This window comes from Nocardiopsis halophila DSM 44494 (assembly GCF_000341245.1).
Lineage (GTDB): Bacteria > Actinomycetota > Actinomycetes > Streptosporangiales > Streptosporangiaceae > Nocardiopsis_A > Nocardiopsis_A halophila.
On record NZ_ANAD01000205.1, the window covers coordinates 1 to 56,308 of the forward strand.

48 protein-coding genes, 5 tRNA genes and 2 pseudogenes (1 of these 55 cut by a window edge) are annotated in these 56,308 nt (G+C 73.3%); 24 read left to right on the forward strand and 31 right to left on the reverse strand.

The window, feature by feature from the left end; translation table 11 throughout:
- The coding region (locus D450_RS0123280) for an FAD-dependent oxidoreductase (protein WP_017541035.1) at positions 1-611 on the forward strand (611 nt) is incomplete at its 5' end.
- An 88-nt stretch (positions 612-699) separates the two neighbouring features.
- Here the strand turns inward: D450_RS0123280 and D450_RS35485 are convergent.
- Positions 700-828: a hypothetical protein gene (locus tag D450_RS35485; RefSeq protein WP_017541036.1), complete on the reverse strand. Its 129-nt coding sequence runs from the start codon at positions 826-828 to the stop codon at positions 700-702.
- Here D450_RS35485 and D450_RS35490 point away from each other — a divergent pair.
- From D450_RS35490 to D450_RS0123305, 4 genes are all read left to right on the forward strand, one after another.
- Positions 827-1,069, forward strand: a complete 243-nt coding sequence (locus D450_RS35490) for a hypothetical protein (protein WP_017541037.1) — start codon at positions 827-829, stop codon at positions 1,067-1,069. The genes D450_RS35485 and D450_RS35490 overlap by 2 nt on opposite strands.
- Before the next feature lie 307 nt (positions 1,070-1,376).
- The gene (locus D450_RS0123295; protein ID WP_017541038.1) at positions 1,377-2,879 is read left to right on the forward strand and encodes a long-chain-fatty-acid--CoA ligase; all 1,503 of its coding nucleotides are present in this window, start codon (positions 1,377-1,379) and stop codon (positions 2,877-2,879) included.
- Positions 2,876-3,865, forward strand: coding sequence for a phosphotriesterase family protein (locus D450_RS0123300; protein WP_017541039.1), 990 nt, complete (start codon positions 2,876-2,878; stop codon positions 3,863-3,865). The genes D450_RS0123295 and D450_RS0123300 overlap by 4 nt, the downstream gene beginning before the upstream one ends.
- Before the next feature lie 182 nt (positions 3,866-4,047).
- Positions 4,048-4,848 (forward strand): enoyl-CoA hydratase-related protein, encoded by an 801-nt coding sequence (locus tag D450_RS0123305; RefSeq protein ID WP_017541040.1) that lies wholly within the window; start codon positions 4,048-4,050, stop codon positions 4,846-4,848.
- Between the two features lie 722 nt (positions 4,849-5,570).
- On the opposite strand, the gene D450_RS35495 is transcribed toward D450_RS0123305, so the two are convergent.
- The 6 genes from D450_RS35495 to D450_RS0123345 all read right to left on the reverse strand — a co-directional run bounded on the left by D450_RS35495 (position 5,571) and on the right by D450_RS0123345 (position 11,236).
- Positions 5,571-5,762 (reverse strand): hypothetical protein, encoded by a 192-nt coding sequence (locus D450_RS35495; protein ID WP_017541042.1) that lies wholly within the window; start codon positions 5,760-5,762, stop codon positions 5,571-5,573.
- A 654-nt stretch (positions 5,763-6,416) separates the two neighbouring features.
- Positions 6,417-6,965, reverse strand: coding sequence for a hypothetical protein (locus D450_RS0123325; RefSeq protein WP_017541044.1), 549 nt, complete (start codon positions 6,963-6,965; stop codon positions 6,417-6,419).
- A gap of 170 nt (positions 6,966-7,135) precedes the next feature.
- Positions 7,136-7,813, reverse strand: a complete 678-nt coding sequence (locus D450_RS0123330) for a helix-turn-helix domain-containing protein (protein WP_017541045.1) — start codon at positions 7,811-7,813, stop codon at positions 7,136-7,138.
- Positions 7,814-8,401: 588 nt separating this feature from the next.
- Complete coding sequence (locus D450_RS0123335) at positions 8,402-9,358, reverse strand: Acg family FMN-binding oxidoreductase (protein WP_241483259.1); 957 nt, start codon at positions 9,356-9,358, stop codon at positions 8,402-8,404.
- A gap of 284 nt (positions 9,359-9,642) precedes the next feature.
- Positions 9,643-10,245 (reverse strand): CBS domain-containing protein, encoded by a 603-nt coding sequence (locus D450_RS0123340; protein WP_026128733.1) that lies wholly within the window; start codon positions 10,243-10,245, stop codon positions 9,643-9,645.
- A gap of 322 nt (positions 10,246-10,567) precedes the next feature.
- The gene (locus tag D450_RS0123345; protein ID WP_017541048.1) at positions 10,568-11,236 is read right to left on the reverse strand and encodes a CBS domain-containing protein; all 669 of its coding nucleotides are present in this window, start codon (positions 11,234-11,236) and stop codon (positions 10,568-10,570) included.
- 720 nt (positions 11,237-11,956) lie between these two features.
- Between D450_RS0123345 and D450_RS0123350 the strand changes: the two genes are divergently transcribed.
- The 6 genes from D450_RS0123350 to D450_RS33765 all read left to right on the forward strand — a co-directional run bounded on the left by D450_RS0123350 (position 11,957) and on the right by D450_RS33765 (position 20,461).
- The gene (locus tag D450_RS0123350) at positions 11,957-15,697 is read left to right on the forward strand and encodes a nitrate reductase subunit alpha (RefSeq protein ID WP_017541049.1); all 3,741 of its coding nucleotides are present in this window, start codon (positions 11,957-11,959) and stop codon (positions 15,695-15,697) included.
- Positions 15,697-17,415 (forward strand): nitrate reductase subunit beta, encoded by a 1,719-nt coding sequence (gene narH, locus D450_RS0123355; RefSeq protein WP_017541050.1) that lies wholly within the window; start codon positions 15,697-15,699, stop codon positions 17,413-17,415. The genes D450_RS0123350 and narH overlap by 1 nt, the downstream gene beginning before the upstream one ends.
- On the forward strand, positions 17,412-18,071 hold the full coding sequence (gene narJ, locus D450_RS0123360; RefSeq protein WP_017541051.1) for a nitrate reductase molybdenum cofactor assembly chaperone: 660 nt from the start codon (positions 17,412-17,414) through the stop codon (positions 18,069-18,071). Before narH ends, narJ begins: the two co-directional genes overlap by 4 nt.
- Positions 18,068-18,811, forward strand: a complete 744-nt coding sequence (gene narI, locus D450_RS0123365) for a respiratory nitrate reductase subunit gamma (RefSeq protein WP_017541052.1) — start codon at positions 18,068-18,070, stop codon at positions 18,809-18,811. The genes narJ and narI overlap by 4 nt, the downstream gene beginning before the upstream one ends.
- 118 nt (positions 18,812-18,929) lie before the next feature.
- Positions 18,930-20,141 carry a nitrate/nitrite transporter gene (locus tag D450_RS0123370; protein WP_026128734.1) on the forward strand — a complete coding sequence of 404 codons (1,212 nt, stop codon included), beginning with the start codon at positions 18,930-18,932 and terminating at the stop codon, positions 20,139-20,141.
- Between the two features lie 170 nt (positions 20,142-20,311).
- Positions 20,312-20,461, forward strand: a complete 150-nt coding sequence (locus D450_RS33765; RefSeq protein WP_161631159.1) for a hypothetical protein — start codon at positions 20,312-20,314, stop codon at positions 20,459-20,461.
- Here the strand turns inward: D450_RS33765 and D450_RS0123375 are convergent.
- The 9 genes and pseudogenes from D450_RS0123375 to D450_RS0123420 all read right to left on the reverse strand — a co-directional run bounded on the left by D450_RS0123375 (position 20,458) and on the right by D450_RS0123420 (position 26,655).
- Positions 20,458-22,182, reverse strand: coding sequence for a sensor histidine kinase (locus D450_RS0123375; protein WP_017541054.1), 1,725 nt, complete (start codon positions 22,180-22,182; stop codon positions 20,458-20,460). The genes D450_RS33765 and D450_RS0123375 overlap by 4 nt on opposite strands.
- A 540-nt stretch (positions 22,183-22,722) precedes the next feature.
- Complete coding sequence (locus D450_RS0123380; RefSeq protein WP_017541055.1) at positions 22,723-23,436, reverse strand: CBS domain-containing protein; 714 nt, start codon at positions 23,434-23,436, stop codon at positions 22,723-22,725.
- Between the two features lie 36 nt (positions 23,437-23,472).
- Positions 23,473-24,370, reverse strand: a pseudogene (locus D450_RS31090) (universal stress protein).
- Between the two features lie 144 nt (positions 24,371-24,514).
- Positions 24,515-25,186 (reverse strand): response regulator transcription factor, encoded by a 672-nt coding sequence (locus tag D450_RS0123395; protein WP_017541058.1) that lies wholly within the window; start codon positions 25,184-25,186, stop codon positions 24,515-24,517.
- Between the two features lie 363 nt (positions 25,187-25,549).
- A tRNA-Val gene (locus tag D450_RS0123400) sits at positions 25,550-25,626 on the reverse strand.
- Positions 25,627-25,646: 20 nt separating this feature from the next.
- A tRNA-Cys gene (locus tag D450_RS0123405) sits at positions 25,647-25,718 on the reverse strand.
- 42 nt (positions 25,719-25,760) lie between these two features.
- Positions 25,761-25,833 (reverse strand) — tRNA-Gly (locus D450_RS0123410).
- A gap of 60 nt (positions 25,834-25,893) precedes the next feature.
- Positions 25,894-25,966: transfer RNA gene (locus D450_RS0123415), tRNA-Gly, on the reverse strand.
- Positions 25,967-26,223: 257 nt separating this feature from the next.
- Positions 26,224-26,655 (reverse strand): roadblock/LC7 domain-containing protein, encoded by a 432-nt coding sequence (locus D450_RS0123420; RefSeq protein WP_017541059.1) that lies wholly within the window; start codon positions 26,653-26,655, stop codon positions 26,224-26,226.
- Positions 26,656-27,019: 364 nt separating this feature from the next.
- Between D450_RS0123420 and D450_RS0123425 the strand changes: the two genes are divergently transcribed.
- Positions 27,020-27,862, forward strand: a complete 843-nt coding sequence (locus D450_RS0123425; protein WP_026128735.1) for an aminotransferase class IV — start codon at positions 27,020-27,022, stop codon at positions 27,860-27,862.
- A gap of 211 nt (positions 27,863-28,073) precedes the next feature.
- Here D450_RS0123425 and D450_RS0123430 read toward each other — a convergent pair whose 3' ends face one another.
- On the reverse strand, positions 28,074-28,493 hold the full coding sequence (locus D450_RS0123430; RefSeq protein ID WP_017541061.1) for an SsgA family sporulation/cell division regulator: 420 nt from the start codon (positions 28,491-28,493) through the stop codon (positions 28,074-28,076).
- A 441-nt stretch (positions 28,494-28,934) separates the two neighbouring features.
- On the opposite strand from D450_RS0123430, the gene D450_RS0123435 reads away from it, so the two are divergent.
- A tRNA-Val gene (locus D450_RS0123435) sits at positions 28,935-29,008 on the forward strand.
- A 475-nt stretch (positions 29,009-29,483) separates the two neighbouring features.
- On the opposite strand, the gene D450_RS0123440 is transcribed toward D450_RS0123435, so the two are convergent.
- On the reverse strand, positions 29,484-29,885 hold the full coding sequence (locus tag D450_RS0123440) for a PGPGW domain-containing protein (RefSeq protein ID WP_338037997.1): 402 nt from the start codon (positions 29,883-29,885) through the stop codon (positions 29,484-29,486).
- 159 nt (positions 29,886-30,044) lie between these two features.
- Positions 30,045-31,202, reverse strand: coding sequence for an FAD-dependent monooxygenase (locus D450_RS0123445; protein ID WP_241483260.1), 1,158 nt, complete (start codon positions 31,200-31,202; stop codon positions 30,045-30,047).
- A 240-nt stretch (positions 31,203-31,442) separates the two neighbouring features.
- Here D450_RS0123445 and thrS point away from each other — a divergent pair, with 240 nt between their 5' ends.
- Positions 31,443-33,416 carry a threonine--tRNA ligase gene (thrS, locus tag D450_RS0123450; protein ID WP_017541064.1) on the forward strand — a complete coding sequence of 658 codons (1,974 nt, stop codon included), beginning with the start codon at positions 31,443-31,445 and terminating at the stop codon, positions 33,414-33,416.
- Between the two features lie 143 nt (positions 33,417-33,559).
- Positions 33,560-34,798, forward strand: coding sequence for a phospholipase D-like domain-containing protein (locus D450_RS0123455; RefSeq protein WP_017541065.1), 1,239 nt, complete (start codon positions 33,560-33,562; stop codon positions 34,796-34,798).
- A 90-nt stretch (positions 34,799-34,888) separates the two neighbouring features.
- On the opposite strand, the gene D450_RS0123460 is transcribed toward D450_RS0123455, so the two are convergent.
- Positions 34,889-36,049 carry an acyl-CoA dehydrogenase family protein gene (locus D450_RS0123460; RefSeq protein ID WP_017541066.1) on the reverse strand — a complete coding sequence of 387 codons (1,161 nt, stop codon included), beginning with the start codon at positions 36,047-36,049 and terminating at the stop codon, positions 34,889-34,891.
- The gene (locus tag D450_RS0123465) at positions 36,049-37,200 is read right to left on the reverse strand and encodes an acyl-CoA dehydrogenase family protein (RefSeq protein WP_017541067.1); all 1,152 of its coding nucleotides are present in this window, start codon (positions 37,198-37,200) and stop codon (positions 36,049-36,051) included. The genes D450_RS0123460 and D450_RS0123465 overlap by 1 nt, the downstream gene beginning before the upstream one ends.
- Positions 37,201-37,271: 71 nt before the next feature.
- Between D450_RS0123465 and D450_RS0123470 the strand changes: the two genes are divergently transcribed.
- The 3 genes from D450_RS0123470 (at position 37,272) to D450_RS0123480 (ending at position 40,032) form a co-directional block, all read left to right on the forward strand.
- On the forward strand, positions 37,272-38,069 hold the full coding sequence (locus D450_RS0123470; protein WP_017541068.1) for an SDR family oxidoreductase: 798 nt from the start codon (positions 37,272-37,274) through the stop codon (positions 38,067-38,069).
- A gap of 100 nt (positions 38,070-38,169) precedes the next feature.
- Entirely contained in the window at positions 38,170-38,793 is a 624-nt protein-coding gene (locus tag D450_RS0123475; RefSeq protein WP_017541069.1) for a TetR/AcrR family transcriptional regulator, read from the forward strand.
- Between the two features lie 36 nt (positions 38,794-38,829).
- The gene (locus D450_RS0123480; protein WP_017541070.1) at positions 38,830-40,032 is read left to right on the forward strand and encodes an acetyl-CoA C-acetyltransferase; all 1,203 of its coding nucleotides are present in this window, start codon (positions 38,830-38,832) and stop codon (positions 40,030-40,032) included.
- A gap of 7 nt (positions 40,033-40,039) precedes the next feature.
- Here D450_RS0123480 and D450_RS0123485 read toward each other — a convergent pair whose 3' ends face one another.
- From D450_RS0123485 to D450_RS0123510, 6 genes are all read right to left on the reverse strand, one after another.
- Positions 40,040-40,297 carry a hypothetical protein gene (locus D450_RS0123485; RefSeq protein ID WP_017541071.1) on the reverse strand — a complete coding sequence of 86 codons (258 nt, stop codon included), beginning with the start codon at positions 40,295-40,297 and terminating at the stop codon, positions 40,040-40,042.
- A 2-nt stretch (positions 40,298-40,299) separates the two neighbouring features.
- Entirely contained in the window at positions 40,300-40,635 is a 336-nt protein-coding gene (locus D450_RS31095) for a DUF6247 family protein (protein WP_017541072.1), read from the reverse strand.
- 75 nt (positions 40,636-40,710) lie between these two features.
- Positions 40,711-41,823: an NAD(P)H-dependent flavin oxidoreductase gene (locus tag D450_RS0123495; RefSeq protein WP_017541073.1), complete on the reverse strand. Its 1,113-nt coding sequence runs from the start codon at positions 41,821-41,823 to the stop codon at positions 40,711-40,713.
- Positions 41,820-42,593 (reverse strand): CoA-transferase subunit beta, encoded by a 774-nt coding sequence (locus tag D450_RS0123500; RefSeq protein WP_017541074.1) that lies wholly within the window; start codon positions 42,591-42,593, stop codon positions 41,820-41,822. Before D450_RS0123500 ends, D450_RS0123495 begins: the two co-directional genes overlap by 4 nt.
- Positions 42,590-43,441, reverse strand: coding sequence for a CoA transferase subunit A (locus tag D450_RS0123505; RefSeq protein WP_017541075.1), 852 nt, complete (start codon positions 43,439-43,441; stop codon positions 42,590-42,592). Before D450_RS0123505 ends, D450_RS0123500 begins: the two co-directional genes overlap by 4 nt.
- A 528-nt stretch (positions 43,442-43,969) precedes the next feature.
- The gene (locus tag D450_RS0123510; RefSeq protein ID WP_017541076.1) at positions 43,970-44,758 is read right to left on the reverse strand and encodes an enoyl-CoA hydratase family protein; all 789 of its coding nucleotides are present in this window, start codon (positions 44,756-44,758) and stop codon (positions 43,970-43,972) included.
- Positions 44,759-44,830: 72 nt separating this feature from the next.
- Between D450_RS0123510 and D450_RS0123515 the strand changes: the two genes are divergently transcribed.
- The 4 genes from D450_RS0123515 (at position 44,831) to D450_RS0123530 (ending at position 48,464) form a co-directional block, all read left to right on the forward strand.
- The gene (locus D450_RS0123515) at positions 44,831-45,574 is read left to right on the forward strand and encodes an SDR family oxidoreductase (RefSeq protein ID WP_017541077.1); all 744 of its coding nucleotides are present in this window, start codon (positions 44,831-44,833) and stop codon (positions 45,572-45,574) included.
- Positions 45,571-46,470 carry an SDR family oxidoreductase gene (locus D450_RS0123520; protein ID WP_017541078.1) on the forward strand — a complete coding sequence of 300 codons (900 nt, stop codon included), beginning with the start codon at positions 45,571-45,573 and terminating at the stop codon, positions 46,468-46,470. The genes D450_RS0123515 and D450_RS0123520 overlap by 4 nt, the downstream gene beginning before the upstream one ends.
- Before the next feature lie 419 nt (positions 46,471-46,889).
- Positions 46,890-47,672, forward strand: coding sequence for a class I SAM-dependent DNA methyltransferase (locus tag D450_RS0123525; RefSeq protein ID WP_017541079.1), 783 nt, complete (start codon positions 46,890-46,892; stop codon positions 47,670-47,672).
- 309 nt (positions 47,673-47,981) lie between these two features.
- Positions 47,982-48,464, forward strand: coding sequence for a GNAT family N-acetyltransferase (locus D450_RS0123530; RefSeq protein ID WP_017541080.1), 483 nt, complete (start codon positions 47,982-47,984; stop codon positions 48,462-48,464).
- A 61-nt stretch (positions 48,465-48,525) separates the two neighbouring features.
- Here the strand turns inward: D450_RS0123530 and D450_RS0123535 are convergent, their stop codons facing one another.
- A complete protein-coding gene (locus D450_RS0123535) occupies positions 48,526-49,350 on the reverse strand; it encodes an alpha/beta fold hydrolase (protein ID WP_017541081.1) in 825 nt (274 codons plus the stop codon).
- A gap of 436 nt (positions 49,351-49,786) precedes the next feature.
- On the opposite strand from D450_RS0123535, the gene D450_RS0123540 reads away from it, so the two are divergent.
- On the forward strand, positions 49,787-50,191 hold the full coding sequence (locus D450_RS0123540) for a hypothetical protein (RefSeq protein WP_017541082.1): 405 nt from the start codon (positions 49,787-49,789) through the stop codon (positions 50,189-50,191).
- 644 nt (positions 50,192-50,835) lie between these two features.
- Here D450_RS0123540 and D450_RS0123545 read toward each other — a convergent pair.
- The 3 genes and pseudogenes from D450_RS0123545 to D450_RS31100 all read right to left on the reverse strand — a co-directional run bounded on the left by D450_RS0123545 (position 50,836) and on the right by D450_RS31100 (position 55,793).
- Entirely contained in the window at positions 50,836-51,993 is a 1,158-nt protein-coding gene (locus tag D450_RS0123545; protein ID WP_017541083.1) for an acyl-CoA dehydrogenase family protein, read from the reverse strand.
- A 5-nt stretch (positions 51,994-51,998) separates the two neighbouring features.
- Positions 51,999-54,155, reverse strand: a complete 2,157-nt coding sequence (locus tag D450_RS0123550; protein WP_017541084.1) for an acetyl/propionyl/methylcrotonyl-CoA carboxylase subunit alpha — start codon at positions 54,153-54,155, stop codon at positions 51,999-52,001.
- Positions 54,156-54,183: 28 nt separating this feature from the next.
- A pseudogene (locus D450_RS31100) lies at positions 54,184-55,793 on the reverse strand (carboxyl transferase domain-containing protein).
- A 153-nt stretch (positions 55,794-55,946) separates the two neighbouring features.
- Here D450_RS31100 and D450_RS0123560 point away from each other — a divergent pair.
- Positions 55,947-56,308 carry the 5' portion of an SACE_7040 family transcriptional regulator gene (locus D450_RS0123560; protein ID WP_017541086.1) on the forward strand. Its footprint extends 217 nt past the window's final position, so 362 of the gene's 579 nt are visible here — the first part of the coding sequence; its start codon is at positions 55,947-55,949; its stop codon lies off the right edge, out of view.

Consider the following 56,308-nt stretch of genomic DNA (forward strand, 5'->3'; position numbering starts at 1 on the left):
TGGGCGCCGAGCGGCTGCTGGTGGCCACCGGGCGCCGCTCCGACCTCGACGGCCTCGGCCTGTCCTCGGTCGGTCTGGACACCTCGGCGCGCTCCATCTCCGTGGACGGGCGGATGCGGGCGGCGCCGGGGGTGTGGGCGCTGGGCGACATCGTCGGCGAGGGCGCGTTCACCCACGTCTCGGTCTACCAGGCGCGCATCGCCGCCGAGGACATCCTCACCGGCGGGAACGGGCCCACGGCCGACTACCGGGCGCTGCCCCGGGTCACCTTCACCGACCCCGAGGTGGGCGCGGTGGGCCTGACCGAGGCCCAGGCCCGGGAGAAGGGGCTCCAGGTGCGCACGGGATCGGCGCAGGTGCCGTCCACGGCCCGGGGGTGGATCCACAAGGCGGGCAACGACGGGTTCATCAAGCTCGTGGAGGACCGTGGCGCCGGCGTGCTGGTGGGCGCCACGTCCGCCGGGCCGAACGGGGGAGAGGTGCTGGGCGCGCTGTCGGTCGCGGTGCACGCGCGCACACCGGTGGAGGTGCTGCGGGGGATGATCTACGCCTACCCCACATTCCACCGCGGGATCGAGGACGCGCTGAACGACCTGGCGGGCGGCGACTGACGCCCGGAAGGCGGGGCCGCCCCGGGGCGGCCCCGACCAGAGACCGGGGGCACGGGCGGCTGCGCCCGTGCCCCCGGTCGGGTGGGTGTCAGACGTGCGCGCGGCTCAGCCCGAAGAGGAACGCGGCGGTCACCAGGCCGTGGACGGCGGGGCCCATGAGGCGCATCATCGCGGGCGGGCCGAGCATGAACAGCGGCATCCCCGGGAAGGCGGGCATGAGCACGAGCGCGCCCAGGACCCACCACGCCGCTGAGCAGACCGGCGGGGAGGACCGTCCGCGCCCGGTCGGCGACGGCGCCGGCGAGCACGCCGAAGCCGAGTCCGATCGCCGCCGATACCGCCAGGTGGACGACGGCGCCGACGGCCGCGCTCTCGGAACCGACCAGCATCGCCACCATCGGCAGCATGCCGGTCACCGCCATCAGCGCGCCGAAGACCACCCCGCCGCCGAGACCTGAGATGATGAGCCCCCGCCCGGCATGGGGCAGGGCATGGGAACGTGCATGTGCGATCGTGGCCATGCCTCCCCCCTCGTATTCGCCTCGGCCCGCCCCGCCGGGACGCCCGCCCCCGCCGGCGGACCGAGCGGGGGCCGGCTCCTCCCGCCCCCACTCGCTCGGGCCCGGTCGGAGGGCCTTCAGACCGCTTCACGGCCGTGCCGGCCCCCGCTTCCGCCGGAGCACCCCCATTGACAGCCGGAGAAGCGCGCCGATATTCATCGGAGGCATACCGAACGGTCGGCATGCAAAGAGGAGCGAGGCGACCATGGGCTTCAATCTCGCGACGATCCTGCGCGAATCCCGGCTGGCCGAACCGGCCAAGCCGCTGTGCCACAGCGGCGGCACGGCCTTCAGCTACCAGCAGGTCGACGAGGTGTCGGGCCGGGTGGCGGCGGGCCTGCGCGGCCTCGGCCTGGTGCCGGGCGACCGGGTGGCGGTGCAGCTGCCCAACGTCGAGCAGTTCCTGTTCTGCTATTTCGGGATCCTCAAGGCGGGGCTGGTCATGGTGCCGCTCAACCCGCTGCTCAAGGCGCCCGAGATCGCCTACCAGGTGGAGGACGCCGGGGCGGGCGTGCTCGTCACCTTCGGGCCGCTCACCGCCGAGGCCCTCCGTGCCGGCACGAAGGCCGCTGTCTACGTGGTCGGCGACCCGGAGCCCCCCGAAGGCACCCTGCCGTTCGAGGACCTCCTCGCCGCGGAGGACACCGGGGAGATCGAGCCGACCCGGGCCGAGGACACCGCGGTCCTGCTCTACACCAGCGGCACCACCGGCAGCCCCAAGGGCGCCGAGCTCACCCACCACCAGCTCTACATGAACTGCACCGTCGCGGGGGAACTGTTCGGCTTCCGGTCCGACGACGTGGGCCTGGCGGTCCTGCCGCTGTTCCACGTGTTCGGCCTGTCGAGCGTCCTCAACGTCGCGGTGCGCTACGGGGGCACGCTCGCGCTGGTCCCCCGGTTCGAGCCCGGACCGGTCGTCGACGCGATGGAGGCGCACCGCTGCACGGTCTTCTCGGGCGTGCCGACCATGTACGTCGCCCTCCTCCAGGAGGACCTCGCCGGACGGGACCTGTCCGCCCTGCGGGTCGGCGTCTCCGGCGGGTCGGCCATCCCGGGCGAGGTCATCCGGGCGTTCGAGGAGACCTTCCCCGGAGCGGTGGTCCTCGAGGGGTACGGTCTGTCGGAGACGGCCAGCACCACCACGTTCAACATCAGCGCCGAGGAGCGCAAGGTGGGCTCCATCGGCAAGCCGATCCGGGGCGTCGAGACCCGGATCGTGGACGAGGACGACCGGCCCCTGCCCCCGGGGCCCGACCACGTCGGCGAGATCGTCATCCGCGGCCACAACCTCATGAAGGGCTACTGGAACCGGCCCGAGGCCACCGCCGAGGTGTTCCGGAACGGCTGGTTCCACACCGGCGACCTCGGGTACGCCGACGAGGACGGCTACCTGTTCATCGTCGACCGGAAGAAGGACCTCATCATCCGCGGCGGCTACAACGTCTACCCGCGCGAGATCGAGGAGGTCCTCTACGCCCACCCCGCCATCGCCGCGGCCGCCGTGGTGGGCAGGCCCGACGCCCGCCTCGGCGAGGAGGTCGTCGCCCACGTCGCCCTGGAGCCCGGGAGCACCGCCACCGCCGACGAGGTGACCGCGTTCTGCCGGGAACGCCTGGCCGCCTACAAGTACCCGCGCGAGGTCCGCTTCCTCGACGCCCTCCCCGTCGGCCCCACCGGAAAGATCCTCAAGAAGGAGCTGCGCGCGTGACCACCGTCCCCACCGTCAACGGCCCCGTCGACAGCTCCGCCCTCGGCACCGTCTACATGCACGAGCACGTCTTCGTGCTCACCACCGACGTGCAGATCAACCACCCCGGGGAGTGGGGCGACGAGCAGGCCCGCGTCGACGACGCCGTCGCCAGGCTCAAGGCCCTCGCCGCCCAGGGCGTCACGACGATCGTCGACCCGACGGTGATCGGCCTCGGCCGGTACATCCCCCGCATCCAGCGGGTCGCCGCCCGGGTGCCCGAGCTCAACATCGTGGTGGCGACCGGCGTGTACGCCTACGAGCGGGTCCCGTTCTTCTTCCGGCACCGCGGCCCCGCCCTCAACGAGGCGCTGGGCACCGACGTCCCCGACCCGATGACCGACATGTTCGTCGAGGACATCACCGGGGGGATCGCGGACACCGGCGTCCGGGCGGGCATGCTCAAATGCGCGATCGACGAGCCCGGCCTCACCCCCGGCGTGGAGAGGATCATGCGGGCCGTGGCCCGCGCCCACCACCGGACCGGCGTGCCGGTCACCGTGCACACTCACCCGGGTTCGCGCACCGGCCTGCACGTGAAGCGGGTCATGTGCGACGAGGAGGGCGTGCCTCCCGGCCGGATCGTCCTGGGCCACAGCGGCGACACCGCCGACTGCGACCACCTGTCCGAGCTCGCCGACGCCGGGTTCGTGCTCGGCATGGACCGGTTCGGCCTCTACCTGGAGACCACCTTCGAGGCCCGGGCGGACACGCTGGTCGAGATGTGCCGGCGCGGCTACGCGGACCGGATGATCCTCTCCCAGGACGCCTCCTGCTACATCGACTGGATCGACCCGGAGGTCATGGCGTTCCTCCCGCAATGGAACTACCTGCACCTGCACGAAGAGGTCGTCCCGTACGTCCGCGAGCGCGGTGTCAACGAGGACCAGCTCGACCGGATGCTGGTCGGAACCCCGCGCCGTGTGTTCGAGGGCGCGGTGGACTAGGGGCCGTGTCGAGGAACCGGGCGCACCGCCGTCCGGGAGCCTCCGGGGCCCTCGACCGCGCACTCCGGGCCGATGCCGCGCCCGTCCCCATCACGGGCGGTCCCGCCACCCGCCACCCGCCGCCACCGACCGCCCTCCGCCCGCCCCCGCCCAGGCCGCCATCCACGGACAAGGACACCCGAATGACCGAGACACCGCCCTCCGACCTCGTCCTCGCCGAACGCCGCGGCGCGGTCCTCCTGCTCACCCTCAACCGCCCCGACCGGCTCAACGCCTGGACCTATGCGCTCGAAGACCGCTACTTCGACCTCCTCGACGAGGCGGACGGCGACCCGCGGGTCCGTGCGGTCGTCGTCACCGGGGCGGGCCGCGGCTTCTGCGCCGGGGCCGACTTCGAGGACCTCCAGAAGGTCGGCACGCGCGGCCCGGATTCCGTCGAGCCGCCCGAGAGGGAGCGCCCGCGGGAGCGCCCCCTCTTCCTGCGCAAGCCCCTGATCGCCGCGATCAACGGTGCGGCCGTGGGGCTCGGCCTGGTCGAGGCGCTCTACTGCGACCTGCGCTTCTGCACACCGGAGGCCAAGCTGGGCACCGCTTTCGCCCGGCGCGGCCTGATCGCCGAGTACGGCATCGCCTGGATCCTTCCCCGCCTGGTCGGACAGAGCCGCGCCCTGGACCTGCTCCTGTCCGCCCGGCTGGTCCGCGGCGAGGAGGCGCTGTCCCTCGGGCTGGTCGACCGCCTGGTCGAGCCCGAGTCCCTGGTGGAGACCGCGGTCGCCTACGCCGATGAACTCGCCCGGCTGTCCTCGCCGACCTCGATGAGCCTCATCAAGGACCAGGTGATGCGCGCCATGGACTCCGACTTCCCGACCGCCGTCGCCCACGCCGAGACCCTGATGGCCGAGGCCTTCCGCCACCCCGACTCCGAAGAGGGCGTCGCCAGCTACCTGGAGAAGCGGGACCCGCGGTTCCGCCCTCTGGAATGAGCCCGGCCCCGGAGCCGCGCCATGGCCCCTACGTCCTCAAGGCCGTGACGACTCCGGAGGAGTACTGTCTCCACAAGCGTCCGGGGGATTGCGGAGCGCGGTAGCACTCGTCGGCGTACGGCTCCTGAGCATGGTCGATGACCTGCAATGGAGAACGAATCCTCATCTCCGGGCCCGTGCGGTCGCGCTGGCGGGCGCGTTCGAGCCGCTGATATGCGGACTCAGGCGTGAGCAGGGATCAGACCCTGAGAACGCAGCCGACGGGCCCGACAGCGCGACGATCCCGACCGCCCCGGAAGCGGAAGCCGACGAGGCCCCGACCACCGTTGTCCGAGGCGACCGAGCGGAACAGGGCGACGACGAACGCCTTGGCCTGCGAGTGGTCGAAGCCGCCGACCGCGGCGCAGGGCAGGCCCGCGCCCTGCCACCGGCCCCGCCCAGCGCGCCCGGAGAAGCCCTCGTGCCGAGGGGCGGGCATGCCCGAGCCGCCCGGATCCGAGGTTGGGCGGTGGGAGCGTCTGCAGCAGGTGGATCAGGTGGAGACGCGGCAAGCGCCGGTCGTCGGTGGCATCGATCTCCCTCGCGCACTCCCGCCACAGAGGTGGCGCCGGGCCGCTGACCGCAGCGCGGCGTGTGGCGAAGCAGCCGGACCGAGGGGCACAGGGTCTCGCGCAGGCCTTCGTCCTCGGGAGCGAAGTCCTCATAGGAGGGCGGCCACGGGTTCATGCGCCCGCCCCTGTCACGGTCAGCTCGGCGAGGTCGGAGACGACCACCTCGGCGCCGCGGGCGAAGAGCCCGGCCGCCTGGCCGCCACGGTCGATCCCGACCACCATGCCGAAGCCGCCGCGTACGCCGACCTCCACCCCGACCAGGGAGTCCGCCACCACGGCGGTGCGGGCGGGGGGAGCGCCCATGCGGCGGGGGGGCCCCCCGGNTGGCGGGCAGGTGCAGTCGTTCAGCGTCGCGACCGTCCACCCGCACGTCGAACAGCTCGGAGGCGCCGATCGTCTTGACGATCGCGGCGCTGTTGCGGTCGGCCGACACGACCGCCGTGCGTATCCTCGCGTGCCGCAGGGCCTTGAGCAGCGTGAGCGTGGAGGGGGAGGCGGTGACGCCGTAGGTGCGCACGTAGTCGAGGAAGAAACGCTCCTTGCGGTCGTCCAGCGCGGCGACGGTCAGGCTGCCCGGATCGGCGCCGGTGTGCTCCTCGGGCAGCGTGATTCCGCGCGAGGCGAGGAAGGCCCGCACGCCGTCCAGGCGAGAGCGGCCGTCGATGTACGCCAGGTAGTCGTCGCGCAGTGCGAAGGGGACGAACGGCTCACTCACGGCACGGGCCCGTGAGTGCAGGAAGTCGTCGAAGGTGCGCTTCCAGGCGGCGGCGTGGATGGAGGCGGTGTCGGTGATGACCCCGTCCAAGGCGAACGCCACTGCCGTGGTCTCCTCTGGCACGATCAGCGCGCCACTGGTGTGCTCCACTTCCCCTTCTCTCCCCCGTGCATTGCTGGACGGGCGTCGCCGTCCGGGCGGCCGCCGGAAGGACACGGCCGACGCGTCCGCCCGGAGGTTCCTCAGCGCAGCGCTGGGAGGCGGCGGACGATGGCCAGGCCGTTCCACCAGCGGCCCAGGCCGGCGGTGTCGCCCGCGTGGACGAGGGCGAGGCCGACCATCACCAGCGCCATGACGAGGTGGTCGTCCATGAACGGGTTGTTCTCCGGCGGGAGGGCGGCGCTCCACATCAGCACCAGCATGATCGCACCGGCGACCCCGCCGATGCGCATGCCGATGCCCAGGAGGAAGGACAGGCCGATGCCGAGAAGGCCGAGCATGAACAGCCAGTCGGCCCAGGCGGCGCCGGCGAACGACTGGTAGAACCCGGCGAGGGGCCCTGAAGTGGCCTCGGTGAGGAAACCCCGGGTCGGGCTGCCTCCGTTGAGCCAGGCGCCTTGGGCAGGGGTGGCGAATCCCAGCCCGAAGAGCTTGTCCAGGAAGGCCCAGAGGAAGATCCAGCCGATCGCCAGTCGGACGATGGCGAGGACCGCACGGGCCGCGGGGGAGGCGACGATGTCGCGAGGCGCATCGGCCGCGACGGGGGGCCGGTGGATGTTCCGTGACGTCATGTCCGTGTCCTTTCAGGGACGTGCGGTGGCCATTCCAGAGAACGCCCGTTCCCTGCGTGAGGGGCAGGGGCGGCCGCACCGTCTCGCCGGGACCGAGGTCACCGCGCCCCGGGCACATCCGGACATCGGGTGCGTTGGGCGGCCAAGAACCGTCGGCGCCCCGGACCTCCCTATGCGTGCATGCCGCGTCCTCCCACGCGGCGGCCGGTGACCCGCCCGGCGTCGATGCGGATCCAGGCCTCGCGGTCGCCGCCCGCCCACGGGCGCAGAGGGCGGCGCTCGCGTAGGGCGGCGCGTTCGGCGTCGTCGCCGATGAGGCGGGCGCGTCCGGCCAGGAGCACGCTCCATCCCTCGCTCATGGTCTCGTCGAGCCTGTCGACCTGGAAGCTCATGGGGTCGCCGACATGTTGGGCGATGGCCCCGTCGACGGCGGTACGCACGACCACGGTGCCGTCGATGACGCCGTAGTTGACCGGAAGCACGACCGGGGCGGCGCCTTCGGCCTCGGTGAAGGAGACGCGGCCCACGCCGCCGGGGCTGATCAGCTCCAGGCATTCCTCACCGGTCAGCACGGTGACCTCCGGCTCGGGCACCGCCGTGGCAGCGCTTCCGGGCGGCGTGTCGGTGTCGGTTCCCAGCAGGTGGTCGGGGGAGGTGTGCAGTGCCTGCGACAGCCGGTACAGCGACTCCCGGCTGAAACGAGCGGGGTGCGTCTCAAGGTAGGCGATGTATCCCGGGTCCATCCCGCTGCGCTCGGCCACCTCGCCCCGGGACAGCCCCATCTCCATGCGGCGCTGGACGACACGGCGTCCGATGTCGCCGCTGTGCGCGGTGTGCGGTCCTGTCATCGCCCTGCCCCCGTGTTCGGCGTTCGTCCGGTCGGTCGCGCTCTTTCTGCGCACGGTCGTTCTGCACACGGTCACGCATGTGACACCGATGGGCCATGGGGCATTCGGGCCTTTGGGCCATGGCGGAGGTCCCGGGGCCGGTGCACACGGTCGAGGGGGACGGTAGCGGCCGTGGGCACCATGCCGCTGACACGCCGAGAGAAGGAGCGAGTGGGCCGGTCGCGTCGGCGTCCGGAGCACGAACGGACCGGTGTTCCGGGGGAGGAGGCGATCACGGGCGCCGGATGGAAGTCCTTCGTTCCGCGCGTCGCGGTCTCCCGGGCCGACGGGAACCGGTCCCCACCACCGTGTTGAGCAGGAGTCACCCCCTGGCCGCGAGCCGGCATGACGGTGCCGAGCCGGTTCTGCGGCTCGGAGGGCGGCGGCCTGCGGAACCGTCATCCGTGTACGGCCCGCGTTCGCCGACCCTTGACGTCCGATGCCGGGACACGGGCCGCGGCCGCAGGCGACCGCACATCGACCAGCGTCCCGCCGGGGCCAGGGGCGGAACGGGCGATGGGCCCTCCTCGCCGCAGGTGGAAGCCCGGGTCAGTGCGGCCGTGAGGGCGCAACAGGCCGGGCCCCGCGCGGCCGGGGCCGCCCCAGTCGCAGGATCATCTGCGGGTATGCGCCGCCGCAGATCCGCTCCGCGATGAAGGAACGCAGCGCCTCTTCCTCCAGCGGCTGCGTGTGGAACGCCGCCGCCACGCCCTCGGCCGCGGCTGCCAGCAGCACCCGCTCCAGTGCCTGTCCGGCGGCGATCCAGGAGCCGCGGGTGTCGCCGGGTGTGGTCAGCAGCGCGACCGTTCCGGTGACCGTCCCCTGCACGTCGAGCATGCCGCGGATGCGCTGCTGCCCGTAGTCGCGGCCAGGGAACAGGCCGCTGTCCGGGTCGGGCGGGAAGTCGCCGGCGTGAACACCCTCGGCCCTCCGGCTTCCGGCCGACCGCACCCAGCGGGCGAGTTCGGCGGTCCGGACGCGCTCGTGGCGGTGGAGGTGCTCAGCGGCGGTGACCAAGCCGGAGAGCGCGCGGATGAGCGGCTCAGCGGTCAGCGGCTGGAGGGTCGCGCCTTCGGCGGCCGCGGCGGCGGTCAGGTCGCGGGCCAGCATGACGTCGTCGATGTCGGCGGAGAACGGGCCGCGGTGGGTGCGGCGCCGGGGAATGGCCGCGGCGTGTGCGCGGGACTCCTCGTCGGGTGGGACCGCGAGTCCCGGCGCGACCTCGGCCAGCCGCCCGGGGCGTTCGGCGTCGGACAGAATCGCGACCTCCGGGACGCTCCCCTGGGCGCGCATCCCCACCCGGATGTTGTAGAGCGCGGCCCCGCAGCTGATGACCAGTTCCCTTGCCCGGGGGTCGGCCACGTCCAGGAGCCGCTCGGGGTCGGTGGCGACGATGATGCGCCCCCGCTCCTCGCTGAGGTTCCAGGGACGGGTGTTGCACACGGACGGTGCCCGCTCGCCGGCCTCCAGGGCGGCCTGCAGGGGCGTGGGTTCGGTGGTGCGCATGTCGGGCGATTCCATCATCGTCAGCTCCGGTCGGTGGCAGTCTCCGCGGCTCCGGCCCGTGCAGCCCGCGGATTCCGGGGCGGCCGGTCCGGCCGTCGCTTCTGAGGGGCCGGAAGGGGGACGGACCCTCCGCGGTCCCTACCTCCAGCACACCCGATCGATGTCCGAACCGGCAGAGACCAATACCGGGGAGGAGAGTGCCGGATATCCTCCCCGACAGGGCCATCGGTCCCGCGGACCGGCCGCCGGGCGGTCCCCTGCTCCAGCGGGCGGCCCGCCGCGCATCATGGTCCTTCGACGACCACGCGACTCACACCCGCGACGGTCCGTGCGATGCCGACCGCGGTCCGGCGCTCTCCGGGGGTGGCGTCGCCACAGGCCAGGTGCGCCACCCCGTCGCGTACCTCGGCCGACCACCGCCGCATGTAGGGCGCCCCCTCGGCCAGCGCGGAGCGCAGGTCGGAGGTGGATTCGGCGTCGGACCGCCAGTGCATCCGCAGCAGGTCGCCACGGCCCACCATGCCCACCACACGCCCCGCGCGCACCACGGGAACCCACCGGATCCGGTCGCGCACCATCAGGTCGACCAGCCGGGCCGCGTCGGTGTTCTCCGTGACGGTGACCACATCGCGCGTCATCACGTCGGCGACGCGCTCCGCCAACCCCGATGCAGGCTCCGCCGCCGGCAGTGCCGAGGCCCGCGGATCGGGCTCGTACCGCTCCCGAAGGAAATCGATCTCCGTGACGATGCCGAGGAGCGCACCGTCGCCGTCGAGCACCGGGGCGGCCGCCACACCCCGCTCGACGAACTGACGGGCGGCATCACCTACCGTCGTCTCTGCTGAAAGCACCACGCGCGGCGTGGTCATCACATCGTTGACCAGCACGGCCCCTCCTTCTCGGTACCTGTCCCGTGGTCATCGCGGACCGCCGTGCCGCGTCCGGGGGACCGGCACTGCCCCCGACGGAGTCCACGTCCTCGACCCGGTCGATCCGCCCGCCCAAGGTGCGGCCCGTGCCGTGTCGGCGCAGCGTCCCATGCTGCGGAGGCGGCCGACCAAACCGACCCGTGCGCCCTGTGTGTCGCTGCTGTCGACCACGGGCGGAGGCTCGTCCCCGGAGCTGTACCGGTCGGGCGCCCACCAGGGTGGGGCGTCGGCGCGGACCGTGATGACCGGGCCTTTCTCCTCGGAGCGCTCGGACGACGCCTCAGCCGTGGAGACCACTGCGCAGAGGTGCGTGCCCCTGCTGCCCGCCGTGCTCGCGCGGTGCGGGCGCGGCCCGCTGAGGGAACACGACTCTGCGGGTGCCGGGAATCCGTCGTGCCAGCGCCTCAATGCCCCGGCGCGCCTGCGGGTCCGCGGCGCCGACGACCTCGACGACACCATCGAGAACGGTCACCTCCACCTCCCCGGGATCGGGGAGGCGCTGGTCGAGCTCGGCTCGGACGTCAGCGGCGACATCCGCATCGGGGCGCATCATCAGGCGCATGATGTCGCGGCGGCGCACGAGGCCGACCACTCTTCCGGAACGCAACACAGGAACGCAGCGGATACGCGTCTCGAACATGCGCCGGCTCAGTTCGCAGGCATCGTCGTCCTCGGCGGCGGTCACCACGGCGCGGGCCATCGCCGCGTTCACGCGGTGCACACCGGGTGCGGCCCGGGCCTCCAGAGCGCGGGCGTAGGCATCGGCGTCGGCTTCGAAAAGGTCGGTGAGAAGGTCGTTCTCCGTGACGATTCCGGTCAGTGCACCGGAGGCGTCGACGACCGGGGCGCTGTCACAGCGGTTCTCCGCCAAGAGGCGGGCGGCCTCACGCACCGGGGTCTCCTCGTCCAAGAGCACCTCTGCTTGCGACATCATCGCGTTTACCAGCATCGTTCCCGTTCCTTCGGACGCGGAGGGGAGGACGGCCCGTCCCCGGGGCGGCGGCATGCTGTCCGCCCTGCTTCCAGACTTCCGCCGTCCGGTGCCGGGCCGACAGTGCCCACGGGCCTCTCGCGTGTGGACGTTCGTATCGGCGGTCGACGACCCGGGGCCGTGGCACCGGGTGAGCGCTGCGCGGGGGAGGGCAGGCGAGAGTGGGGGGCCTCCTCGCCGCGCCGGACACGCCCCTCCAGGCCCGCCCGGGCCGGAAGGCCCGCACCCCAGTGCCTTCAGGCCATCAGCCGACGAGGACTCGTTCCCGCCGGCTGATGAGACCTGCGTCCGGCCCGCGGTCCCTCGTGGGCGACGGGGCCCCTGTCCTGGTCAACGGGCACGACCCGCGGCCGCCGTGCGACCCGTCGGCGGTGATCGGCCAGGTGGGTCCGTCAGGCGCTTCCCGGACGCCGGGCGGCGTGTGCGCCGGGTGCTCATCCCTCCGTCGCTCGGGCCGCACCGGTCGGCGCTGGGACCTTCGTCCCATCGACGCCGACGAATCGGTCCTTTGGTGCTATGTCGTGAACTGAGAGTTTGTGGAGGTCGGCGGAGCGGGTGTCCGGGACCTGCCCGCAGCGCGCTCAGGCACGTTCGACCGGCACCGCAGCGGTCCCCATGGGCCCCGGTGCCGCGGGAGCCGGGCACTGACCCCCGGGCGGCGATGAAGGAGAGTTTCCCATGGCGAAACGGTCGGCAGGCCGCGGCGGAACCGCGGACGGGACCGATGCGGGCCTGGAAGATCCGATCACCGATGCGCTTCTGCGGACACGGAGGTTCCTCCGCCCGCGCCAGGTCTCGGCGGACCTGCGCACGGTCCATCTCTCCGGGGGCCGCGACGCGGACGCCTTCTACCGGGACCGTTGGAGCCACGACAAGGTGGTGCGCTCCACCCACGGGGTGAACTGCACCGGCTCCTGCTCGTGGAAGGTCTACGTCAGGGACGGCATCATCACCTGGGAGGGCCAGCAGACCGACTACCCCTCCGTGGGCCCCGACCGGCCCGAGTACGAGCCGCGCGGCTGTCCCCGGGGCGCCGCGTTCTCCTGGTACACCTACTCGCCGACCAGGGTGCGCTACCCCTACGTGCGCGGGGTCCTGCTCCAGATGTACCGGGAGGCGCGGGAGCGCACCGGCGACCCCGTGCTCGCCTGGGCCGACATCGTCTCCGACCCTGAGCGCTCCCGCCGCTACAAGGCGGCCCGCGGCAAGGGCGGACTGGTGCGCGCCACCTGGGACGAGGCCCTGGAGATGGCCGCCGCCGCCCACGTGCACACCATCAGGGAGTTCGGTCCCGACCGGACCGCCGGCTTCTCTCCGATTCCGGCGATGTCGATGGTCTCCCAGGCGGCCGGCTCCCGGTTCTACTCGCTGATCGGCGGGGCGATGCTGTCGTTCTACGACTGGTATGCCGACCTGCCCGTGGCCTCACCCCAGGTGTTCGGCGACCAGACCGACGTTCCGGAGTCGGGAGACTGGTGGGACGCGGGCTACCTGATCATGTGGGGATCCAACGTCCCGGTCACCCGGACCCCCGACGCGCACTGGATGGCCGAGGCCCGCTACCGGGGCCAGAAGGTCGTGGCCGTGTCCCCCGACTACGCCGACAGCACCAAGTTCGCCGACGAATGGCTGCCGGCCCAGCCCGGCACCGACGGCGCCCTGGCCATGGCGATGGGCCATGTGGTGCTCAAGGAGTTCTTCGTCGACCGGACCACCCCCTACTTCGACGACTACGTCAAGCGCTACACCGACCTGCCGTTCCTGGTCCGGCTCGACCCTCCGGAGGACTCCGCCGGCGCCTACCGCCCCGGCAAGTTCCTCACCGCCGCCGACCTCGGCGATACGGTCGGCGGAGAGACGGTCGGCGGCGACAACGCGGCGTTCAAGACGGTGCTGATCGACGGGCTCACCGGTGAGCCCGTGGTGCCCCAGGGCTCCCTCGGCTTCCGCTACGGCGACGAGGGCAGGGGCAGGTGGAATCTCCGGCTCGGCGGCAGCGAACCGCTGCTCAGCCTTTACACCGGCGACTGTGAGACGGCCCTTCTCGACCTGCCCCGCTTCGACGGCGACGGCGCCGAGACGATCCGCCGCGGCGTCCCAGTGCGCGAGGTCGGCGGGCACCTGGTCACGACGGTCTTCGACCTGTTGCTCGCGCAGTACGGGGTGGGGCGTTCCGGACTGCCGGGCCTGTGGCCGAGCGGATACGGCGACGCCACCGGGCCCTGCACCCCTGCCTGGCAGGAGGCCCACACCGGTGTCCCGGCGGACAAGGCGGAGCGCATCGGCCGCGAGTTCGCCGCCAACGCCGAGGAGTCGCGAGGCCGCTCCATGATCATCATGGGGGCCGGCACCAACCACTGGTTCCACTCCGACACCATCTACCGGTCCTTCCTGGCCCTGACGACGCTGACCGGCTGCCAGGGGGTCAACGGCGGCGGCTGGGCCCACTATGTGGGCCAGGAGAAGGTGCGCCCCGTCACCGGCTACACCCAGCTCGCCGCGGCGCTCGACTGGTCCCGCCCGCCGCGCCAGATGGTGCAGACCGCCTACTGGTACCTGCACACCGACCAGTTCCGCTACGACGCGTTCGGCGCCGACACTCTGGCCTCCGCCACCGGTGAGGGCGCCCTTGCGGGCAAATCCACCGCCGACGTCATCGCCCAGTCCGCCCGCATGGGGTGGATGCCCTCCCACCCCACGTTCGACCGCAACCCACTGCGGATCGCCGACGATGCCGAAGAGGCCGGCCTGCCGGTGGCGGAGTACGTGCCCCGCGAACTCAAGGCCGGCCGCCTCCGGTTCGCCTGCGAGGATCCTGACGCACCAGAGAACTTCCCCCGCGTGCTGACCGTCTGGCGCGCCAACCTCCTGGGCAGCTCGGCCAAGGGCAATGAGTACTTCCTCAAGCACCTGCTGGGCACCGACGCCTCGGTGCGCGCGGCCGAGGCTCCGCCCGAAGCGCGCCCGGCGGACGTCGTCTGGCACGAGGAGGCGCCGAGCGGCAAGCTCGACCTGCTGCTGTCGCTGGACTTCCGGATGACCAGCACCACCGTGTTCTCCGACATCGTCCTCCCGGCGGCGACCTGGTACGAGAAGCACGACCTCAACACCACCGACATGCACCCCTTCATCCACCCGTTCAACCCCGCCATCGCCCCGCCCTGGCAGACGCGCACCGACTTCGACGCCTTCGCCGGCCTCGCCGACGCCTTCAGCCGCCTGGCCGCGGACCACCTGGGCGTGTGCACCGACGTCGTCGCCGCGCCCCTCGCCCACGACACCCCCGACGAGCTGGCCACCCCGCACGGGCGGGTCCGCGATTGGAAAAAGGGGGAGTGCGACCCGGTCCCGGGCTCCACCATGCCCGGACTGGTGGAGGTCGAGCGGGACTACCCCGCGGTCGCGGCCAAGATGAGGGCGCTCGGGCCCCTGCTGGACCGGCTCGGGGCGACCACCAAGGGGGTGACCTTCGACGTCGTCCGGGAAGTGGACCACCTCGCCCGCAAGAACGGGACCGTGCGCGGCGGCCCGGCCGACGGTCGCCCCGCCCTGGACCGCGACGTCCACATGTGCGAAGCGATCCTCGCGCTGTCCGGCACCACCAACGGCCGTCTGGCCACCCAAGGGTTCCGCACCTTGGAAGAGCGCACCGGAACGCCGATGGCCGACCTCGCCGCCGAGCACGAGGGCAAGCAGATCACCTTCGCCGACGTCCAGGCCGCGCCCGTCCCCGTCATCACCTCACCGGAGTGGTCGGGAAGCGAGGCCGGCGGACGGCGGTACTCCCCGTTCACCGTCAACGTCGAGCGCGAGAAGCCCTGGCACACCCTCACCGGTCGCCAGCACTTCTTCCTCGACCACGACTGGATGACCGAGATCGGTGAGAACCTCCCGGTCTACCGGCCCCCACTGAACATGAACGCCCTGTTCGGCGAGCCCGCGATCGGGGACACCGGCGAACTCGGGGTCACGGTGCGTTACCTCACGCCCCACAGCAAGTGGTCGATCCATTCGGAGTACCAGGACAACCTGCTGATGCTGAGCCTGTCCCGCGGCGGACCGACGATCTGGATGAGCCCCGTCGACGCCGCCAAGGTCGGGGTGTCCGACAACGAGTGGATCGAGGCCGTCAACCGCAACGGGGTGGTCGTGGCCCGCGCGGTCGTCTCCCACCGGATGCCGGAGGGGACCGTGTACATGTACCACGCCCAGGACCGGCTGATCGACGTCCCGCGGTCGGAGACCTCGGGCAGGCGCGGCGGTATCCACAACTCCGTCACCCGGCTTCTGATCAAACCCAGCCACCTCATCGGCGGATACGCCCAGCTCTCGTTCGCCTTCAACTACCTCGGCCCCACCGGAAACCAGCGCGACGAGGTGACGGTCATCCGCCGGCGCTCCCAGGAGGTGCAGTACTGATGCGCGTCATGGCCCAGATGGCGATGGTGATGAACCTGGACAAGTGCATCGGCTGCCACACCTGCTCGGTCACCTGCAAGCAGACGTGGACCAACCGCAGCGGCATGGAGTACGCCTGGTTCAACAACGTCGAGACCCGCCCCGGACAGGGCTACCCGCGCACCTACGAGGACCAGGAGCGCTGGCGCGGCGGCTGGAAGCTGGACAAGCGGGGACGGATCACGCTCAAGGCCGGGGGACGGCTGAAGAACCTGGCGACGATCTTCTCCAGCCCCAAGATGCCCTCGATCCAGGACTACTACGAACCCTGGACCTACGACTACGAGACCCTCACCAACGCGCCCCTGCAGGAGCACACCCCGGTGGCCCGCCCCAAATCGCTGATCACGGGCGAGGCCATGGCGATCTCCTGGAGCGCCAACTGGGACGACGACCTCGCCGGAGGCCCCGAGCTCGCTCCCTCGGACCCCGTACTGCAGAAGGTCTCGGACAAGGTCAAGCTCGAGTTCGAGCAGACCTTCATGTTCTACCTCCCCCGGATCTGCGAGCACTGCCTCAACCCCTCGTGCGCCGCCTCCTGCCCGTCCGGGGCGATCTACAAGCGCAGCGAGGACGGCATCGTCCTGGTCGACCAGGACGCCTGCCGCGGCTGGCGCAAGTGCGTCACGGGCTGCCCCTACAAGAAGATCTACTTCAACCACCGCACCGGCAAAGCCGAGAAGTGCACCTTCTGCTTCCCCCGCGTCGAGGTCGGACTGCCCACCGTGTGCGCCGAGACCTGCGTGGGGCGGCTGCGCTACATCGGCCTGGTCCTCTACGACGCCGACGCGGTCCTCGAGGCGGCCTCGGTCGAGGACGAACACGACCTGGTCGACGCCCAGCGCCGCGTCCTGCTCGACCCCCACGATCCCGGGGTCGTGCGCGAGGCCGAAGGCGCCGGCATCCCCCGCGACTGGATCCAGGCCGCGCAGCGCTCGCCCGTCTGGTCGCTGATCAACCGCTACGAGGTGGCGCTCCCGCTGCACCCGGAGTACCGCACCCTGCCCATGGTCTGGTATATCCCGCCGCTGTCGCCGGTCGTCGACGTCGTCTCCGGCACCGGCGAGGACGGCGAGGACCGCGGCAACCTCTTCGCGGCCATCGAGCACCTGCGCATCCCCGTGGAGTACCTCGCCGAACTGTTCACCGCCGGTGACACCGCCCGGGTGGCCGCCGTGCTCAAGCGTCTGGCCGCGATGCGCTCCTACATGCGCGACATCAACCTCGGCCGGGACCCCGACGATTCCATCCCCGCCGCCGTCGGCATGGAGGGCGAGCAGGTCTACGACATGTACCGGCTGCTGGCCCTGGCCAGATACGAGGAGCGCTACGTCATCCCGCCCGCCCACGCCGAGCAGGCCCACGGCCTGGAAGAACTCGCCACCGAGTGCAGCCTGGACTACGAGGGCGGCCCCGGGATGGGCGGGTGGGGCCCCTTCGGCGAGGGCTCCGGCGGCACGGCGTCCGTCGCGGTGGAGAACTTCCACGCGCTCAAGCAGCGCCAGACGACCGACACCCTCGCCGAGCCGACGGACAAGGACAAACGCGTGAACCTGCTCAACTGGGACGGCAAGGGCCGCCCGGAAGGACTGTTCCCGCCCGGGCCCGGCGACGCGCGCGGGGCTCCGGAACGCAGGGACGGCACCGGTCCCGACGGTGGAACGGACCCCAAGCCATGAGCCGTATCGCGCGTGCCCTGCGCCGACAGGCGATCAGTGAGCGCGACCGCGCGCTGACCCACCGGATCGCCGCCCTTGTGCTGGACTACCCCGACGAGCGGCTCGCCGAGGAGCTTCCACGGCTGCGCACCGCGGCGGAGGCGCTGCCCGAACCCGTGCGCGGCCACCTCGGCGGGGTCCTGGACCACCTGGAACGCACACCCCGGCGATCCCTGGCCGAAGAGTACGTCGCGACGTTCGATCTGCGCCGTCGCTGCTGCCTGTACCTGACCTACTACTCCTACGGCGACACCCGCAAGCGCGGCACCGCGCTGCTGGGCTTCACCCACGCCTACCGCGCCTCGGGGTTCGACACCGACACCGAGGAGCTGCCCGACCACCTGTGCGTCCTGCTGGAGTTCGCCGCCACCGCCGACCCCGACGCCGGCGGGCGGCTGCTCGTCCAGCACCGGGCCGGGCTGGAACTGCTGCACCTGGCCCTGACCGACGCCGAATCCCCCTATGCGGGGGCGCTGTCGGCCGTGAGCGCGACGCTGCCGCCGCTGACCGGGCGCCTGCGCGACGCGGTCGCCCGTCTGGCTGCCGAAGGACCGCCCGGCGAGGAGGTCGGCCTCGAACCCTTCGCACCACCGGACTACCTGAAAGCGCGCTCATGACCACCACGCCCGACCTCGTGCTCTGGGTCGTCGTCCCCTACGCCTGCCTGGCCGTGTTCGCCGTGGGCCACTTCTGGCGCTACCGCTACGACAAGTTCGGATGGACCACCCTGTCCTCCCAGTTGTACGAGAGCCGCCTGCTGCGGTGGGGCAGCCCGCTGTTCCATTTCGGCATCCTCGCCGTGTTCCTCGGCCACGTCATGGGGCTGGGCATCCCCAAGCGCTGGACAGAGGCCATCGGCGTCTCCCAAGCGCTGTACCACTTCACGGCGGTCGGCATCGGTGCGGTGGCCGGCTTCTGCACGGTGGTGGGAATGGCGATCCTCATCTACCGCCGCCGTACCGTCGGCCCGGTCTTCAGCGCCACCACCCGTATGGACAAGTTCATGTACCTCGTGCTGGCGGTGGTGATCCTGCTCGGACTGTCCAACACCGTGGCCGGCAACATCATCGGGCACTACGACTACCGCGAAGGGGTCTCCGTGTGGTTCCGCGGGATCTTCCGCTTCGACCCGCACCCCGAGCTGATGGCCCAGGCTCCCCTGACCTTCCAGGCCCACGGGCTGGCGGCATTCCTACTGTTCGCACTGTGGCCGTTCACCCGGCTGGTGCATGTGTTCAGCGCCCCCGTCGGCTACCTGTGGCGGCCCTACATCGTCTACCGCAGCCGTGAGGACCGGCTCGGCGGCGGTGCGCGGCGCCGCGGGTGGGACCGCGTGGGCGAGCGGTACCGCCGATGACCGCGGCCGCGCTTCCCCTTCTGCCCCGCTGTGCCGCCCCGGGGCCCGGGGGCACGCCGCGACGCCCCGGCCGCTCCGCGGCCGTGCCCGACGACGAACCACCTGGAGGTAGGCGACCGTGAACACCGAGACGGCCCGGTCCGCCCCCCGAGGGCGGGCAGCCGGTGTGAACCTCGCCCTGGCCACAGCCGCGTTCACGCTGCTGTTCTGGGCCTGGAACCTGGTCGGGCCGTTGGCCCCGACCTACAGTGAGCGCCTGGGGCTGACGCCCACCCAGACCTCGGTGCTGATCGCCTTCCCCGTACTGGTCGGCTCGCTGGGGCGCATCCCCGTCGGCGCCCTGACCGACCGCTACGGCGGGCGGCTGATGATGGCGGCGATCTGCTTCATCTCGATCGTCCCCGTGCTACTCCTCGGCTTCTTCGGCGACTCCTTCACCGCTCTGCTGGTGCTCGGATTCCTCCTGGGCGTCGCCGGGACCTCCTTCGCCGTGGGCATCCCCTTCGTTGGAGCGTGGCACCCGCCCGAACGGCGCGGCTTCGCCACCGGCGTCTTCGGCGCCGGCATGGGCGGCACCGCCCTGTCGGCCTTCCTGACCCCCTACTTCGCCGAACTCTTCGGGATAGCGGCGACGCACGTCCTGATCGCCGGGGCCCTGGCCGCCATGGGGCTCGTCATGCTCCTCTTCGCTGAGAACCCGCCCGATTGGCGGCCCAGCACGGCGCCTGTGCTGCCGCGGATGAGGGACGCGCTCGGCATCAAGGCGACGTGGCAGAACATGCTGCTGTACGCGATCGCCTTCGGCGGCTTCGTCGCGTTCTCCACCTACCTGCCCACGCTGCTGCACACGGCCTACGACTTCGCCCAGACCGAGGCAGGACTGCGCACGGCGGGCTTCTCGTTCACCGCTATCATCGCCCGCCCCCTGGGCGGAGTGCTGTCGGACCGGATCGGGCCTGTGCAGGTATGCCGGATCTCCTTCTTCGGGACGGCGGCCATGGCCGTGGCACTGGCGTTCCAACCTCCCCCGGAGATCCCGGCCGGAACCGTCTTCGTGCTCATGGCCTTCGCCCTCGGGCTGGGCACCGGGGGCGTCTTCGCGCTCGTCGCCCGACTCGTGGAGCCGACGCGGGTGGGGACGGTCACGGGCATGGTCGGAGCCGCCGGAGGCCTCGGCGGATACTTCCCGCCCATGGTGATGGGCGCCGTTCTCGAGGTGACCGGCGCCTACACCACCGGGTTCGTCCTGCTGGCATGCTCGGCGCTGGCGGTGGCCCTCTACACCGGGCGGGCCTTCAGCGGGGCACGCTCCACGACTCCCCGCACCTGACCGTCTCGGCCCGGTTTCCCGTCCCCCCGTTCGTGCCGACCGGAGCGGGGCCGGGCCCCTCCGGAGCGGGAGCATTCCTGCGCGGCGGTGTGTCGGGCCCGGAGTTCCCCACAGGCCCGGCGCCCCGGAACCACACGTCCGAACGCCTACGGCCATGGAGAATCCCGAGCATGAGCATGACGTCCGGCAACGGCGGTCCCGGTCCCCTGCCTGAAGCTCCGACCGGCCCCAGGACCGTCCCCCTCCGCTTCAGCGCCGTCGGCATCGACGGTCCGCCCACCGGCCGGGCCGCACGCACATGGGCGGCCGGGCCGTTCTAGCCCAAGCTGTCCTCGTCGATGGGGACGCGCCACACCGTCCGTGTTCCGCCCTCCGGGCGCCGCTCGGCCGTGAACGTCCCGCCGTATCGGGCGGCGCGGTCGGCGAGATTGCGCAGTCCGCTGCGGCGGCCGTCCTCCGGGAGGCCTATACCGTCGTCCTGTACCTCCACGGTCACCCCTTCGTCGACGTGGACGCGGACCTCGGCCCGGGAGGCCTCGGCGTGGCGGGCGACGTTCGAAAGGGCCTCGCCGAGTACGGCCAGGACGTCCTCGCCCACGTCGTCGGGGACCGCGCTGTCGATGGGGCCGTCCAGGCGTAGGTCGGCCGAGAACCCGAGGGGCTCGGAGGCGGCGCCGACCGCTTCCAGGATCCGGGTGCGCAGCCATCGCCGCCCCTCGCCCATGTGCTGCAGAGCGAAGATGGTCGAGCGCGTCTGCCGGATGGTGTCGTCCAAGTCGTCCACGGCCTGGCGCACCCGGCCGGCGGGCGCCGCATCGGTGATCCGGTCGACACAGCCCATGAGCGACATCGCGATCGCGAACATCCGCTGGATGATGACGTCGTGCAGGTCCCGGGCGATGCGGTCGCGGTCCTCCAGGATGCTCAACCGCTCGGCGTGGCTGCGCGCCTCGGCCAGTTCGAGGGCGAGCGCCGCGTGGCCGAGGAAGGTGTGCAGCACCTGCGCGGTCGCGGGTGGGAACGGGGCGCTGCTCGCGCCGCGACCCAGCACCAGGACACCGCGGGCGCTGTCACCCGCACCGATCGGGGCCAGGAGAGCCGGCCCCAGCCCCAGTCCGTCCAGGAGCGGTGCGGACTCACCGTCCTCCCAGGAGACGTCGATGACGATGGGCGCGTCGCCGCGGAAGGCCCGCCCGACCGTCGTTCCGTGTACCGGGGCCGTACGTCCCCGGACCTCCGCCGCCCTCGGCCCGTCGGAAGCCAGTACGGTCAGCCTCTCACCCCCCGGCTCCGGTACGGCGACGGCGGCCAGGTCGGCGTCGGTGAGGGGGCGGACCCGCGCGGCGAGCAGCTCCAGCACCGTGTCCAGCCCGTCCCCGGTCAGCAGCCGGGTGGTGATCTCGTCCGACGTGCTCAGCCAGTGCTCGCGACGGCGCGACTCCTCGTAGAGGCGGGCGTTCTCGATGGCCACACCTGCGGCCGTGGCCAGGGCGACCATGATCGCCTCGTCGTCCTCGTCGAACTCGGCGCCGCCGGCCTTCTCAGTGAGGTAGAGGTTGCCGAACACCGTGTCGCGCACGCGCACCGGCACCCCGAGGAAGCCGCGCATCGGGGGGTGGCCCCGAGGGAAGCCGTGGGACTCGGGGTGGTCGGTGATGTCCCGCAGCCGGAGCGGACGCGGATCCTTGACGAGCAGCCCGAGGAGGCCGCGCCCCTGGGGCCAGTGGTCGATGCCCTCGATCGCCTCGTCGTCCAGGCCGACCGGGATGAACCGTTCGAGCTCGCCGTCGCCCCCGATCACGCCCAGCGCGCCGTAGCGCGCATCGACCAGGTCCATGGAGGCCTCGACGATGCGTGTCAGCAGCGTTTCCAGATCAAGGCCGGTGCCGATCATGACGACCGCGTTGAGCAGTGAGTGCACCCGATCGCGGGTCACCATCACGGCGCTGAGGCGGTTCTGCAACTCGGCGAGCAGTTGGTCGAGCTGCATCTGCGGGATCAGCATCTGCGTGCCCGAGGACCGGGCATCGTCGTCGGACACCGCTCACCTCCGAGTCCACAGGCGCCGACCGCCGCGCCGACCCTTGACCGCACCTGGGATTCTACCTTGGCAGCAGGAGGCCCGGCGCTCGGCGCGGGCGGTCGGCGCCGCACCGTCCGTAGGCGCCGTGATCGAGGCGGGGAGTCCGGGGCGGAGGACGAAGGGCGGTCCTGCGTCGCAGGCGTCAGGACGCTCACCTCAGAGAGGCGAGATCGGCAGGGGGAGCCGTCGGCGGCCCGATTCCGGGCCGAGGGCGACACTGAACGCTTCAACGGACCCTCCCCCCGGTCGGAGAGCGCCTTTCCCTACCTACGTGAAGACCTCAGCGGGCGACGTCCTGCACCAGACCGCTGAAAGCACCCGCCGAGGGCCGGATGGCGGCACGAGCACAGAGGCGGTCGGCTCCGGTTCGTGCTCAAGGCCAGGAAGCCGAACGGGGGTGAGCCCGGCGGCTCGGAGAGGGGATCGGTACCGACGGGCGCACAGAGTGGCGGGAGCCCTGCCACCTGGAGCGTGGCCGGGTTCCCGCCGCTCCCGTCCTCACAGTCCGGAGTAAGGGGGCATGAGGTCATCGACCTCCCAAGCGACCTTGTCCTCCACTGCGACGACGCCCTCGATCCGGTGGAGCAGCCGGGCCAAGGTGTGCGCCGTGCTGCGGTGGTGGACGCTGCCGGTCACCGTGACGGTTCCGTCCGCCACCGAGAAGGAGAGGTCGGATCCCCTGACCGTGCGGGTGAGGAAGCCGATCTCCTCCTTCACCGCCTCGGCGACGGTCGCGTCGTCCTGGAGGAACACCCGCAGCAGGTCCCGGCGCGCGACCATGCCGACCGGCCGGTCCTCGCCGTCCACCACGGGCAGGCGCTTGACCCCGTGCCGCTCCATGAGCCGGGCGGCCTCCACCACGGGGGAGTCCGGCGTGGTCGTGATCGCCGGGCTGCTCATCAGCCGGGCCGCCGTGGTGGCGGCGGCCTTCTCATCGGAGCGCTCGACCAGCACACCGATTCCCGTGAGCCGGGAACGGAGCCGGGCCCGCAGGGGCGGCCGGTAGTCGGAACCGCGTTCGGTGTCCTTGAACTCCTCCTTGTGCAGGAGGTCCTGCTCGGACACCACACCGAGGATGCGGCCGCTGGCACCGACGACCGGAAGGGCGCTGACGTTCCGCTCCAGGAGGGTCTGTACGATCTCGCGGTACCCCGTTTCCTCGCTGACCGAGGCGACCTCGGTCGTCATGACGTCGGCGATGGTCCATGGCATGGTCTGCTCCTCGTGTTCCGTGTTCCGTGCGGCAGGTCAGCGGGTGTCGGTGTCGGAAGGGGCAGTGTGGACCACCGCGACCGGGACCGTGCTGTGCACGAGGGCCGACTGGCTCACCGAGCCCAACAGCATGCCCGTGAAGCCGCCGCGTCCGCGGCTCCCCACCACCAGCAGGTCGGCGCCGGCCGAGGTATCGGCGAGGACCTGTGCCGGGTGCCCCGGGATCGCCGATTCCTCCACCTCGACCTGCGGGTAGTGCTCGCGGAGCCCGGCGAGCGACTCCGAGAGCAGTCGGCGGGCCTCTGCAGCGGCGGCCGCCANCGGCCTCATGGACCGAGGCTCCCGGCGAGCCCAGGATGTTCTGGGCGACTGCGCGGTGGGCGATGACCGCGCGGAGCACCGCCCCGCGTGCGGCCGCGGCGGAGAACGCCCAGTCCGCGGCGGCACGCGCGGAGGCGGACCCGTCGAGGCCCACGACGATGCGCTGCACCGGCGGCTTGGGAGCGCGGTCGGGGACCACCACCACCGGGCAGCGGCCGGCCGCCGCCAGCTCCATGCCGGTCGACCCCAGCATCACCGCGCCGAGCCGGCCCTGCCCGCGCGAGCCGACGACGGCGAGTTCGGCCTCGGCCGCCTCCAGGAGCAGGATCGGAGCGGCATCGCCCACCTTGTAGGCGGTCTCCACGTCCAGGTCGGCGCTGCGCTCCGCCGCCCGCCGCGCGGCCTCCTCGACCACGCCGCGTCCCAGCTCGTCGAACGAGAAGCCGGGGAGGCCCGCGGGCACTCTGTGGTAAAGCGGCCAGTCGAAGGCGTAGACGATGCGCAGTCGCCGCCCGCGCATCAGGGCTTCATCGGCCGCCCAGTCCAGAGCGCGCAGGCTCGCCTCGGTACCGTCGACCGCCGCGAGTACCGGCGCATCGGGTCGCTTGCTCATCACTGCCTCACTCGGTTCACCGGAGCTGTCGGTATCAACGCTAGTGAGGCGGCAGGGGACGGGGGCAGCGGCGAACGGGGGAGGGTGTCGGGACCTTGCGACCGCTCCGGAGGGACTTCGGAACGCCGCTCTCGGAGGGGGCGCTCAGTAGGTTCCGCCGCCGCGCGACTCCTCGGACTTGAGCTGGGCGGCGTACACCGCCGCCTGGGTCCGGCGCTCCATCTGCAGTTTGGACAGGATGCTGGAGACGTAGTTCTTGACGGTCTTCTCGGACAGGAAGACGCGCTCGCCGATCTGTCGGTTGGTCAGCCCCTCACCGATCAGCTCGAAGATGCTCCGCTCCTTGTCCGACAACGCGGCCAGCGGGTCCTCCCGCTCCGCCTCCTCGCGCATGCGGCGCAGGATCCGCGCCGTACTGCGGGGGTCGAGGAGGGACTCGCCCGCGGCAACGGTGCGGATGGCGCCGAGCAGGTCGCCGCCGTGGATCTGCTTGAGCACGTACCCGGAGGCACCCGCCATCACCGACTGGTAGAGGGCGTCGTCATCGGCGTAGGACGTGAGCATGAGGCAGGCGAGGCCGGGCATCCGTGAGCGCAGATCGCGGCAGACCTCCACGCCGCTGCCGTCCGGTAGGCGCACGTCGAGCAGGGCCACGTCGGGTTCGACCGCGGGGATGCGCGCGAGCGCCCCGGAAGCGTCGGCGGCCTCGCCCACGACCTCCATGTCGGACTCCTTCTCGATCATCGCCCCGACTCCGCGGCGTACGATGTCGTGGTCGTCCACCAGGAACACCCGGATCGTCTGCTCAGCGGTCATGGCGCGTCACCCCGTTCGATCGTGGTGCGTGATCGCCCACCGTGCGATCCCGTATCCGTCGCGCCGGACACCATCCCGGTGCACCGCCGCACATACGAGCCTATGCCTCTCATGGCGGCTGCTCCAGTGCTCCGCCTTGCGACGCTCTGACGCGCGCAGCGACGCCCTACGCTCCGCCGGCCGGACGTGATCAGAGTGAGTTGCCGCGGCGGCATCGGGGACGGCGGACGGGTACTACCGTGCCCGGGATACAAGAAGGGCCTCGTGACGGTGCCGGAGGAAGATCGTCTCCTCGGCGTCTCCACCGACGGGTGAAACGACCGCAGGCCGGGACCGTTGTACGGTCCCGGCCTGCGGGAATGCTGGTGGGCGATACAGGATTCGAACCTGTGACCTCTACCGTGTCAAGGTAGCGCTCTAACCAACTGAGCTAACCGCCCGAGTGGATCGGTACGTCTAGAGGCGGAGACGGGAATCGAACCCGTGTACAGGGATTTGCAGTCCCTTGCCTAAGCCACTCGGCCACTCCGCCATGAGCCGTGCGGCCTGTCGAGTGCCCCATACGGCTTCTCCGAGCGGACGACGGGATTCGAACCCGCGACCCTCACCTTGGCAAGGTGATGCTCTACCAGCTGAGCCACGTCCGCGTGTCACGTGAGCGGAACTCCGTGCACCTTCTCTTGTTGCGGACCGCCAGGGCGGTCCAGAGCGGACGACGGGATTCGAACCCGCGACCCTCACCTTGGCAAGGTGATGCTCTACCAGCTGAGCCACGTCCGCATCGGAGGGAGTGCTCCGGGCCGGTGTCCCGGCCGGTCGCCTCTCTGCGATGTCCTGAACTCTAGCGGATACTCGGCGCCAGTGCGAAATCGGAATCGGCGCGTGCCGGTCGGGCCCCGGTCGCGCGGGGGTGGGGAGGGGGCGGTGAGGGCTCTCCGGGCGGGGTGCGCCCCTCGCCCCGCCTGCCCGTGCTGCCCTTGCGGGTGGGCGCGCTCGCGCGGGTGTGCGCGGGCGCGCCCGGAGCGGCGGGGAGGGGTCTACCTCTCCGCGCGTGCGGGCGTGCCGGGCATGTCCGGGCGCGGCGGGGCCGACAGGTACTGGCCCACCCGCTCGATCACCTTGTTCATCTCGTAGGCGATCAGCCCCACGTCGCTGTCGGTGTCCGACAGCAGCGCCATGCAGGCCCCCTCCCCGGCGGCGGCGACGAACAGGAAGGCCCCGTCCATCTCGATGATGCTCTGCCGGATGTCTCCCGCCTGGAACTGCCGGGCCGCGCCGCCGGCGAGGCTGTGCAGTCCTGAGGCGATGGCCGACAGGTGCTCGGCCGCGGAACGGTCCAGCCCGCTCGAAGAGGCCATCAGGAGGCCGTCGGTGGACAGGACGATGGCATGCCGGGTTCCTTGAGCGCGTGTGAGCAGGTCGTCCAGAAGCCAGCTCAGTTCGCCAGGGGCGGTGCTCCGTGTGGTCATAACTCTCAAGCTCTGTCGTGGGGTGGGTTCGTGGGCCGACCGTCCAGGCCCACCGGGCGGCGCCCGTGGGTGGGGATCCCCATAAGCGTTGCCCAGATGATAGCCATTCGTAACCCGTGGGGCCGGTTTCCGCCGCCGTGCCGGGGTGGTGCGCCGTGGTGCGGGAGGCGCCGGAGACCCCGGTTACCCAGCGGTCACGGTACTCACGGGCCCCTTCCGTGCCGAGGGTCCGGCCAATGCCGGACACGGGGCTTGCGTGCCCGCCGCGGCGGCCGTACCCGATCCCGTCCCGATCCCCCGCACGCGGGCCGGCCGCGTGGCAGGATCGGCCGGTAAGGATGCAGCGACTGTGGGGGTGGAGGCCATGCGGGTGTGGATCGCGGGCGCGGGGTTCGGCCGCGGAGAGGTCCTGGACGAGGGGGAGGCCCGGATCCCCGCGCTCGACCACGGGATCACCGTCGGGGACGGGGTCTTCGAGACCGTGAAGGGGGTGGCGGGCCGACCCTTCGCGCTCTCGCGGCACCTGCGGCGGCTCGCCCGGTCGGCCGCCGGTCTGGGGCTGCCCGAGCCCGACCTGGAGCTGCTGGCCGAGGGGGTGGGCCGCGCCGTGGAGGCCAACCCCGACACCGACCCCTCGCGCATCAGGATCACCATGACCGGCGGGCCGGCGCCGCTGGGGTCGGAGCGGGGCGGCGGCGAGCCGACCTACATCGTGGGGACCGGCCCCTTCCCGCCGATCCCGTCGACCGTGCCGGTCCAGACGGTGCCCTGGCCGCGCAACGAGCGGGGCGCCCTGGCGGGGCTGAAGACGACCTCCTACGCCGACAACGTCCTGGCGCTGAAGTACGCCCACGACCGGGGCGCGAGCGAGGCCGTGTTCGCCAACACCCAGGGCGACCTGTGCGAGGGGACCGGGAGCAACATCTTCGTGGTCCTGGACGGGCGCCTGGTCACCCCGCCGCTGTCGGCCGGCCCCCTCGCGGGCATCACCCGTGAACTGGTGCTGGAGTGGGCCGGGGGAGAGGAGGCCGACGTCCCCATGGCCGACCTGGCCCGCGCCTCGGAGGCCTTCCTGACCTCCACGGGCCGCGATGTGCAGGCGATCAGCGCCATCGACGGGCGGGACCTGCCCGCCGCCCCCGGTCCGGTCACCCGCAAGGCGGCGGAGGTCTTCGCGGAGCGCTCCGCGGCGGACACGGACCCCTGAGGCGGGGCCCTGACGGAACACGAGTGCCGCGGACCCCGGGGTCCGCGGCACTCGTCCGTATTCGGGCGGATATATCGTCCCGATGTCGGTTTGTTACGCAACGCGGTGGGTAAACCACCCACGGCATGTGTGGCGTACCCGCGTCCGGGCGCGCCCGCACTGGCCCGGAACCGCTCCCGTAGGCCCCGGGGCGGCGGGCGCGGGCCGGACGTCAGGAGTACAGGTGGCGCTCGATCTCGTCGTCGAGGTCGATGTGGCCGCCCTCTTCACCCGCCGGGACGATCTCGTAGGTGCGGTGGAGGAACTCGGCGAGGGGGGCCACCGGGGCGTCGAACTGCGCCTGGCCGAAGGGCGAGGAGAGCGCGATGTTGACGGTGCGCTCGTCGCCGCCCTTGGAGGGCCACACCTGGACGTCGCCCTCGCCGACGGGGCGCACGATGCCGACCGTCAGCAGTTCGCGGGCGAAGATCCACTCGACCGGCTCGTCCTCGCCGGTGTGGAAGGCCACCTTGATCGCGTAGGGGTCGTCGGCGGTGTAGTCCAGCCGTGCGACCAGGGGGACCGAGGTGCGGTCGGGGACCACGAGCCGCAGGCCCAGCTCGGCGCTGGCGGTGGTGCCGCTACTGTTCATGTTCGCCAAACCTTTTCTCGTCCGGCCCCGCGGAGCGCGGGTCCGTAGTGCCGTCTCACCCGCTCCAACGCGGCCGTCCGCGATGTATGACGCGTAACCGCGGGACTTTTTGCCATCGGATCGCCAAGAGGTGCCCAAGCGGAGCCTCGCCGATCCTCCGTCACTGTAATGAGCTGCGGAAACCAGGAATTTCCGGATGATCTGTGTGCCGCGTCACGTGCTCGGAGGGGCGCGGCGGCCCTCCTCGCCACCGGCCGTTCACATCCCCTTTACCGAAGGGGTTTCACGTTTTGCGTGCCCATGAACGGCCGGGCGGCACCAGCGATGAGACCTCGATCACACCCCGAACCGCCCTCCTGGGGGGGCGCGGGTTGCACGAGCACCCTGTCGGATGCGCTAGAGTTTTCATTGTTCGCCCCGCCGGACAGGCGGGAGACACCAGGGCGATTAGCTCAGTTGGCTAGAGCGCGTCGTTCACACCGACGAGGTCACTGGTTCGAGTCCAGTATCGCCCACCTGGGATCAGGGTCGGCTCCGTTCACACGGAGTCGGCCTTTTTCTTTGAGGTTTCGGCCTTCCCGCCGGGCGCCGCGTCCCGGTGCCGCCCCGGTCCGGCCCGCGCCGGAGCCGGACGGCGGCCGCCGCGTGCGTGCCCGTCGACGGTTCCTTCCGCGCGTTCAGAGCAGCGTTGGAGGCGAACGGTTCGGCCTCGGAGCGAGCGAGGTGCGCAACGGCCCCACTGGGACGCGTGGGGCGGGGCGCGGGCCATTGAGGGCGGGCGGCGGCCGGAAAGATGCGGCCCGAATCCCGGAGCGGCATCCCCGAGCCGCGATGCAGGGGCGCGCGCCGTTCCCGCCCGCGTCTTCTCCGCTCCGCGCCCAGGAGGGGAGCCGCGTCGGCGGGCGTGCCGAAAGCATCGGGTGCGCGCCGGGCGTGTCGCCCCGTGCGGGACGCCCTGAGGCGCGTACAGGGCCCCCGGCCTACCGCCCCTCAGGAGCGGCGGGCCTTCTTGCGCAGCGCGCGCTTCGCGCGGCGCTTCTGATCGGCCTCGATCGCCTTGTCCCTGCCGCGCCGTGCCCACACCCGTGCCCGGCGCAGCAGGCCTCTGGCCCAGGAGAACTCGGTCGAGAGGATCACCAGGCCCATGAGGATGCCGCCGATCCCCGGACCCGGGGCGACGCACATGATGATCCCGGCGATCAGCACGGAGGAGCCGACGACGGCGACCACCGAACGCCAGGTCAGATGGAGCACCGGGTGGGCGTGCATGCGCATCCGCCAGACGCGCAGGCGTGCCCTCAGGCGGCGCCAGTGGCGCGTTCGGGCGGGCGAGGGGCGCGATCCCGACGGATCCGGCTGATCTTCAAGGCCGGCCAGTGGGGTCTTGGGCATGCGCAGAGGATATCGGCCTGATCAAGCCCGGGAATCGGACCGACTGCGAGAACCGCCCGCTGACCGGCGACGACGCGGCCGCGAATCGGCGTGTCTGGGCCCCTCCCTTCCGCCCCGACCGGCCATCGCTCCGCCACCCCCCGCCTCTGTCGCGGCTCCTCAGGGGAGGGGCGCCCCGGCCCCCGCGTCGTGCCCGTACACCCAGTCCGCGTTCTCCAGCTCCACGTCGGCCAGCAGCCCGGGCCGCGCGTCGGGCACCCCGCCCTCCTGCGCCAGCACCTCCATGGCGCCGCGCCCCAGGGCGTGGATGCGGTCGGTGCGCGGGCGGCGGGCGCGCGCGTACGCCGACAGCGCCGGCCCCGCGGTCAGCGCCGTGGCCCCGGACAGGCACCGCGCCAGCACCACCGCGTCCTCCACCGCCTGGTCGGCGCCCTGGGCGAAGAAGGGCAGCATCGGGTGCGCGGCGTCGCCCGCCAGCGCCACCCGGCCGCTGGTCCAGGCCGGGACGGGCGCGCGGTCCTGCAGCCCCCAGGCCCCGACCCACTCGGCGGCGCCCAGGGTCTCCAGCACCTCCGGGACCCAGCCGCGGAAGGCCCGGGCCAGCACCTCCACACGCCCTCCCGCGGTCCAGGACTCGGCGCCCGGCTCGCCCGCGGGCACCAGCGCGTTGAAGCTGACCTGCCGCCCCCCGGCCACCGGGTAGCGGGTGAAGGAGCGGTCCGGCCCCACCCACACCCGCACCCCGGGGTCGGCCACCGCCGCGGGCAGCGCGCTCCCGGGCGCCAGCCCGCGGTACACGCTCTGCCCGGAGGGGCGCTGGTGCTCGGGCCGCAGCAGCGCCCGCATCGAGGAGTGCACCCCGTCGGCGCCGATCGCCGCGTCCCCGTGCACCCGGCGGCCGTCCGCGCACAGCAGCGCCACCTCGTCGCTGTTCTCCAGGATGTCGGTGACGTAGTGCTCGGGGCGCACGGTGCCGCGCGGCACCGCATCGAGCAGGATCGCGTGCAGGTCGGAGCGGAGCAGCGTGTAGAAGGGCGCGCCGTAGCGCTTCTCCGCCTCCTCGCCGAGCGTCAAGGCGTGCAGCAGCCGGCCGTCGGCGCCCTCCAGCACCTCGCGGCGGGCCGGGCGCACCGAGGCCGCGGCCAGCGCCTCGCCCAGCCCTAGCCGCAGCAGCAGGCGCGTGGCGTTGGGCGCCAGCTGCACCCCGGCGCCGACCGGCGTGAAGTGGCGGGACTGCTCCAGCACCACGCAGCGCCGGCCCGAGCGGTGCAGCGCCAGCGCCAGCGTCAGCCCGGCGATGCCCGCTCCGACGATCACGATGCGCACCCTGTGCCCCCGTCCTGCCGAGTGTCCGCCGGTGTCCGGTTCCGGTCCCCGCCCGTTGCATACCCGTGCGACCGGCCCGGTTACCGCGCGTCGATCGGCTCCGGACGGCCGGTCCCGGCCCGGCCAACCGATAGCATCGGGCGTGGGAGGCGGCGTGCGCCCCGGGGCCGGTCCCGGGTGCGCCGTGGGCCCCTCCCGACCACGATCCGGCAAGCGATTTGAGGAGCCACTGTGTCCGCCGTGCCTGAGCTGCGTATCACCCTCGCCGGAACCGAGCGTTCGGTGGCGGCGGGGACGACGGCCGGCCAGGCGTTGGAGGCGGACGGCCGGACCGTGATCGCCGCGCGCGTCAACGGCGAGCTGCGCGACCTCGCCTGGGAGCTGTCCGAGCAGGACGCGGTCGAGCCCGTGGAGGTCTCCTCCGAGGACGGGCGCGCGATCCTGCGCCACTCCGCCGCGCACGTGCTCGCCCAGGCCGTCCAGGAGCTGTTCCCCGAGGCCAGGCTGGGCATCGGCCCGCCCGTGGAGAACGGCTTCTACTACGACTTCGACGTCGCCGAGCCCTTCACCCCCGACGACCTGAAGCGTCTTGAGAAGAAGATGCAGGAGATCGTCAAGCAGGGCCAGCGCTTCGACCGCCGCGAGGTCTCCGACGACGCCGCGCGCGCCGAGCTGGCCACCGAGCCCTACAAGCTGGAGCTCATCGGCCTCAAGAGCGGCGCGGACGAGGCCGCCGAGGGGGCCGGGGTCGAGGTCGGCGAGGGCGGCCTGACCATCTACGACAACGTGCACCCCCGCACCGGCGAGCTGTGCTGGAAGGACCTGTGCCGGGGCCCGCACCTGCCCACCACCAAGGCGATCCCGGCGTTCAAGCTGATGCGCTCCGCGGCCGCCTACTGGCGCGGCAAGGAGACCAACCCCCAGCTCCAGCGGATCTACGGCACCGCCTGGGAGTCCAAGGACGCCCTCAAGGCCTACCTGACCTTCCTGGAGGAGGCCGAGAAGCGGGACCACCGCAAGCTCGGCGCCGAGCTGGACCTGTTCTCCTTCCCCGACCAGATCGGGTCGGGGCTGGCGGTCTTCCACCCCAAGGGCGGTGTCGTCCGCAAGGAGATGGAGGACTACTCGCGCCGCAGGCACGAGGAGGCGGGCTATGAGTTCGTCAACACCCCGCACGCCACCAAGGCCCAGCTGTTCGAGACCTCGGGCCACCTGGACTGGTACGCCGACGGCATGTACCCGCCCATGCAGCTCGACGACGGGGTGGACTACTACCTCAAGCCGATGAACTGCCCGATGCACCACCTGATCTTCGACGCGCGCGGGCGCTCCTACCGGGAGCTGCCCCTGCGGCTGTTCGAGTTCGGGACCGTCTACCGGTACGAGAAGTCGGGCGTGGTGCACGGCCTGACCCGGGCGCGCGGCTTCACCCAGGACGACTCGCACATCTACTGCACCAAGGAGCAGATGGCCGGCGAGCTCGACTCGCTGCTGACCTTCGTGCTGGACCTCCTGCGCGACTACGGGCTGGACGACTTCTACCTGGAGCTGTCCACCAAGGACCCGGAGAAGTACGTCGGCGGCGACGAGGTGTGGGAGGAGTCCACCGAGGCGCTCCGCCAGGCCGCCGAGAAGCAGGGGCTGGACCTGGTCATGGACCCGGGCGGGGCCGCCTTCTACGGCCCGAAGATCTCGGTGCAGGCGCGCGACGCCATCGGCCGCACCTGGCAGATGTCCACCCTCCAGGTCGACTTCAACATGCCCGAGCGCTTCGACCTGCAGTACACCGCCGCCGACGGAAGCCGGCAGCGGCCGGTGGTCATCCACCGCGCCCTGTTCGGCTCGATCGAGCGGTTCTTCGCGGTACTGCTGGAGCACTACGCCGGCGCGTTCCCGGCCTGGCTGGCCCCGGTGCAGGCGGTGGGCATCCCGATCGCCGACGAGCACGTGCCCTACCTGGAGCGGTTCGCCGAGCGGCTGCGCGGCGAGGGGATCCGGTTCGACGTCGACTCCGGCGACGACCGGATGCAGAAGAAGATCCGCAACGCCCAGAAGCAGAAGGTGCCCTTCATGCTGCTGGCCGGCGACGAGGACATCGGCAAGGGCGCGGTGTCGTTCCGCTACCGGGACGGCTCCCAGAAGAACGGCGTGCCGCTGGAGGAGGCGGCGCAGGAGATCATCGCCGCCGTGCGCGAGCGCCGCTGAGGCGCGGCCCCGGACCGTGTCCCCTCCGCCGCCGCGGAGGGGACACGGTCGTGTCGCGGTGCGCGGCGCCGAGGGGGTGCGGACGGTAGCGTTGGTGACCGTCCGACGCCGGTCGGGCGGTCCGCGGACCGGAGACTGACGCAATGGTACGAAGAACGACGGTCATCACCGTGGTCAGACGCCTGATCGCAGGGCTGTTCGCGGCCCAGGCGGCCGCGGTCCTGGGGCTGGTCGCCATCGACCTGTGGCGCAAGCGGGTGCGGCCGCGGCGGGCGCACTTCCCCCGGACCGCTCCCAAGGAGCTGCCGGTCGGCGAGACCCTCGTGACGACCTACACCTACGGGGAAGACCTCTTCTCCGACATGCTGGACGCGATCCGCGGGGCACGCAGGCGGATCCTGTTCGAGTCCTACATCGTCAAGGGCGACCAGGTGGGGCGCCAGTTCAAGCGGGAGCTGATCGCCGCCGCCGAGCGCGGCGTGGAGGTCCACGTCATCTACGACGGGTTCGCCAACCTGGTCGTCCCGCGCTCGTTCTTCCGCTTCCCGCCGTCGGTGAACGTGCTGCGGTTCCCCGTGGTCCACCCGGGCGTGCTGCTGCTGGACGTGCGCAAGCTCGGGCGGGACCACCGCAAGATCCTCTCGGTCGACGGCGAGGTCGGGTTCGTGGGCGGCTACAACGTCGGGTCGGCCTATGCCACCGAGTGGCGCGACACCCACCTGCGCCTGGCCGGACCGGCGGTCTGGGAGCTGGAGAACGCCTTCTGCGAGTTCTGGAACCGGTACCGCAAGGCGGCCCAGCCGCGGCTGTCGGCGTTCGGCGAGGCGCAGTGGACGCCGGCGGTGCGCTCCCAGCGCAACCAGCCGGACCTGTTCGTCTACCCCATCCGGGGGATGTACCTGGACGCGATCGACCGCGCGCGCGAGCACATCTACATCACCCAGGCCTACTTCCTGCCCGACCGGGAGATCGTGGACGCCCTGGCGGCCGCCGCCCGGCGCGGGGTGGACGTGCGGGTGCTGGTCCCGGCCGAGTCCAACCACGTGGTCGCCGACTGGCTCTCCCGGGGGCTGTACGCGTCGCTGCTGCGGGGCGGGGTGACGCTGTGGCGCTTCCAGGGCGCCATGGTGCACGCCAAGACCGCCACGATCGACGGGCGGTGGTCCACCGTGGGCACCGCCAACATCGACCGGCTGAGCCTGACGGGCAACCACGAGATCAACGTGGAGATCTTCGACGACGGCATGGCCGGCCATCTCGAAGAGGTCTTCGCCAACGACATCGCCAACGCCCGCCCCCTGAGCGAGACCGCCTGGAACCGCAGACCCCTGCTGGCCAAACTCACCGAACGCATCATCGGCCCGCTGCGCCCGTTCTTCTGAGCGCGCGTTCCCAGGGCGCTCCCGATGGGCGGTCCGTTCAGGAGCGCCAGGACCGCTGGGAGCGCTGGGGCGGCGACCGGTGGTCGGCGCTCAGGGGCGTTCCGTCGGGGGCGTTCTGCTGTCAGAGGCCTGGACAGTCGCGGAACCGGTTGTCCCGCGTTCGGTGCCGGTTCCGGGGCCGTCATCGGGGCGTTCGTCCCGGTCCCGGTCGGCCCGGTCCAGGGCCTCAAGGACGCGGGTGCGGTGGGCGGTCGGGGTGCCCCAGGCGCGGCGGAGGGTGTGGGCCTTGCGGATCCACAGGGTCGCGGGGTGTTCGTCGGTGTAGCCGATGGCACCGTGCAGCTGCAGGGCCGTCCGGGCGGCGGTGTGCGCGGCGTCGCAGGCGGCGGCCTTCGCGGCGGAGACGTCCCGGGCGCGCGTCGTACCGTGCGTCCCGGTCGACCCGCATACACCGGTGGCCCCGTGCGCGCCGTCTGCCGCAGAGGACCCGTGCTTCCCGTGGGCAGGGCCGAAGTCGAACGCTGCCGCCGCCCCGAGCACCAGCGGGCGGGCGAAGTGCAGGGCGGTCGCGGTGTCGGCCAGCCGGTGGCGCACGGCCTGGAAGTCGCTGATCGGGCGGCCGAACTGCCGCCGGGTCCTCACGTGGTCCACGGTGCTCTCCAGCAGGCGCTGACCGACGCCCAGCGCCTGCGCGGCGCAGCACAGGACCGCCAGGTCGAGGGCGCACCCGGCCAGGGGGCCCGCGGGCACCGGGGCGCCCCTGCGGACCCGCCAGAGCCGCCGGGCGGGGTCCAGCGAGGCCAGCCGTTCGACGGGGTCGGCCGTGTGCGGCCGCCCGTCGGCGACCACGAGCACCGCGCCGGCCCGGTCGGCGTCCAAGGCGTGCGGAGCCCAGGGAGGCACGGCCACGGAGACCGCGAGCCGTCCGGTGGCGATCCGTTCCAGGAGCGCGTCGTCGTCGAGGAGCAGCGCGGCCGCCGCCGTCTCGACCAGGGCACCGGGCACCGCGTGCCGCCCGGCCTCGATCATGCCCAGGGCGAGCTCGACCGGCAGCGGCCCCGCGCCGCCGTGCTCCTCGGGCACGGCGAGGGAGAACAGGCCCGCCTCGGCCAGGCCCCGCCACTGCCGCTCGCCGGGGCCGCGGTCGCCGCGGGCCCAGGCGCGCGCCGCCGCGCCCGGCTCGTCGGTGCCGAGCAGGGCGTCCAGGGTGTCGGCGAACAGGTCCTGCTCGGGGGTGGGGGCGAAGTGCATCAGCGTTCACTCCTGCCGGGCCGGGGAAGGCCCAGGACGCGTTCGGCGACGATGTCGCGCTGGATCTCGTTCGTTCCGGCGTAGACCGGGCCGGCCAGGGCGAAGACGTGGCCGTGCATCCAGTCCCCGTCCAGTTCGGCCTCGGGCCCGAGCAGGTCCAGGGCGGTCTCGTGCAGGTCGGTGTCGAGGGCGGACCAGAAGAGCTTGTTCATGCTCGCCTCGCCAGCCGACGGTGCTTCGGGGGCGCAGGCCGAGGCGTAGGCGTGCAGGCGGTAGGCCTGGGCGCCGATCCACGCGCGGGCGACCCGGTCGCCGGCCGCGCCGTGGGCGGGCGCCTCCCGTTCGCGGCGCAGCCGGTCCAGGCGGCGGGCCGAGGCGCAGAAGCGCCCGGGCCCGCGCAGGCCGGTGCCGCGTTCGCCTGCGGCGGTGCCCATGGCGATGCGCCACCCCTGGCCGGGGGCGCCGATGACGTCGGCGTCGGGGACGAACACGCCGTCGAAGAACAGCTCGGCGAAGACGGGACGGCCGTCCAGGCGGCGGATCGGGCGCCGGGTCAGCCCGGGCGCGTCCAGGGCGAACATCAGGTAGGTCAGGCCGCGGTGGCGGTCGGGGGCGGTGCGGAAGAGGCCGAAGCCGCGGTCGGCGAAGGCCGCCCGTGAGCTCCAGGTCTTCTGCCCCCACAGCCGCCAGCCCGGGCCGCGCTCGGGGTCCTCGGCGCGTTCGGCCCGGGAGCGGATCGCGGCCAGGTCGCTGCCTGCGCCCGGTTCGGACCAGGCCTGGGCCCAGATCACCTCGCCGGAGGCCATCGCCGGCAGCACGCGGGCGCACTGCTCGGGGGTGCCGTGCGCCAGGAGGGTCGGCCCGAGCAGGGCGATGCCGTTCTGCGCGACGCGCTCGGGGGCGCCGGCGGCGTGGTACTCCTCGTCGAGGATCAGCCCTTCGACGAGGCCGGCGCCGCGGCCGCCGTACCGGGCCGGCCAGGTGACGGCCGACAGGCGGGCCCGCCCCAGGGCGCGCTCCCAGGAGCGGTGGGCCTCGAAGCCCTCGGCGCCGTCCATGGGCGGCAGCGGGCGGTCCGGGACGTTGCGGTGCAGCCAGGCGCGCACCTCGTCGCGGAACGCGCGTTGGGCGGGGGTCGGGTCGAGGTCCATGGCGGCCCCTCCGCGTCGGGTCGGGCGGTGCCCGCCCATTGTTTCTAACAATCGTTTGGTAGGGTAGCCCCATGGTCGACCCCGAGCGCGGACGCCCGCCGGTGCCCCCGCCCGCCCACGGGCTGCTGCGCGGCCGCACGGCCCTGGTCACCGCCGCCGCCGGGACCGGCATCGGCGGTGCCGCCGCGCGGCGCCTGCTGGCGGAGGGGGCGCGGGTCCTGGTCAGCGACGCGCACGAGCGCCGCCTGGCCGAGTGTGAGCGCGCGTTGGCCGCCGAGTTCGGCGCCGACCGCGTCGCCGCGGCACCGTGCGACGTCACCGACGAGGATCAGGTGCGGGCCGCCTTCGACGCCGCCGAGGCGCGGTTCGGCCCGCTGGAAGTGGCGGTGAACAACGCCGGGCTGGGCGGGACCGCGCCCCTGGCCCGTATGGAGGACGCCGAGTGGTCCCGGGTGCTCGACGTGACCCTCACCGGAACCATGCGCTGCACCCGGGCGGCGCTGCGGCGGATGTGCCCGCGCGGGCGCGGCACCGTGGTCAACAACGCCTCGGTGCTGGGGTGGCGGGCGCAGCCGGGACAGGCGCACTATGCGGCGGCCAAGGCCGGGGTGATGGCCCTGACCCGGTGCGCGGCGATGGAGGCGGCCCCGCACGGGGTGCGCGTCAACGCGGTCGCCCCCAGCCTGGCGATGCACGAGAACCTCGCGAAGTCCGCCCCTGAGGAGATGCTGGAGGAGCTAGCAGGGCGGGAGGCGTTCGGCAGGCCGGCCGAGCCCTGGGAGGTCGCCAATGTCATCGTGTTCCTCGCCAGCGGCTACGCGTCCTATATGACAGGAGAAGTGGTGCCGGTCTCCAGCCAGCGCGCGTGAGCCCCGCCCCACCTGTCGACGACCTCGAAGACGGCGCTGTAAGGCCGACCGGACCGACCGGGCCGACGGACACGACCGACCGATACGAAGGCGACGAACGATGAGCCCACGGCGCAGGGACGCCGAGCGGACCGCGGCCGCGAGGGAGCGGCGGCGGAGCGAGATCCTGGAGACGGCGGCGGAGGTGTTCGCCCGGCAGGGCTTCGCGGCGACCACCATCCGTCAGGTGGCCGACGCCGCGGGCATGCTCGCGGGCAGCCTCTACTACCACTTCGACTCCAAGGAGGCGATGGCCGACGAGATCCTCTCGGGCTTCCTGGACGACCTGTGGGCCGCCTACGACGGCATCCTCGCCGACGGCCAGGACGCCCGCACCACCCTGGAGCGCCTGATCGAGGCCTCGTTCGTGTCGATCGACCGGCACCGGCCCGCGGTGGTGCTCTACCAGAACGAGTCCCGGCACCTGGCGCTCAGCCCGCGCTTCGCCTACCTGGCCGAGTCCCAGACCAGGTTCCGCTCCATGTGGATGGAGCTGCTCAGGAGGGGCACCGAGGAAGGCGCGTTCCGCGCCGACCTGGACGCCTCCCTGGTCTACCGCTTCATCCGCGACACCGTCTGGGTGGCGGCCAACTGGTACGACCCGCACGGCCGCCTGCCCGCCTCCGACATCGCCAAGCAGTACCTCGCCATGGTCCTGGAAGGCATCCAGGCGCCCGGCGAGTGACGTCCGCTCCCTCCTCGCCCCCTTAAGGAGCGCACCATGCCGGAAGCCTTCATCGTCGATGCGGTCCGAACCCCGGTCGCCCGGGGGAGGGAGGGCGGGGCCCTGGCCGGGGTGCACCCGGCCGACCTGGGCGCCCGGGTGATCACCGCCCTCATGGAGCGCTCAGGGGCCGACCCGGGGGCGGTGGACGACGTGGTGTTCGGCTGCGTCGACGCGCTCGGCCCCCAGGCCGGGGACATCGCGCGGACCGCGTGGCTGGCCGCCGGGCTGCCCGAGCACGTGCCCGGGGTGACCGTGGACCGGCAGTGCGGCTCGGGCCAGCAGGCCGTGCACTTCGCCGCGCAGGCGGTGATGGCGGGGACGGCCGGCCTGGTGGTGGCGGGCGGGGTGCAGAGCATGTCGGCGGTGCCGATCGGCGCCGCCATGAGGGCGGGCGAGGCGCTCGCGCGCGCGGAGGGGCCGGAGGGGCGCGGAGCCGGGGCGGGCGCCCTCCTCGGCCCCTTCGGCGGCTCGGAGGGGTGGCGGCGCCGGTACGGGGACGCGCCGGTGTCGCAGTTCGCGGGGGCGGAGGCGATCGCCCGCGACTGGGGGCTGGCGCGCGGGGAGCTGGAGGACTACGCCGTCGAGTCGCACCGGCGCGCGGTGCGCGCGGCCGACGAGCGGAGGTTCGCGCGGGAGACCGTGCCCGTGGACGGCGTCGCCGCCGACGAGGGCCCGCGCCGCGACACCTCACGGGAGAAGATGGCCGCGCTCCCCGCGCTGGTGCCCGGCGGCCTGCACACCGCCGCAACGGCATCGCAGGTCACCGACGGGGCGGCGGCGCTGCTGATCGCGGGCGAGCGCGCGCTGGAGGAGCACGGCCTGGTGCCCCGGGCGCGCATCCGCCACATGTCGGTGCGGGGGGAGGACCCGATCCGGATGCTCTCGGCGCCGATCCCGGCCACGGCTCGGGCACTGGAGGCGTGCGGGATGTCCATCGGCGACATGGACGCGGTCGAGGTGAACGAGGCGTTCGCGGCGGTCGTGCTGGCCTGGCTGAAGGAGACCGGCGCCGACCCGGAGCGGGTCAACCCCAACGGGGGAGCGATCGCCCTGGGCCACCCGCTCGGGGCGACGGGGGCGCGGCTGATGACGACCCTGCTGCACGAGCTGGAGCGGACCGGCGGCCGGTACGGGTTGCAGACCATGTGCGAGGGCGGCGGCCAGGCCAACGTGACCGTGATCGAGCGGGTGGGCTGAGGGACGCTCAGCCGAGCCACTGAATCCTCACTACGAGAACAAGTGAGTCTGGAGGATGTATCAGCACGGTGACGAGGCCTTCGCTCTTCTCCCCGAAGGGGAGACAGCGCAGGGGCTTTTGGTCGGGCTGGTCCTCGCTCTGCTGATAGGTCATGGGATCGACCAGGATCAGTGCCTCAAGGAGCTGGATGAGTGCTCTCCTGGCAGGCCGAGGAAGGTCGGAGAACTCCGCAAGGGACTTTTCGTCGAAATCCCATACATACATGATTAGTAATCGAACCGTTCCAGGATCTCGGCCCTACTGATCCGCTCCTCAGGGGGTGGGGGCCCGTCGTTCAAATAGCGGTTGACGCGTTGGGTGTACTCACGGAACCTCTCCGGGTCGCGCCTGGCGTCCACCTCGAACCACCAACGGCGCACCGTCTTGATGAGGATCGAGAGATCAGAGTCGCTACGCGCCTGCTTGTATGCGCAGTCGAGATCCTGTTCGTACTGGCGGAGCAGGGCTGGATCGTGGAGGTCGGCGATCGCCGCCCGGACCGCCGCCGGCGTGCACTCCGGCAGCGGCTCATCTCTGGAGCCGGGAGTTGACGGCATGGCCATGTGGAGACCTCCAACGTCGATGTTCCTGCCGCGAGTCTACGACCCCCGAACACTTCTGTCCTGCGAACGAACCGGTCACCCGGGGAGTCCGGCCACGGTCTCCCGCGCCTCGCGGACGGTTCGGTGGACCAGGTCGCGGCAGCTCGGGAGGTCGGTGATCGCGCCGACGGTCTGGCCCGCCGACATCACCCCGGCATCCGTGCGCCCCTCGACCATGGCGGCCTTCAGCATCATCGGGGTGTTCGCCGCCATCAGCGTCCGGCCGAGGCCGGCCCCCGTCGAGCGGCGCATGGCCCACCCCTCCCGGAGCAACGGCGCCCAACCCGCGCCCGCCTCGGTGCGGAACGCGCGCGCGTTGCGCAGGGCCAGGAGCAGGCGGCGCAGCCCGCCGGCCCGTTCCAGGGCCTCGATTGCGGGTGTGCTCAGCACGCGGTGGGGGAGGCCGTCGACCGCGCGCGTGACCACGGTGTCCTCGGCCTCCAGGTAGGCGCGCTTGACCGCGTCGGGGACCGTGCTGTCCGACGTCAGCAGGAACCGGGTCCCCATGCCGATCCCGCTCGCCCCGAACGCCAGGGCCGCCGCCAGCCCCCGCCCGTCGCGGAACCCGCCCGCCGCCACCACCGGGATGTCCACGGCGTCCAGCACGCGCGGCAGCAGGACCGTCGTGGAGACCGGGCCGGTGTGCCCGCCGCCCTCCGAGCCCTGCACCATGACCGCGTCGGCGCCCCACGAGGCCACCTTCTCGGCGTGGCGGGGCGCACCGACGGTCGGGACGACGGCGACCCCGCCGTCCTTCAGCAGGTCGATCAGGTCCTGCTGCGGCGCCAGGGCGAAGGAGGCCACCCGCACGCCCTCCGCCACGAGCATCTCGGCCCGTTCGCGGGCGTCGGCGGCGTCCGCGCGCAGGTTGACCCCGAAGGGCGCGTCGGTGCGGCGCTTGACGGCGCGGATGGCGGCCGCCGTCTCCTCGCGCCCCAGCGTCGCCGAGGCGAGGATGCCCAGGGCGCCGGCTTCGCAGGCCGCCGCCACCAGGCGAGGGCCCGCCACCCACCCCATGCCGGTCTGCACCACCGGGTAGCGGCACCCGGCCAGCCGGGTGAGGGCGGTGTCCATCGGTCCGGGGGCGGGAGCGGGGCCCAGCCGGGGCCCGGAGTCCGGGGCGGGCTGCGGGCCGAAGGGGCGGGTCATCCGGGCACCTCCCTGTCGCGGGCGCCGCGGGGGTCGAGCACCTCGCGGAGCAGGCGCAGCTCCTCGGCGGAGGGGCGCCGGGTCTCGGCGACGGCCGCCTCCCCGCCGCCGGGCAGCGCCAGGTCGAACCCGGTGGCGTCGCGGACCTGCTCGACGGTGCACCCCGGGTGCACCGACACCAGGCGCAGGGTGCGGCCGGGGCCGCCGAAGTCCATCACCGCCAAGTCGGTGACCACGCGCCGGAGCTCGTGCGCGTCGGCGGCGGCGACCCCGCTGACCATGTCGACCTTGGAGGTGAAGACCCGGCGCGAATGCCGGGGAACCCAGTAGCTGACGGTGTTGCGCACCGTATTGCCCGGGCAGCCGCGCACCCCTAGAAGCTGGGAGGTCGGCCGCTCCCAGCCGCCGATGCACGAGATGTTGGTCCTGCCCTCCCCGTCCATCTGGGAGGCGCCGAGCATGACGTGCCTGCGTCCGTGCAGTACCAGCCACAGGTGGTCGCGGAAGGGCAGCCACCCTTCGGCCTCGGGTTCGGCCGCCGGGGCGCCGCCGGTTGCGAGGGGCACCGGCTCGCGGGTGAGCAGGGCACCGCCGTCGGTGGTGAGCAGGTCGGGGGAGAAGGTCGCGCGTGCCAGGCGGGCGCCCAGTACCGAACAGGGCGCCATGGCGGCGGCGAGCACTTCGCCGTCGCCGCGCCAGGCGTCGGCGCAGGCGGCGACGGCCACCTCGGCGCGGGTGGGGGGATCCGCGGGGACGGGGCGGGCGGTCATGGCAGGGCCTCCCTGCGGTAGGCGTCCTCGCCGGCGTCGATATAGGCGGCGCGGAAGCGCTCCCAGGCCTGCGGGTCCTTGGCGGCGTCGGCATAGGCGCGTTGGAACCGCTCGTCGCGGCCGTAGTCGGGCTCGCAGGAGGTGAAGTGCGCCCCGCCCGGGGTCTCGGCCACCCCGGCCACCGCCGCCCTGCTGACCAGCAGGGTCTGCGCCGCTCCCTCGAAGCGGTCGACGATGCGTTCGCAGGACAGGTAGGTGCGGTCGGCGGCCTTGGCGAACAGGTCGTCGAGGTAGGGGTCGGGGCCCAGGTACTGGCCGTTGCCCCGCCGGTCGGCCCGGTTGAGGTGGACGAAGGCGGCGTCGAGGCGCAGCGCGGGCGCCGCCACCAGCTCCTCCGGCTCCCCGCCGTCGCCGTCGTGCGTGCCGCCGGGGGAGGGGTAGGGAGAGCGGACGGTGCGCAGCCCGGGGTTGACCCGCATGACGTCGGAGTGCAGCCCCGCGGGGGTCGGCAGGAACGGCAGCCGGTGGGCGGCCGCCAGGAGGCCGAACATGAACAGGCCCTCGTCGTACTCGGTGAGCGCGATGCGGCCGTCCTCGCGTGCGGCGCGGAACCAGGGCTCCAGCGGGATGGAGTCGAGGGTGGCGAACGGCGCGACGGCCCTGCGCACCTTGCCGTAGGCGCAGAGCAGCCCGAGGTCGGGGCCGCCGCAGGAGACCACCGTCAGGTCGCGGGCCGGGGCGCGGCACAGGGCCCGCACGAGCGCCATGGGCTTGCGGCGCGAGCCCCAGCCGCCGATGCCGAGCACGGCGCCGTCGGGAACCGAGGCGGCGATCGCGTCGGGTGTCATGAGCTTGTCCAGGGTTCGGCCCTCCTCGGCGTGCGGGCGTCCACGGCGGCACGAAGGCGCCCCGGGCGGGGCGCCGACGCGGACGAATCGGTCGCAGGCGGATGCGGACCCGCCGCGCGGCGCCGAGTCGGGAGGTCGGTCGGGGCGGTCGCCGGGCTCCGGCGCGGCCGGCGTCCGGTGGCGGCGGCGTCCGTGAGCGCTCTGTCTCCCCTACTCCCTGAGCGTGCGAGCCAGGCGGCCGAGCACCCGCCCGGCTTCGGTCGGAGCGCTCCGTTCCCCATCGGCGTTCGGCCGGGCGGCCGGTTCCGTCGAGGCCGTGCTCTCGGGTGCGGCGCCAGGCGGTCGGCTCTGGGCGGGCGCCGTTCGCCGGCGGACAGTGGCCGGGGAATGAAGCCCTTGTTCGGCGGTGCAGGCGGTGTTCGCCGTCGTCCCGCGGGTCCGGCGGCTCCTGTGGGCCGTCCGCGCCCTTGCCCCCGGGATCGGTGCGGTGCCCGGTGGTGCGCTTCGTCCGGGTGCCGCCGGTGCAGGTCATGTGCCTTCACCGGACGGGTCCGGGGCCGTGCGTGCGCCCGCCCGCGTGCTTTGGCCCGCGAACGCCTCCCGCAGCCGGTCGCCCGTGCCGTTCAGGGCCAGTTCGAAGGTGAACCCCTGCTCGAAGCGGTAGGAGCGGCGCGGGTCCACCGGGTCGGTCCCGTTCAGGGACTCCTTCGCGCGGCGGATCACCTCCGGGTCCTTGGCGGCGATGTCCCCGGCCGCCCTCAGGGCGGCCCCGCGCAGCTCCGTGGGCGGGACCACCTCCAGCACCGAGCCGAAGGCGTGCAACTGCGCGGCGGTCGCCGGGCGGCAGGTGTAGAGCATGGCGCGCGCCAGGTGGTCCGGGACCAGCCGGCGCAGGTGCGTGGCGGCGCCCAGCGCGCCCCGGTCGACCTCGGGCAGGGCGAAGGAGGCGTCCTCGGCGGCGACTACGATGTCGGCGTTCCCGGCCAGCCCCACCCCGCCGCCCAGGCAGTGGCCCTGCACGGCGGCGACCACCGGCACCGGGCAGGTGTAGACGGCGTCGAAGGCGTCCGCGCACCCCCGGTTGACCGCGACCAGGGCGGCGTGCCCCTCCCGCCGGAGCTCCTTGATGTCGACGCCCGCGTTGAAGCCGCGCCCTTCGGCGCGCAGCAGCACCGCGCGCACCCGAGGGTCGCGGCCCGCCTCGCGCACCGACGCGGCCAGCCGGTGCCAGGCCGCGGCCCCCAGCGCGTTGACCGGGGGCACATCCACGGTGACCTCGGCGGTCCCGTCCGGGTGGAGGCCGGTGGAGATCTCCATGCCTTACCTTTCCACCAAACGTTTGTTAGAAAGAACGTAACAGCGGTTCGCGACGGCGGGAAGGGGCCCGCGATGGCCGACCTGGACGGTAGGACGGTGCTGGTCACCGGGGGCGTGCGCGGTGTCGGCGCGGGGATCTGCGCGGCCTTCGCGGCGGCGGGGGCCCACGTGGTGGCCTGCGCCCGGCGGTCGCCCGCGGAGCTCCCGCCGGGGGTGCGCTTCGTCCGCGCCGACATCCGCGACCCCGGCGACCTGGAGCGGCTGGCCGCCGAGGCCGGGGAGGCGGGGGCCGTGGTCGGCAACGCCGGCGGGGCGCCGCCGCTGCCCGCGGCCGAGGGGGACGCGCGCACCCACGCCAGGATCATCGAACTCAACCTCACCGCCCAGCTGCTGCTGGCGCGGGCCTTCCATGCGCCGCTCCGCGAGCGCGGCGGCTCGCTCACCTTCATCGGCAGCGTGAGCGCCGTCCGGCCGTCGCCGGGGACGGCGGCCTACGGGGCGGCCAAGGCGGGGCTGGAGAGCCTGACCGCCTCGCTCGCCGCGGAGTGGGCGCCCGAGGTGCGGGTCAACTGCGTGCGGGCCGGGATGGTGCGCACCGGGCGCAGCGCCCTGCACTACGGCGACGAGCGCGGCGTGGCGGAGGCCGGGCGCACCGTGCCGCTCGGGCGGTTGGCCGAACCGCGCGAGATCGGCGAGGCGTGCGTCTTCCTGGCCTCGGGCGCCGCCTCCTACATCACCGGGGCCTGCCTGCCGGTGCACGGCGGCGGCGAACGGCCCGCCTACCTGGCGGCGCGAGAGAGAGGAGAGCGCCCGTGATCTGTGCGGGGAGGACGGCCCTGGTCACCGGGGCGGGGCGAGGCCTGGGGCGCGCGCACGCGCTGGAGTTCGCCCGCCAGGGCGCGCGCGTGGTCGTCAACGATCTGGGAGTGGGGCGCGACGGCACCGGTGCCGCGGACGGCCCCGCGCAGGAGACCGTCGACGCCGTCCGCGCGCGCGGCGGCGAGGCGGTGGCCTGCACCGGGGACATCGCGTCGGCCGACGGGGCGCGGGAAGCCGTGCGCACGGCCCTGGGGACCTATGGGCGCTTGGACACGCTGGTCAACAACGCGGGGTTCGTCCGTGACCGGATGCTGGTCAACCTCTCCGAGGACGACTGGGACGCGGTGGTGCGCGTGCACCTGCGGGGCCACTTCCTGATGCTGCGCGAGGCCGCGGGCCACTGGCGGTCCGAGGCCAAGGCCGGGCGCCGCCCTGCCGCCCGGGTGGTCAACACCTCCTCCGGCGCCGGCCTGCTGGGCAGCGTGGGCCAGGCCAACTACGCGGCGGCGAAGGCGGGCATCACCGCCCTGACCCTGGTGGCCGCGGCCGAGCTGGAACGGTACGGGGTGACGGTGAACGCGGTCGCCCCGGCGGCGCGCACCCGCATGACCGAGGAGGTCTTCGCCGACCGGATGGCCCGGCCGCAGGACGGCTTCGACGCCATGGACCCGGCCAACGTCGCGCCCCTGGTGGTGTGGCTGGGGTCGGGCGCCGCGCAGGGGGTGAGCGGCCGCGTCTTCGAGGCGGAGGGCGGGCGCATCCGCCTGATGGAGGGCTACCGGCCCGGCCCCGAGGCCGTACGCCCGACCCGCTGGGACCCGCCCGACGTCGGCGGCGCCGTAGAGGAGCTCCTGGCCCAGGCACCCCCGCCCCAGCCGGTCTACGGCGCGTGACGCCGAAGGCGGCGGCGACGGAACGGTCGGGCCGACGGCCCGACGCCGGGTGCGCCGGCCAGAGCGTGCGCCCTGGTCGGGCGGCCTTGGGGTGGGGAGGGGCCGCTCGGCGCCTCACGTGCGGCCGCATCGATCGGTGGGCGCCGGGGCCGACCGGTGAACCTTCGGCCGGCCGGGAAGGCCCGCCACGCAAGTGGTTCCGGCCCCAAGGGCTCTCCCGTCCGCGGCCCTAGGGAGAGTAGTGTCGGCCGCCGAGGGTCCCCCCACCGCGGCCGCCCCTCCCCACCATCGCGCCGCCCGCTCCCTCCCTCCGGAGCACGCGTACGCGCCCCGTGTCATTGCGGGCCCGCCCGGCGTCCGCGGTAGAGGATCGGACCCGGGATCCGGAGACCGTGAACACGGTGTGAGGAGTGAGAGTGATGCCTGAGAAGAAGTCCGGGGCGCTGACCGCGAACCGGTCCTCCCTCGGCCACAAGGTGCGCTATGCCCTGCGCAACCCGGGGCGAGTGGTGCCCTACGCGTCGCGCGCCCTGCGCGACGCCGCCCTGCGGTTCCGACACCGGGACCACGTCTCCTACTACCGTGCCGTCATGGCCTCCGACGCCGCGCGCGACCCCAAGGCGGCCGTGGGCAGCCAGTCGGAGAAGCGGTGGCTCGCTCTTGGGCAGATGCAGTTCGACTACCTGGTCGGGCACGGGCTCACGCCGCAGCACCGGCTGCTCGACATCGGGTGCGGCAACCTGCGGGCCGGATGGCGGTTCATCGACTACCTGGACGAGGGCAACTACTACGGCATCGACATCTCGCCGGACATCCTGGCCTCGGCCACCGGTGTGCTGGCCGAGCGCGGGCTGCAGGACAAGCTCCCGTACCTGACCCTGACGCGCGACCTGACCTTCGCGTTCCTGCCCGACGACAGGTTCGACGTGGTCCACGCCCACAGCGTCTTCTCTCACTCGCCCATCGGGGTCATCGACGAGTGCCTGGCGAACGTGGGGCGGATCCTCGCCCCAGGCGGCTTCTTCGACTTCACCTTCGACCGCACCGAGGGGTCCGAGCACCACGTGCTGCGGGAGGACTTCTACTACCGCACCGAGACGCTGATCGCGCTGGCCGAGAAGCACGGCCTGAAGGCCTCCTTCATGGAGGACTGGGAGGAGCTGCCCCACGGGCAGTCGAAGATCCGCGTCACCGCCGGCTGAGCCGACGGGGGCGGCCGGACCGAGCCGTTCTGAACCGAGCCGGTCCAAGCGTCCTGCGCTCCGCGCCTCACCGTCCGCCGTGTGACGGAAGACCGCTCGTTCCCGGGCGCCCCCGACCAGCACTCTGGTGCGGGGGGCGCCCGGGCGCGTCCGGCCCCCTTGCCGTCGCCGCCCCGCCGATCCGGCCGATGTCTCCCCCTGAGGATGCCGGGGAGAGACGGCCGCGGCTTGTGGCGAGTTCGCCGATTCACTTCGGAAGGGCCGGGCCCTGGGGCCGGACCTTCCGCGCCCTCTGGTTCACTCGTCCCCATGATCATTCGTCGCGCGCACCGCGAGGAGCGGGAACCGGTCGGAGAGCTGCGGGTCGGGGCCTACGAGGCGGACGGGCTGCTCGACGCCAGCCCCGAGTACGCCGCGGTTTTGCGCCGTCTCGGCGCGGACGGGGCCGGGGAGGTCCTGGTGGCCGAGGACGACGGCGCGCTGCTGGGCACGGCGATGCTCCAGGAGCACCGCCCGTCCAGCGAAGTGGCCCGGTCACCGGAGGAGGCGGAGGTACGCGCGCTCGCGGTCGCACCGAAGGCGCGCGGGCGCGGCGTCGGAGGGGCGCTGGTCGAAGCGCTGGCAGAGCGCGCGGCGGCCGCGGGGGCGCACCGGCTGGTGCTGTCGACCCAGCCCGCGATGGCCGCGGCACGGTACATCTACGAGAAGCAGGGCTTCGCGCGCATTCCCGACCGCGACTGGGAGCCCTTCCCCGGCTTCACCCTCCTGGCCTACGGCCGCGACCTGTTCTGAGGCGGCCGCCGGGGGGCGCACTCCGGGAGGCGCCGGGACGCGCCCGGTCCGCCCCGGCGGCTCACGCGCAGCGGGCGGTCTGCAGGATCTCGGTGGCGACCAGGCCCGGGGCGTCGGCCATCGGGATGTGCCCGCAGCCCAGCAGGGACACCACCCGGGCGTGCGGGATGCGGCGCAGCGCGGTGCGGGCGCCTGAGGGCGGCAGCAGGCGGTCGCGGTCGCCCCAGGCGATCGTCACCGGGCACGGCACCTCGCGGTGGTCGAACCGGTAGTCGGCCACCCGGGGCACCAGGCGCACGAACGGTGAACCGGCGCTGACCAGGGTCGCGTCGAAGGCCAGGCCGCGCGCGGCGGGCGAGGAGGGGTCGCCGCGCAGCACCCGCCGGGCGATGGAGCGCGCGGGCGGGCTGGCGGCGGCGGCCACCCGCACCGGTTCGGGGACCAGCCCGGCCATGCGCGCGCCGGCGGCGAGCGCCCGCAGACCGGTGTGGGTGCCGGTCGGGGCGAAGCCGACGGGGGAGAAGACCGTCACCGAGGCGGCCGCGCCCCGCGCGCCCAGCTCCAGGGCGATCGCGCCGCCCAGGGAGTTGCCGACCACGTGCGGGTGCTCCGCGCCGAGTTCGGCGCACATCCGCTGGACGGTGTCGACCAGCCACTCCACGTCGTAGGGGGAGCCGGGGGCGGGGGCCGTGGAGCCGCCGAAGCCGGGCAGGTCCACGGCGATGAGCTCGTGGTGGGCGGCGAGCTCCCGCATCACCGGGTACCAGGTCTGGCGCCGGTGGCCGATGCCGTGCAGCAGCACCAGGGGCGGCCCCTGCCCTGCGCGGTCGTAGGCGATGCGGGGGGCGTCTGTGTTCCCGGGAGCGGGCGCGGTGGGAGTGGCCACGGTCGTCTGATCACCCTTTCAGCGGCGGGCCCGGGGCCGGCCGTCTCTCCGTCGAATTCTCCGCCGAGCGCTTCCCGCCTCGGTCCGGCCCCGGCGAGCGGGCGGACGCCGCGCGGAGGGGTCGGCGGCGGCTCGTCGGCCGCCCCACCGCGGCGGCTTCCCTTCCCCTTCCCTCAGTGGCCTTGGAGCGTCCCGGCCCTGCATCGGGAATGCTTCGGACCTGCGCCGACGGCGTCGTGGGCGTCCGTTCCGGGGGTACGGGAGCACGCGGTGTCCGGGCAGGAGCCGTGAAAACCTTGTCAACGTACATTGTTGCAGTAGCGGCGCCGTGCGCCGAACGCGGCCGCGGCTTCGCCGCACACCGTTTCCGCCCGTGCGGGGAGGGGGGCGATGGAACCGCGGCCGGGGCGGTGCGCATCGCAGGAGGATGACATTTGTGCGCATCCCCCGCTCCGCGACGGTCCTGGGCGCCGCCCTGGCTCTCGCCGTGACCGTCCCCGCCCCCGCATTCGCAGGGACGGGCGACGCGCCGCCGTCCGTGGGCGCCGCCGTGGAGAACGCCCCCGGACCGCCGGAGTCCGCGGAGCGGTCGGCCGAGGGGGCGGGATCCCTGTCGGGCGCGGCCGCACCGGTGCCCGCGGACATGGGCGAGAGGGAGGCGGGAGGAACGGCCCTCGTCTCCGGCGAGGCCTCCGAGGAGCCGGTGGCAGAGGACGACGACGGTTTCCCGTGGATGGCCGCGGGCGCCATCCTCCTCGTCGTGGCCGTCGCCGCGTTCCGTTTCCGCCAGCTGTTCGGCGGCCGGAGGAGGGCCGCCCGCTCCGAGGACCCGCCCGCATGACCCGCACCCCTGACTCCGCGTGCCTGCCCTGCACGGTTCCCACGCCGAGGACCGGGCCGTCCCGTCTCCCACCTCCCAGACGAGACCGAGACCGCCACCGCGCCGGACGGCTCGCCCGGTCCGCCCACGGGATCGGCCTCCCGCGTCTCCGGCTATGCCGGACTCGGCCACGGCCCCGCTCAGAGTCCGGGCCGATGCCCGGACGAGGTCTACGGGATGTTCCGGCGGTCGTGGCGACTTACGTGCGGTGGGGCGGATCCGGTACCTGCTCAGTGGACGTGGCCCGTGTCCGCGCGTCGCCGGCCTCTCGGGGAGGCTCGCCGGGACTTCCCATGGGGCGGGGCTCCCGGGGTGCGGCGGGGTTGTTCGCCGGCGCGGCCTCCGTATGGGGCGGACGGCAGTGTTCGGGCGGGGCATGGGGGCATACGGCGGTCGTGGCGGCTTGGGTGCAGCGGGAGGATCGACCCGGACCAGTAGTCGGGGTCCGTCCCGGTCTGAGGGGCGGATCCGGTACTGCCTCAGGGGACGTGGTCCCGGCCTCTTCGGACGGCTCGCCCGGTCCGTCCACGGAGCGGGCCGGGGGTGCGGAGAGGGCACCGGGGCCGAGGGCGGATCCCGCGCCCGGCCCCGGTGCCCTCCGCCGGTCAGGCCGGGAGGCCGAGTTCGCGGGCGATGAGCATCTTCTGCACCTCGCTGGTGCCCTCACCGACCTCCAGGATCTTGGCGTCGCGGTAGAAGCGGCCCACCGCGTACTCGTTCATGAAGCCGTAGCCGCCGAAGACCTGCGTGGCGTCGCGGGCGTTGTCCATCGCCGCGTTCGAGGCCACAAGCTTGGCGATCGCGGCCTCCTTCTTGAACGGCTCGCCCGCCAGCATCCTGCGGGCCGCCTCGTAGTAGGCCAGCCGCGCCGTGTGCGCCCGGGCCTCCATGTCGGCGATCTTGAACTGGATCGCCTGGTAGCCGCCGATCGCCGAGCCGAACGCCTCCCGCTCGCCCGCGTAGCGCAGGCTCTCGTCCACGCACCCCTGAGCCAGGCCCACCGACAGCGCGGCGATCGCGACCCGCCCCTCGTCCAGGATCCGCAGGAACTGGGCATAGCCCCGCCCCCGCTCGCCCACCAGGTTCTCCTCGGGCACCCGGCAGTCCTGGAACACCAGCTCACGGGTGTCCGAGGCGTTCCAGCCCACCTTGGAGTACTTCTGCCCGACGGTGAACCCGGGGGTGCCCGAGGGCACCAGGATCGTCGAGATCTCCGGCCGCCCGTCCGGCTTGCGGCCGGTCACCGCGGTCACCGTCACCAGCGCGGTGATGTCGGTTCCCGAGTTGGTGATGAAGCACTTGGTGCCGTCCACCACCCACCGCCCCTCCTCCAGGCGGGCGGTGGTGCGGGTGGCGCCGGCGTCCGATCCTCCCCCCGGCTCGGTCAGCCCGAAGGCGCCCAGCGCCTCGCCCGAGCACAGCCGGGGCAGCCACGTCGCGCGCTGCTCGTCGCTGCCGAAGCGGTAGATCGGCATCGCGCCCAGCGACACCCCCGCCTCCAGGGTGATCGCCACCGAGGAGTCGGCGCGCGCCAGCTCCTCCAGCGCCAGGCACAGGGCGAAGTAGTCCCCGCCCATGCCCCCGTGCTCCTCGGGGAAGGGCAGCCCGAACAGGCCCATCCGGCCCATCTTGGCCACGATCTCGTAGGGGAAGGCCTCCCGTTCGTAGTAGTCGCCGATGACCGGCGCCACCTCGTCGCGGGCGAAGGCCTCGACGGTGCGGCGCAGCTCCTCGTGCTCGGCGGACAGTGCGGTGCTGGTCATGGCGGTCACTCCTGGGTCGGGGAGTCGGTGGACGGGCCCGGCCCGGTCGGGGCGGGGTCCGCGGGGTCCGGTGCGACGGCGGCCAGGACGGCGTCCATGGCCACCGCGTCGCCGGGGCGCACCTTCAGTTCGGCGACGGTCCCGTCGACGGGGGCGGTCACCGTGTGCTCCATCTTCATCGCTTCCACGACGACGACGGGGCCCCCGGCCGCCACCCGGTCGCCCACGGCGACGGGGACGGCCAGCACGGTGCCGGGCATCGGGCTGCGCAGGGTGCCGTCGGCGGCGGCAGAGGAGGTGCGCATCGGGGTGATGGCCGGGGCGTCGGTGAAGGACCAGGCGGCCCCGGCCCGGCCCAGCCACAGCTCGCCCCCCGCGGCGGCGCGCTCGTAGCGCAGGGTGCGCCCCTCGGAGGCCACGGTCAGCGCCCGGCCGTCGGGGGAGCGGTGCGCGCGGGCCCGCACGGCCTCGCCGTCGCCGACCCGCAGCTCGTAGTCGACCGGCGCGCCGGCGCCGGTGTCGGCCCCCGACAGCCGCCGCACCTCCACTGCGACCGGGTCGCGGCCCGGCGCGCGCAGCCGCCAGGTGGTCCACGCGTGCTCCCCGGGGCGCCACCCGCTCGGCACGTCGAACGGGTCGGCGCCGGGCCCGGCCGGCTCCAGGCCGAGCTGGTGGTCGAGCGCGGCGGCCGCGTACACCTGCGGCGGCACGGCGGCGTCCCCGCCGGGCGCCAGCTCGGGGCGGAGCAGCTCGGTCAGGCCGGTGGTCAGGTCACCGGCGGCCACCGCCGGGTGGGCGACCAGCGCCCGCAGGAACGCCACGTTGGTGCCGCAGCCCAGCAGCGTGTACCGGGCCAGGGCGGCGTCCATCCGGTGCAGCGCCGAGGCGCGGTCCGGGGCCCAGGTGACGACCTTGGCCAGCATCGGGTCGTAGGCCGAGGTGACGGCGGTGCCCTCGTCGAGGCCGGAGTCGACCCGGATGCGCTCGCCCTCCGGCTCCTCCAGCCGCAGCACCGTGCCGCCGGTGGGCAGGAAGTCGCGGGCGGGGTCCTCGGCGTAGACACGGCACTCCACGGCGTGCCCCTCCAGCCCCACATCGGCCTGGGCGAAGGGCAGCGGGTCGCCGGCGGCCACCCGCAGCTGGAGCTCGACCAGGTCCACCCCGCGGCGGCCGCCGACGGCCACCGCCTCCTCGGTGACCGGGTGCTCCACCTGCAGGCGGGTGTTCATCTCCAGGAACGCGAACTCGGGGTCGCCCGAGGCGGTGTCCTGCACGATGAACTCGACCGTGCCCGCGCCCACGTAGCCGCAGGCCTTGGCGGCGGCCACGGCCGCCCCGCCCATCGCGGCCCGCAGGTCGGGGCCGACCAGCGGCGACGGCGCCTCCTCGACGATCTTCTGGTGCCGGCGCTGCAGGCTGCACTCGCGCTCGCCCAGGTGCAGCGCGGTGCCGTGGTCGTCGGCCAGCACCTGCACCTCGATGTGCCGGGGCCGGTCGACGTAGCGCTCCACCAGCAGGGTGGCGTCGCCGAAGGAGGCCGCGGCCTCCCGGCGCGCCGCCGCCGCGGCCCCGGCCAGCTCGCCGGGCTCGCGCACCAGCCGCATGCCCTTGCCGCCGCCGCCCGCCGAGGGCTTGATGAGCAGCGGGTATCCGGCCTTGTCGGCGGCCTCGGCCAGGTCGGCGTCGGACAGCGGCGCCCCGGGCTCCTCGGCGAACCCGGGCAGCAGCGGCACCCCGGCCCGCGCGACCGCCTCCTTGGCGCGGATCTTGTCGCCCATGGCCTCGATGGCCTCGGGCGGGGGGCCGACGAACACCAGCCCGGCCTCGGCGCACTGCCGGGCGAACCCGGCGTTCTCCGAGAGGAACCCGTAGCCCGGGTGCACCATGGTCGCCCCCGCGCGCCGGGCGGCCCCGATGATCGCGGGCCCGTTGAGGTAGCTGTCGACCAGGGCGGCGCCGCCGATGCGCACCGCCTCGTCGGCCTCGCGGGTGTGCCGGGCCCCGGCGTCGCCGTCGCTGTAGACCGCGACCGAGCGCATGCCCAGCCGGCGCAGGGTGCGCATGATCCGCACCGCGATCTCGCCGCGGTTGGCCACCAGGACCGACGGGGCGGTGCCCGGGCGGCAGGCCCGGGCGCGCTCGCGGGGGTCGGTCGTCGTCATCGTCCACCTCTCATCGCTCACGCCCGCCTCACATCCGGAAGACGCCGTAGCCCACCGTCTCCAGGGGGGAGCGGCGGGNCGGCCGACAGGGCCAGGCCCAGCACGGTGCGGGTGTCGGCCGGGTCGATCACGCCGTCGTCCCACAGCCGGGCGGTGGAGTAGTAGGGCTCGCCCTGGTGCTCGTACTGGTCGCGGACCGGTCGTTTGAAGCCTTCCTCCTCCTCAGCGCTCCACTCCTCGCCGCGGGCCTCCTTCTGGTCGCGGCGCACGGTGGCCAGCACCGACGCCGCCTGCTCGCCGCCCATGACGGAGATGCGGGCGTTGGGCCACATCCACAGGAAGCGGGGGGAGTAGGCCCGGCCGCACATGCTGTAGTTGCCGGCGCCGAAGGAGCCGCCGATGACCACGGTGAACTTGGGGACGCGCGCGCAGGCCACGGCGGTGACCATCTTGGCGCCGTGCTTGGCGATGCCCCCGGCCTCGTAGTCGCGGCCCACCATGAAGCCGGAGATGTTCTGCAGGAACAGCAGCGGGATGCGGCGCCGGTCGCACAGCTCGATGAAGTGGGCGCCCTTCATGGCCGACTCGGCGAACAGGATGCCGTTGTTGGCGACGATGCCCACCGGGTGGCCGTGGACATGGGCGAACCCGGTGACCAGCGTGCCGCCGTACTCGGCCTTGAACTCGGTGAACTCGCTGGCGTCGACGATGCGGCCGATGACCTCGCGCACGTCGTAGGGGGTGCGGGTGTCGGTGGGGATGATGCCGTACAGCTCGTCGGGGTCCAGCGCGGGCGGGCGGGACTCGCGCCGCTCCCAGGCGGGCTCTTCGCGGGGGCCGAGCGTGGCGGCGATGTCGCGGACCGTGGACAGCGCGTGCGCGTCGTCGTCGGCCAGGTGGTCGGTCACCCCGGAGATCCGGGAGTGCAGCTCGCCCCCGCCCAGCTCCTCGGCGCTGACGACCTCGCCGGTGGCGGCCTTCACCAGCGGCGGGGCGGCCNTCGCGGACGATGACGGCCTCGTCGCTCATCGCGGGGACGTAGGCGCCGCCGGCGGTGCACGAGCCCAGGACGGCGGCGATCTGCGGGACGCCTTCGGAGGAGAGGGTGGCCTGGTTGTAGAAGATGCGCCCGAAGTGGTCGCGGTCGGGGAAGACCTCGTCCTGCATGGGCAGGAAGGCGCCGCCGGAGTCGACCAGGTAGACGCAGGGGAGCCGGTTCTGCCGGGCCACCTCCTGGGCGCGCAGGTGCTTCTTGACCGTCATGGGGTAGTAGGTGCCGCCCTTGACGGTGGCGTCGTTGGCGACGACCAGCACCTCGCGGCCGGCCACGCGGCCGACGCCGGTGATGATCCCGGCGGCGGGGGCGTCGTGGCCGTCCTCGCCGTACAGGCCCCAGGCGGCGAGCGGGGACAGCTCCAGGAAGGGGGAGCCGGGGTCGAGCAGCGCGCGCACGCGCTCGCGGGGCAGCAGCTTGCCGCGTTCTTCGTGCCGGATGCGGGTCTTCTCGGGGCCGCCCAGCGAGGTGCGGGCGATGCGCTCCCGCAGCTCGGCGGCGAGGGCGCGGTTGGCCTCGGCGTTGGCGGCGAACGCGGCGCCGCCGGTGTCCACCGCCGAGGAGAGCGCGGGTGCCCTGCTCATCGGTTCCCCTCTGTGTTAATGGCCGCTAACATCGTCGATGTTAGTGATGACTAACATCGGTGTCCAGCGTCACACCGGCCGATCCCGGTACGATCATCGGCCGCGGACGGCGGGGCGGACGACGAAGGCGGACGGCGAGCGAGGGGAGCGGCCATGGCCGAGCGGGCGGCGGCGGGCTCCCGCCGCGCCGAGATCCTGCGGGCGGCCGCCGGACTGTTCGCCGCCCGCGGGTACCACGGGGTGTCCATCGAGGACCTGGGGCGTGCGGTGGGGACCACCGGGCCCGCGCTCTACCGGCACTTCCCGGGCAAGGAGGCGCTGCTCGCGGCGATGCTGCTGGAGGTCAGCGAGCGCCTGGCCGAGCAGGGCGAGGACGTCGCGGCCTCGGCGGCCGGACCCGAGGAGGCGCTGGAGGGGCTGCTGCGCGGGCACATCGCCTTCGCCTTGGGCGAGCCGGCGCTGATCACCGTGCACGACCGGGAGCTGGACAACGTGCCCGAGCCCGAGCGCCGCCG

What these genes read in the sequence shown, in the direction of transcription:
- D450_RS35490 (WP_017541037.1), top strand. Translation starts at nt 827, where the DNA reads ATGAGCACGAGCGCGCCCAGGACCCACCACGCCGCTGAGCAGACCGGC.
- D450_RS35485 (WP_017541036.1), bottom strand. Translation starts at nt 828, where the DNA reads ATGCCCGCCTTCCCGGGGATGCCGCTGTTCATGCTCGGCCCGCCCGCG.
- D450_RS0123295 (WP_017541038.1), top strand. Translation starts at nt 1,377, where the DNA reads ATGGGCTTCAATCTCGCGACGATCCTGCGCGAATCCCGGCTGGCCGAA.
- D450_RS0123305 (WP_017541040.1), top strand. Translation starts at nt 4,048, where the DNA reads ATGACCGAGACACCGCCCTCCGACCTCGTCCTCGCCGAACGCCGCGGC.
- D450_RS35495 (WP_017541042.1), bottom strand. Translation starts at nt 5,762, where the DNA reads ATGGGCGCTCCCCCCGCCCGCACCGCCGTGGTGGCGGACTCCCTGGTC.
- D450_RS0123325 (WP_017541044.1), bottom strand. Translation starts at nt 6,965, where the DNA reads ATGACGTCACGGAACATCCACCGGCCCCCCGTCGCGGCCGATGCGCCT.
- D450_RS0123330 (WP_017541045.1), bottom strand. Translation starts at nt 7,813, where the DNA reads ATGACAGGACCGCACACCGCGCACAGCGGCGACATCGGACGCCGTGTC.
- D450_RS0123335 (WP_241483259.1), bottom strand. Translation starts at nt 9,358, where the DNA reads ATGCGCACCACCGAACCCACGCCCCTGCAGGCCGCCCTGGAGGCCGGC.
- D450_RS0123345 (WP_017541048.1), bottom strand. Translation starts at nt 11,236, where the DNA reads ATGCTGGTAAACGCGATGATGTCGCAAGCAGAGGTGCTCTTGGACGAG.
- D450_RS0123350 (WP_017541049.1), top strand. Translation starts at nt 11,957, where the DNA reads ATGGCGAAACGGTCGGCAGGCCGCGGCGGAACCGCGGACGGGACCGAT.
- narH (WP_017541050.1), top strand. Translation starts at nt 15,697, where the DNA reads ATGCGCGTCATGGCCCAGATGGCGATGGTGATGAACCTGGACAAGTGC.
- narJ (WP_017541051.1), top strand. Translation starts at nt 17,412, where the DNA reads ATGAGCCGTATCGCGCGTGCCCTGCGCCGACAGGCGATCAGTGAGCGC.
- narI (WP_017541052.1), top strand. Translation starts at nt 18,068, where the DNA reads ATGACCACCACGCCCGACCTCGTGCTCTGGGTCGTCGTCCCCTACGCC.
- D450_RS33765 (WP_161631159.1), top strand. Translation starts at nt 20,312, where the DNA reads ATGAGCATGACGTCCGGCAACGGCGGTCCCGGTCCCCTGCCTGAAGCT.
- D450_RS0123380 (WP_017541055.1), bottom strand. Translation starts at nt 23,436, where the DNA reads ATGCCATGGACCATCGCCGACGTCATGACGACCGAGGTCGCCTCGGTC.
- D450_RS0123395 (WP_017541058.1), bottom strand. Translation starts at nt 25,186, where the DNA reads ATGACCGCTGAGCAGACGATCCGGGTGTTCCTGGTGGACGACCACGAC.
- D450_RS0123420 (WP_017541059.1), bottom strand. Translation starts at nt 26,655, where the DNA reads ATGACCACACGGAGCACCGCCCCTGGCGAACTGAGCTGGCTTCTGGAC.
- D450_RS0123425 (WP_026128735.1), top strand. Translation starts at nt 27,020, where the DNA reads ATGCGGGTGTGGATCGCGGGCGCGGGGTTCGGCCGCGGAGAGGTCCTG.
- D450_RS0123430 (WP_017541061.1), bottom strand. Translation starts at nt 28,493, where the DNA reads ATGAACAGTAGCGGCACCACCGCCAGCGCCGAGCTGGGCCTGCGGCTC.
- D450_RS0123440 (WP_338037997.1), bottom strand. Translation starts at nt 29,885, where the DNA reads ATGCCCAAGACCCCACTGGCCGGCCTTGAAGATCAGCCGGATCCGTCG.
- D450_RS0123455 (WP_017541065.1), top strand. Translation starts at nt 33,560, where the DNA reads ATGGTACGAAGAACGACGGTCATCACCGTGGTCAGACGCCTGATCGCA.
- D450_RS0123460 (WP_017541066.1), bottom strand. Translation starts at nt 36,049, where the DNA reads ATGCACTTCGCCCCCACCCCCGAGCAGGACCTGTTCGCCGACACCCTG.
- D450_RS0123465 (WP_017541067.1), bottom strand. Translation starts at nt 37,200, where the DNA reads ATGGACCTCGACCCGACCCCCGCCCAACGCGCGTTCCGCGACGAGGTG.
- D450_RS0123470 (WP_017541068.1), top strand. Translation starts at nt 37,272, where the DNA reads ATGGTCGACCCCGAGCGCGGACGCCCGCCGGTGCCCCCGCCCGCCCAC.
- D450_RS0123475 (WP_017541069.1), top strand. Translation starts at nt 38,170, where the DNA reads ATGAGCCCACGGCGCAGGGACGCCGAGCGGACCGCGGCCGCGAGGGAG.
- D450_RS0123480 (WP_017541070.1), top strand. Translation starts at nt 38,830, where the DNA reads ATGCCGGAAGCCTTCATCGTCGATGCGGTCCGAACCCCGGTCGCCCGG.
- D450_RS0123485 (WP_017541071.1), bottom strand. Translation starts at nt 40,297, where the DNA reads ATGTATGTATGGGATTTCGACGAAAAGTCCCTTGCGGAGTTCTCCGAC.
- D450_RS31095 (WP_017541072.1), bottom strand. Translation starts at nt 40,635, where the DNA reads ATGGCCATGCCGTCAACTCCCGGCTCCAGAGATGAGCCGCTGCCGGAG.
- D450_RS0123495 (WP_017541073.1), bottom strand. Translation starts at nt 41,823, where the DNA reads ATGACCCGCCCCTTCGGCCCGCAGCCCGCCCCGGACTCCGGGCCCCGG.
- D450_RS0123500 (WP_017541074.1), bottom strand. Translation starts at nt 42,593, where the DNA reads ATGACCGCCCGCCCCGTCCCCGCGGATCCCCCCACCCGCGCCGAGGTG.
- D450_RS0123505 (WP_017541075.1), bottom strand. Translation starts at nt 43,441, where the DNA reads ATGACACCCGACGCGATCGCCGCCTCGGTTCCCGACGGCGCCGTGCTC.
- D450_RS0123510 (WP_017541076.1), bottom strand. Translation starts at nt 44,758, where the DNA reads ATGGAGATCTCCACCGGCCTCCACCCGGACGGGACCGCCGAGGTCACC.
- D450_RS0123515 (WP_017541077.1), top strand. Translation starts at nt 44,831, where the DNA reads ATGGCCGACCTGGACGGTAGGACGGTGCTGGTCACCGGGGGCGTGCGC.
- D450_RS0123525 (WP_017541079.1), top strand. Translation starts at nt 46,890, where the DNA reads ATGCCTGAGAAGAAGTCCGGGGCGCTGACCGCGAACCGGTCCTCCCTC.
- D450_RS0123530 (WP_017541080.1), top strand. Translation starts at nt 47,982, where the DNA reads ATGATCATTCGTCGCGCGCACCGCGAGGAGCGGGAACCGGTCGGAGAG.
- D450_RS0123545 (WP_017541083.1), bottom strand. Translation starts at nt 51,993, where the DNA reads ATGACCAGCACCGCACTGTCCGCCGAGCACGAGGAGCTGCGCCGCACC.
- D450_RS0123550 (WP_017541084.1), bottom strand. Translation starts at nt 54,155, where the DNA reads ATGACGACGACCGACCCCCGCGAGCGCGCCCGGGCCTGCCGCCCGGGC.